Source organism: Psychrobacter sp. CX10, assembly GCF_057621575.2.
Genome location: NZ_CM177736.1, coordinates 1,672,475 through 1,730,145 on the forward strand (window position 1 = coordinate 1,672,475; position 57,671 = coordinate 1,730,145).

General features: G+C 39.0%; 47 protein-coding genes and 1 tRNA gene (1 of these 48 cut by a window edge). 13 read left to right on the forward strand and 35 right to left on the reverse strand.

Annotation, left to right across the window (positions count from 1 at the left end):
* Nucleotides 1–115: 115 nt before the first annotated feature.
* The 3 genes from rnt to AC21OH_RS06810 all read left to right on the forward strand — a co-directional run bounded on the left by rnt (nucleotide 116) and on the right by AC21OH_RS06810 (nucleotide 1,762).
* On the forward strand, nucleotides 116–931 hold the full coding sequence (gene rnt / locus AC21OH_RS06800; protein WP_487371345.1) for a ribonuclease T: 816 nt from the start codon (nucleotides 116–118) through the stop codon (nucleotides 929–931).
* Nucleotides 932–1,223: 292 nt separating this feature from the next.
* A complete protein-coding gene (locus tag AC21OH_RS06805) occupies nucleotides 1,224–1,358 on the forward strand; it encodes a hypothetical protein (RefSeq protein ID WP_486534899.1) in 135 nt (44 codons plus the stop codon).
* Nucleotides 1,359–1,686: 328 nt separating this feature from the next.
* Nucleotides 1,687–1,762, forward strand: a tRNA-Glu gene (locus AC21OH_RS06810).
* A 92-nt stretch (nucleotides 1,763–1,854) separates the two neighbouring features.
* Here AC21OH_RS06810 and ispD read toward each other — a convergent pair.
* The 10 genes from ispD to AC21OH_RS06860 all read right to left on the reverse strand — a co-directional run bounded on the left by ispD (nucleotide 1,855) and on the right by AC21OH_RS06860 (nucleotide 15,203).
* Nucleotides 1,855–2,574 (reverse strand): 2-C-methyl-D-erythritol 4-phosphate cytidylyltransferase, encoded by a 720-nt coding sequence (gene ispD, locus AC21OH_RS06815; RefSeq protein WP_487371346.1) that lies wholly within the window; start codon nucleotides 2,572–2,574, stop codon nucleotides 1,855–1,857.
* Nucleotides 2,575–2,847: 273 nt separating this feature from the next.
* Nucleotides 2,848–3,201 carry an FtsB family cell division protein gene (locus AC21OH_RS06820; RefSeq protein WP_487371347.1) on the reverse strand — a complete coding sequence of 118 codons (354 nt, stop codon included), beginning with the start codon at nucleotides 3,199–3,201 and terminating at the stop codon, nucleotides 2,848–2,850.
* A 246-nt stretch (nucleotides 3,202–3,447) separates the two neighbouring features.
* Entirely contained in the window at nucleotides 3,448–4,773 is a 1,326-nt protein-coding gene (eno, locus tag AC21OH_RS06825; protein WP_487371348.1) for a phosphopyruvate hydratase, read from the reverse strand.
* Nucleotides 4,774–5,076: 303 nt separating this feature from the next.
* Nucleotides 5,077–7,392: a heavy metal translocating P-type ATPase gene (locus tag AC21OH_RS06830; protein ID WP_487371349.1), complete on the reverse strand. Its 2,316-nt coding sequence runs from the start codon at nucleotides 7,390–7,392 to the stop codon at nucleotides 5,077–5,079.
* A 261-nt stretch (nucleotides 7,393–7,653) separates the two neighbouring features.
* Nucleotides 7,654–7,764 carry a hypothetical protein gene (locus AC21OH_RS06835; protein ID WP_491140415.1) on the reverse strand — a complete coding sequence of 37 codons (111 nt, stop codon included), beginning with the start codon at nucleotides 7,762–7,764 and terminating at the stop codon, nucleotides 7,654–7,656.
* Between the two features lie 217 nt (nucleotides 7,765–7,981).
* Nucleotides 7,982–8,230 carry a hypothetical protein gene (locus AC21OH_RS06840; RefSeq protein WP_487371350.1) on the reverse strand — a complete coding sequence of 83 codons (249 nt, stop codon included), beginning with the start codon at nucleotides 8,228–8,230 and terminating at the stop codon, nucleotides 7,982–7,984.
* Between the two features lie 66 nt (nucleotides 8,231–8,296).
* Entirely contained in the window at nucleotides 8,297–9,157 is an 861-nt protein-coding gene (kdsA, locus tag AC21OH_RS06845) for a 3-deoxy-8-phosphooctulonate synthase (RefSeq protein WP_487371351.1), read from the reverse strand.
* A gap of 255 nt (nucleotides 9,158–9,412) precedes the next feature.
* Complete coding sequence (pyrG, locus tag AC21OH_RS06850; RefSeq protein WP_487371352.1) at nucleotides 9,413–11,041, reverse strand: CTP synthase; 1,629 nt, start codon at nucleotides 11,039–11,041, stop codon at nucleotides 9,413–9,415.
* 245 nt (nucleotides 11,042–11,286) lie between these two features.
* The gene (locus AC21OH_RS06855; RefSeq protein ID WP_487371353.1) at nucleotides 11,287–12,357 is read right to left on the reverse strand and encodes a porin; all 1,071 of its coding nucleotides are present in this window, start codon (nucleotides 12,355–12,357) and stop codon (nucleotides 11,287–11,289) included.
* Between the two features lie 644 nt (nucleotides 12,358–13,001).
* Entirely contained in the window at nucleotides 13,002–15,203 is a 2,202-nt protein-coding gene (locus tag AC21OH_RS06860; protein ID WP_487371417.1) for a malate synthase G, read from the reverse strand.
* Nucleotides 15,204–15,964: 761 nt separating this feature from the next.
* Here AC21OH_RS06860 and AC21OH_RS06865 point away from each other — a divergent pair.
* The gene (locus AC21OH_RS06865) at nucleotides 15,965–16,711 is read left to right on the forward strand and encodes a MiaE family protein (RefSeq protein WP_487371418.1); all 747 of its coding nucleotides are present in this window, start codon (nucleotides 15,965–15,967) and stop codon (nucleotides 16,709–16,711) included.
* 117 nt (nucleotides 16,712–16,828) lie between these two features.
* Here AC21OH_RS06865 and AC21OH_RS06870 read toward each other — a convergent pair whose 3' ends face one another.
* The 5 genes from AC21OH_RS06870 to mtgA form a co-directional block, all read right to left on the reverse strand.
* A complete protein-coding gene (locus tag AC21OH_RS06870) occupies nucleotides 16,829–17,206 on the reverse strand; it encodes a hypothetical protein (protein WP_487371419.1) in 378 nt (125 codons plus the stop codon).
* A gap of 159 nt (nucleotides 17,207–17,365) precedes the next feature.
* Nucleotides 17,366–17,686 (reverse strand): hypothetical protein, encoded by a 321-nt coding sequence (locus tag AC21OH_RS06875; protein WP_487371420.1) that lies wholly within the window; start codon nucleotides 17,684–17,686, stop codon nucleotides 17,366–17,368.
* A 163-nt stretch (nucleotides 17,687–17,849) separates the two neighbouring features.
* Entirely contained in the window at nucleotides 17,850–18,026 is a 177-nt protein-coding gene (locus AC21OH_RS06880) for a hypothetical protein (protein WP_487371421.1), read from the reverse strand.
* Between the two features lie 253 nt (nucleotides 18,027–18,279).
* Nucleotides 18,280–20,400 (reverse strand): polyphosphate kinase 1, encoded by a 2,121-nt coding sequence (ppk1, locus tag AC21OH_RS06885; protein WP_487371428.1) that lies wholly within the window; start codon nucleotides 20,398–20,400, stop codon nucleotides 18,280–18,282.
* Nucleotides 20,401–20,874: 474 nt separating this feature from the next.
* Nucleotides 20,875–21,552, reverse strand: coding sequence for a monofunctional biosynthetic peptidoglycan transglycosylase (gene mtgA / locus AC21OH_RS06890; RefSeq protein WP_487371422.1), 678 nt, complete (start codon nucleotides 21,550–21,552; stop codon nucleotides 20,875–20,877).
* Between the two features lie 245 nt (nucleotides 21,553–21,797).
* Between mtgA and AC21OH_RS06895 the strand changes: the two genes are divergently transcribed.
* The 4 genes from AC21OH_RS06895 to AC21OH_RS06910 all read left to right on the forward strand — a co-directional run bounded on the left by AC21OH_RS06895 (nucleotide 21,798) and on the right by AC21OH_RS06910 (nucleotide 24,977).
* Nucleotides 21,798–22,136: a glutaredoxin family protein gene (locus AC21OH_RS06895; RefSeq protein ID WP_487371423.1), complete on the forward strand. Its 339-nt coding sequence runs from the start codon at nucleotides 21,798–21,800 to the stop codon at nucleotides 22,134–22,136.
* 132 nt (nucleotides 22,137–22,268) lie between these two features.
* Entirely contained in the window at nucleotides 22,269–23,015 is a 747-nt protein-coding gene (locus tag AC21OH_RS06900) for a rhomboid family intramembrane serine protease (protein WP_487371424.1), read from the forward strand.
* Between the two features lie 138 nt (nucleotides 23,016–23,153).
* The gene (locus AC21OH_RS06905; protein ID WP_487371425.1) at nucleotides 23,154–23,936 is read left to right on the forward strand and encodes a MipA/OmpV family protein; all 783 of its coding nucleotides are present in this window, start codon (nucleotides 23,154–23,156) and stop codon (nucleotides 23,934–23,936) included.
* 222 nt (nucleotides 23,937–24,158) lie between these two features.
* Nucleotides 24,159–24,977: a hypothetical protein gene (locus AC21OH_RS06910; RefSeq protein WP_487371426.1), complete on the forward strand. Its 819-nt coding sequence runs from the start codon at nucleotides 24,159–24,161 to the stop codon at nucleotides 24,975–24,977.
* A 180-nt stretch (nucleotides 24,978–25,157) separates the two neighbouring features.
* Here AC21OH_RS06910 and AC21OH_RS06915 read toward each other — a convergent pair whose 3' ends face one another.
* The 19 genes from AC21OH_RS06915 to AC21OH_RS07005 all read right to left on the reverse strand — a co-directional run bounded on the left by AC21OH_RS06915 (nucleotide 25,158) and on the right by AC21OH_RS07005 (nucleotide 49,672).
* On the reverse strand, nucleotides 25,158–25,982 hold the full coding sequence (locus AC21OH_RS06915) for a ferredoxin--NADP reductase (RefSeq protein ID WP_487371427.1): 825 nt from the start codon (nucleotides 25,980–25,982) through the stop codon (nucleotides 25,158–25,160).
* Nucleotides 25,983–26,270: 288 nt separating this feature from the next.
* Nucleotides 26,271–27,743 (reverse strand): NADH-quinone oxidoreductase subunit NuoN, encoded by a 1,473-nt coding sequence (gene nuoN / locus AC21OH_RS06920; RefSeq protein ID WP_486534878.1) that lies wholly within the window; start codon nucleotides 27,741–27,743, stop codon nucleotides 26,271–26,273.
* A complete protein-coding gene (nuoM, locus tag AC21OH_RS06925; protein ID WP_487370229.1) occupies nucleotides 27,743–29,416 on the reverse strand; it encodes an NADH-quinone oxidoreductase subunit M in 1,674 nt (557 codons plus the stop codon). The genes nuoN and nuoM overlap by 1 nt, the downstream gene beginning before the upstream one ends.
* Nucleotide 29,417: 1 nt before the next feature.
* A complete protein-coding gene (nuoL, locus tag AC21OH_RS06930; protein ID WP_487370228.1) occupies nucleotides 29,418–31,292 on the reverse strand; it encodes an NADH-quinone oxidoreductase subunit L in 1,875 nt (624 codons plus the stop codon).
* A 4-nt stretch (nucleotides 31,293–31,296) separates the two neighbouring features.
* Nucleotides 31,297–31,608, reverse strand: coding sequence for an NADH-quinone oxidoreductase subunit NuoK (nuoK, locus tag AC21OH_RS06935; protein ID WP_487370233.1), 312 nt, complete (start codon nucleotides 31,606–31,608; stop codon nucleotides 31,297–31,299).
* Nucleotides 31,609–31,817: 209 nt separating this feature from the next.
* Complete coding sequence (nuoJ, locus tag AC21OH_RS06940; RefSeq protein WP_486534875.1) at nucleotides 31,818–32,513, reverse strand: NADH-quinone oxidoreductase subunit J; 696 nt, start codon at nucleotides 32,511–32,513, stop codon at nucleotides 31,818–31,820.
* Nucleotides 32,510–33,058, reverse strand: coding sequence for an NADH-quinone oxidoreductase subunit NuoI (gene nuoI, locus AC21OH_RS06945; RefSeq protein WP_486534874.1), 549 nt, complete (start codon nucleotides 33,056–33,058; stop codon nucleotides 32,510–32,512). The genes nuoJ and nuoI overlap by 4 nt, the downstream gene beginning before the upstream one ends.
* Nucleotides 33,059–33,134: 76 nt before the next feature.
* Nucleotides 33,135–34,130: an NADH-quinone oxidoreductase subunit NuoH gene (gene nuoH, locus AC21OH_RS06950; RefSeq protein ID WP_487370232.1), complete on the reverse strand. Its 996-nt coding sequence runs from the start codon at nucleotides 34,128–34,130 to the stop codon at nucleotides 33,135–33,137.
* 46 nt (nucleotides 34,131–34,176) lie between these two features.
* On the reverse strand, nucleotides 34,177–37,254 hold the full coding sequence (nuoG, locus tag AC21OH_RS06955) for an NADH-quinone oxidoreductase subunit NuoG (protein WP_487370227.1): 3,078 nt from the start codon (nucleotides 37,252–37,254) through the stop codon (nucleotides 34,177–34,179).
* A gap of 16 nt (nucleotides 37,255–37,270) precedes the next feature.
* Nucleotides 37,271–38,878, reverse strand: a complete 1,608-nt coding sequence (nuoF, locus tag AC21OH_RS06960; protein ID WP_487370226.1) for an NADH-quinone oxidoreductase subunit NuoF — start codon at nucleotides 38,876–38,878, stop codon at nucleotides 37,271–37,273.
* The gene (gene nuoE, locus AC21OH_RS06965) at nucleotides 38,875–39,384 is read right to left on the reverse strand and encodes an NADH-quinone oxidoreductase subunit NuoE (RefSeq protein WP_486534871.1); all 510 of its coding nucleotides are present in this window, start codon (nucleotides 39,382–39,384) and stop codon (nucleotides 38,875–38,877) included. The genes nuoF and nuoE overlap by 4 nt, the downstream gene beginning before the upstream one ends.
* A 222-nt stretch (nucleotides 39,385–39,606) precedes the next feature.
* A complete protein-coding gene (nuoC, locus tag AC21OH_RS06970) occupies nucleotides 39,607–41,427 on the reverse strand; it encodes an NADH-quinone oxidoreductase subunit C/D (protein WP_487370225.1) in 1,821 nt (606 codons plus the stop codon).
* A 183-nt stretch (nucleotides 41,428–41,610) separates the two neighbouring features.
* Nucleotides 41,611–42,279 (reverse strand): NuoB/complex I 20 kDa subunit family protein, encoded by a 669-nt coding sequence (locus AC21OH_RS06975; protein WP_486534869.1) that lies wholly within the window; start codon nucleotides 42,277–42,279, stop codon nucleotides 41,611–41,613.
* 10 nt (nucleotides 42,280–42,289) lie between these two features.
* A complete protein-coding gene (locus AC21OH_RS06980; protein WP_487370224.1) occupies nucleotides 42,290–42,928 on the reverse strand; it encodes an NADH-quinone oxidoreductase subunit A in 639 nt (212 codons plus the stop codon).
* Nucleotides 42,929–43,531: 603 nt separating this feature from the next.
* Nucleotides 43,532–44,107: a dCTP deaminase gene (dcd, locus tag AC21OH_RS06985; protein WP_486534867.1), complete on the reverse strand. Its 576-nt coding sequence runs from the start codon at nucleotides 44,105–44,107 to the stop codon at nucleotides 43,532–43,534.
* A gap of 429 nt (nucleotides 44,108–44,536) precedes the next feature.
* Nucleotides 44,537–45,862 carry an Mrp/NBP35 family ATP-binding protein gene (locus tag AC21OH_RS06990; RefSeq protein ID WP_491139433.1) on the reverse strand — a complete coding sequence of 442 codons (1,326 nt, stop codon included), beginning with the start codon at nucleotides 45,860–45,862 and terminating at the stop codon, nucleotides 44,537–44,539.
* 586 nt (nucleotides 45,863–46,448) lie between these two features.
* On the reverse strand, nucleotides 46,449–47,786 hold the full coding sequence (gene mgtE, locus AC21OH_RS06995; protein ID WP_487370222.1) for a magnesium transporter: 1,338 nt from the start codon (nucleotides 47,784–47,786) through the stop codon (nucleotides 46,449–46,451).
* 409 nt (nucleotides 47,787–48,195) lie between these two features.
* The gene (locus tag AC21OH_RS07000) at nucleotides 48,196–48,831 is read right to left on the reverse strand and encodes a 3-oxoacid CoA-transferase subunit B (protein WP_486534864.1); all 636 of its coding nucleotides are present in this window, start codon (nucleotides 48,829–48,831) and stop codon (nucleotides 48,196–48,198) included.
* A 139-nt stretch (nucleotides 48,832–48,970) separates the two neighbouring features.
* Nucleotides 48,971–49,672 carry a CoA transferase subunit A gene (locus AC21OH_RS07005; RefSeq protein WP_486534863.1) on the reverse strand — a complete coding sequence of 234 codons (702 nt, stop codon included), beginning with the start codon at nucleotides 49,670–49,672 and terminating at the stop codon, nucleotides 48,971–48,973.
* 454 nt (nucleotides 49,673–50,126) lie between these two features.
* On the opposite strand from AC21OH_RS07005, the gene metG reads away from it, so the two are divergent.
* From metG to AC21OH_RS07030, 5 genes are all read left to right on the forward strand, one after another.
* Complete coding sequence (gene metG, locus AC21OH_RS07010; protein WP_487370221.1) at nucleotides 50,127–52,226, forward strand: methionine--tRNA ligase; 2,100 nt, start codon at nucleotides 50,127–50,129, stop codon at nucleotides 52,224–52,226.
* Nucleotides 52,227–52,638: 412 nt separating this feature from the next.
* The gene (locus AC21OH_RS07015) at nucleotides 52,639–53,628 is read left to right on the forward strand and encodes an ABC transporter substrate-binding protein (protein ID WP_487370220.1); all 990 of its coding nucleotides are present in this window, start codon (nucleotides 52,639–52,641) and stop codon (nucleotides 53,626–53,628) included.
* A gap of 160 nt (nucleotides 53,629–53,788) precedes the next feature.
* Entirely contained in the window at nucleotides 53,789–54,796 is a 1,008-nt protein-coding gene (locus AC21OH_RS07020; protein WP_487370219.1) for an ABC transporter substrate-binding protein, read from the forward strand.
* Nucleotides 54,797–55,367: 571 nt separating this feature from the next.
* Nucleotides 55,368–56,264, forward strand: a complete 897-nt coding sequence (locus tag AC21OH_RS07025; protein ID WP_486534859.1) for an ABC transporter permease — start codon at nucleotides 55,368–55,370, stop codon at nucleotides 56,262–56,264.
* Between the two features lie 80 nt (nucleotides 56,265–56,344).
* Nucleotides 56,345–57,139 (forward strand): ABC transporter ATP-binding protein, encoded by a 795-nt coding sequence (locus AC21OH_RS07030; RefSeq protein ID WP_487370217.1) that lies wholly within the window; start codon nucleotides 56,345–56,347, stop codon nucleotides 57,137–57,139.
* Nucleotides 57,140–57,247: 108 nt separating this feature from the next.
* On the opposite strand, the gene AC21OH_RS07035 is transcribed toward AC21OH_RS07030, so the two are convergent.
* On the reverse strand, nucleotides 57,248–57,671 hold the 3' portion of the coding sequence (locus AC21OH_RS07035) for a septum formation family protein (RefSeq protein WP_487370216.1). The gene runs 107 nt beyond the window's last position; 424 of the gene's 531 nt are visible here — the last part of the coding sequence; its start codon lies beyond the right edge, outside the window — the gene reads right to left on this strand; its stop codon occupies nucleotides 57,248–57,250.

Genomic DNA, 57,671 nt, shown 5'->3' on the forward strand with positions numbered 1-57,671 from the left:
AAATTAGACACAGTTTGGCTGAAATATAGTTATTTATAGTCCATTAATTAAAAAGTTAGGAATGAAAACTCGCTCTAATTAGCCTTAAACTTTTAATACTTGTGATTATACATTTATGACTCAATCTGCAAACTTTCAATGTTCAATATCTCATGACCATAAACGTCAAGATTCAAGCGACAATCAGCTGATGGAATCATCTGAGGGTCAACATCTGCCTCAATATAATCATATTGCAGATGAACCCACATTAGATAAAACAGCACCTCAGAAAACTAAACTCGCAGAAAGGTTTCGTAAGTTTTTGCCTGTTGTTGTTGATGTAGAAACCGCAGGCTTTAATTCAGCAACAGATGCCCTGTTAGAAATTGCATGCATTCCTATACTTATGAATGAATGCGGTAAATTTTACCCAGGCGAGCCGCTTAATGCTCATATTGAACCTTTTGAAGGCGCAAACCTTGAGCAGCGGGCTTTGGAATTTACGGGTATAGATCCAAATAATCCTTTACGCAAGGCTATTGCTGAAGAAGAGAAACCTGCACTACGCCGTATATTTAAAGAACTAAAAGAGTTACGAAAACAACATGAATGCCGCCAGTGTATTTTAGTTGGTCATAATGCGCATTTTGACTTAGCCTTTTTAAATGCAGCTATTGAGCGTACAAACAGCAAAAACCACAATCCTTTTCATAAGTTTTCGGTATTAGACACCGTAAGTTTTTCAGCGCTAGCTTTTGGTCAAACGGTTCTAGCAAGAGCTTGTAAAGCTGCGGGTATAGATTTTAGTGGCACAGAAGCACACTCTGCACTTTATGACACTCAAAAGACCGCAGAGTTACTTTGTCATATTTTAAATGAATACCCAATGCTTGCGACCTCGCTAAATTCTGAAGAGTCTAAATCAGAATCAAAGGATAATTATAGGTAAGGTCTATAAACCATTTTAGCTTTGAGCTATCAACTTAGAATCGTGAAACTTAGTTCTAAATTTTTATAGCTAGATAAATTGTTAGCTAGATAAATTGTTAGCTAGATAAATTGTTAGTTAAATAGATTGTCAGATACATATCTTGTTTTAAATCATTTTCACACTATGGTTTTCCTTTACATTTAACAGTTATCATTTGCGATAGTCAGTAGCATACGCTATGGTATTCCTAAGGGCTATTGAATAGTCTGTATACACAATGGTTAAATTGCTTGTAAAGGGAGGGATTACTATGCATACCATATGGGCCACAATAGGCGGTTATATTTTAGTGGTTATAGGGCTTAGTGCAATCACTCACCTTTGGATTCGCCATCATTTAAAAGCCAAAATCAAAAAGAAACGTCATAAAAATTCTAATGAATAGTTGGCTGATTTTTAATAAATAGCAAGGTAGGCGTAGCCTACTAATCCTGAATACCTATACTCAGTGAAATACAAAATAGTTACGGTGTTAATCTCGCTCGCCCTAATATAGTAGTACTTGTATTCGGTTGCCTTGTAACCATTTTAGATTTCTTTGACTATTAATAAGTCCCTATAGAAAATAGTTTCTAATATTGAATTTATAGCTATTTAAAAAGTAATTTATAAAATATCATATTTATTTTATAAAGCGCTTGACAACGAAAGTGCCCGCCATTAAAATACGCACCACTTCGACATTAACGGTGAAAGCGGTCGAAGTGGTCTGTGTCCCGTTCGTCTAGAGGCCTAGGACCCCGCCCTTTCACGGCGGTAACAGGGGTTCGAATCCCCTACGGGATACCACTATTCGTGTTATCTAAGTAAGCATTATCCGATTGATAATTAGTTAGAAATAACTGCTTAAAAAAAAGCCAAACTCCTTGAGTTTGGCTTTTTTATGTCTGATTTTTAAGAATGCGTTCTATCAAACTCAAGTCTTCGGCATAAGTCAGCTTCAGATTTTGATTATTCCCCGTTACTATTTTGATAGGATATCCCATAGCTTCAAAGGCGCTAGCCTCATCTGTGATCATTAAACCTTGCTTCTCTACGTGACTTAACACCTCTCGTAGCTTGCCTGCTCGAAATACTTGAGGCGTTTGAGCTTGCCATAAGCTACTTCGATCAATGGTACTGACAATCTCTGCTGATGTGTTTACTTTTTTTAAAGTATCTGCCACTGGTACACCCAATATAGCACCATATGAATTCTGCATTGCAGCTTCAATAACAGAATCAATATGACTGGCAGTTACACAAGGTCGAGCTGCATCATGAATTAATATCAAATCATCTTGCTTTGCCCCAGCATCGAACACCGCTTCTACCCCTGCTTGAACGGATTGCCAACGTTCAGCGCCGCCAACTGTAAAAGCTATAGGAATGGAGAACTCTAAAGTTTTAGCCACATTATCATCTCTCGCTATTACCAATACGAGGGTATTGATATAACCACTTGCAGCTAGCGCGGTCACACTTTGCTCTAATATAGTCTTTCCTAGGAGAGGGGTATATTGTTTAGGAATATCAGAACCAAAACGACTGCCTTTGCCAGCAGCTACTATTAAGCTAAACACTTTAGTTGAGTTTGATTGGTTGGATGTAGATGATGGCATAGTGAGCATAATTAGGATTTTAAACTCTTAGATATTGAGATAGCATTGGCTAAATACTATTTGCTCAATACTTTAAGTAATAAACTAGTATAAGTAATAAGTTATTATAATTGGGCTGAGTAACTCACATAAGGTTGGTATTGAACTGATACAAATAGTTAATGATTTTTTTAAACCAATCTATCTTTGTCAAACTCTCTGAACTTACTACTTGTAGCGTTTGCACTCGTTTTCCTTGATATGCTACTTTCCACTTTTGATATCATATTTTGCTTAGGGAATACTTTCAATAGCATCTTCAGAATTTAGAGGGTGTATAGGCTGGTTAGTATGAGTAACTGGGGCCGTCGACAATTGCACAAAGGTCTCGCCAGGTTTGATTAATCCTAAATCTAAGCGTGCGTGCTCTTCAACGGCTTCTAGACCATTTTTTAGGTCGTTAACATCGGCGCGCAGTATTCTGTTATTAGCTATCATTAAATCATTTTCAAATTGCTGTTTTTCGATTTCTATATTTAAGGCATCGAGACCTGCGCGTCCGTTATCCCCTCGCCAATATTGATACTGCAATCCTAATAGGATAGATAATGCGACTAAAAATAATATGAATTGGCTAAAGTATTTCATATGACAACTTATTTGGGATTCATGGGTATTACTAAAGTAGTGAAAGCTAATTAATATAAAGAATAAAATGAATAAATCATGAGGGCTTTAGGGTAATTTTAAATTTTGGCGGTATATGACTCCAACCGCCAAATTTAGTCAATTATCAAACCCGTCATATATGTTCATTCACAATACAATGGGTTTAAATTGCAAAGTTAAATAACGATTTATAACCCTAATATCTACTATTAAGTTCGCTACCCATTAAGCTATTGGATTACGTAATCCAATAAACTCATCGGCGCCGCGGTAGCTTGCATGTACTTGTTGTTCTATACGCAATAGCTGATTGTACTTAGCGACGCGATCTGAGCGGCATAGTGAACCTGTTTTGATCTGCCCTGCTGCGGTACCTACCGCTAAGTCAGCAATGGTACTGTCTTCGGTCTCACCTGAACGATGTGAAATAACGGTAGCATATCCATTATCTTTAGCTAAATAAATCGCATCTAAAGTCTCTGATAACGTACCAATCTGATTGAACTTAATCAAGATAGCATTAGCGATGTTCTTGTCGATACCTTCTTGTAATATCTTTGGATTGGTCACGAATAAATCGTCTCCTACTAGCTGTACTTTATTACCCAACTTACTAGTTAGATAAGCCCAGCCCTCCCAATCTGACTCATCTAAGCCATCTTCTATTGATATAATAGGATATTGTTCAGTTAATTTCACCAAATAGTCTGAAAAACCTTGGCTATCAAAGGATTTATTACCTTCACCAGCTAAGACATACTGACCATTTTTATAAAATTCTGTAGCCGCACAGTCTAAAGCTAAATGAATGTCTTTACCTGATTTATAGCCTGACTTTTCGATGGCTTCCATAATAACTGTAATGGCTTCTTCATTACTACGTAGATTAGGCGCAAACCCACCCTCATCGCCTACTGCTGTATTTAAACCTTGAGATTTGAGTACTGATTTTAAGCTGTGGAATATTTCTACGCCCGCGCGTAATGCTTCTGAGAAGCTATCAAAGCCAGTTGGCTCAATCATAAATTCTTGAATATCTACAGTATTGTCGGCATGCTCGCCACCATTGATGATATTCATCATCGGTACAGGCATCGTCAATGATGTTTGATTACGCAGTTTGGCGATATATTGATGCAATGCCATTCCGGTCGAATTAGCAGCAGCTTTAGCCGTTGCTAAAGACACTGCAAGCATAGCGTTGGCACCCAAACTATCTTTATTCTCAGTACCATCAAGCTCAATTAAAGTATCATCAATCGCTTGTTGATTGGTAGCATCTTTTTCAATCAAAGCCGATCTTATTTGACTGTTCACATTAGCGACGGCTTTTCTAACCCCTTTTCCAAGATAACGTGACTTATCTCCGTCACGTAATTCTAACGCTTCACGTGACCCAGTTGATGCACCGCTAGGAGCAGCTGCACGGCCCATTGAACCATCTGCTAGATAAACGTCTGCTTCAATAGTAGGGTTACCTCGTGAGTCTAAAATTTCACGAGCGCGAATGTCTTTAATCTCTGTCGAATTATTAGAATCTTCTGCGTACATAATGTCTACCAGCCTTTTAGTTTGGAATTTATAATAAAGTGAGACCATAGTTCGTCACAACCAATAATGTATAGAGCCAACTTAAGCCTTAGTACTCGCTACTCAAGGTTTGAGGAGTAAGACGGCCTATGATCGTCGCTTTAACTCTAATTTAGACTATGACTAATGTTGAATTAAATAAGATATGAAACTATGACAAATGTTTTTAAAACTATTTTTTTTATAATTCAATTAAGCTCTAATAATATCATATATATTATAAATCTTGGATGCGTATCAACAGTTTTACTTGAAATAGCTACGCTAAACTTTATAGCGTGTTAATCGTAATGCATTCATTAATACCGATATAGAACTTAAAGCCATAGCTGCGGCAGCAATCATGGGGTTTAATAAACCAAAAGCAGCCAGGGGAATACCTAAACAATTATAAATAAAGGCAAAAATTAGATTTTGTTTGATATTGCGTACAGTAGCTTTGGCGATATCTACGCCAGAATGAACTTGCATAATTGAATCACCCATTAGTCTTGCTGAAGCACTGTGTTTAGCAACCTCTGTACCTTCACGCATGGCAAAACTGGCATAGGCGGTTGCCATAGCAGGGGCATCATTCACACCATCTCCTACCATGGCTACTTTATGACCTACTGCTTGATGAGCTTCAATCCACTGTGCCTTATCACGCGGCTTAAGGTGACCATAAGCCTCATTTACTCCAAGATCACTGGCAACTTGCTCTACCACAGAAGGCTTATCACCGCTTAATAACACCAGATCTAAACCATCTTTTTTTAAAGCGTTTACTGCATCTTTACTTTCTTCTTTTAATTCATCTGCTAAAGCGAACATACCCAAAGGCGTGTCATCGACACTAACAGCGACACTACTTGCCACCTGCCAGACTTTTGGCAGATTTTTAGGCAGCTTTAATCCTACAAATTCTGCAGTACCGACTTTGACTTCCCCAAAGTCTTGTACATGCGCCTGTATTCCCATACCAGGCACAACGTCTATTTGACTGGCAGGAAGCAACCTCAATTGTCTTTCGTTGGCAGCGTTCACAACAGCAGTTGCTAAAGGGTGACTGGCATGTACTTCAACGCTTGCAGCTAATTGAAGAACCTCGTCACTATTTATACTTTTGTTCACCATCATGGCATCAACCAGATTCGGTTTACCTTTAGTCAATGTTCCTGTTTTATCAAAAACTACGGTATCAACCCCGCCTGCCATCTCCAAACTATGTGCATCTTTAAACCATACGCCATGCCTAGCAGCTACGCCCATACCCGCCATAATAGCAGCAGGTGTTGCCAAACCTAACGCACAAGGACAAGCTATTACCAATACTGATACGGCATGCAATATAGCTTTGTCAGTTGCCCCAGTTAGCCATAATGTGAGACCAAAGGTGACTAAGGCAATAAAGACAACCACGGGAACAAAGACTGCAGCAACTTTATCCGCCAAACGTGCCAAATCAGCTTTACTACCTTGAGCTTCACTTAAAGCTTTTACCATATCACTAAGCTGGGTCTCACTACCTGTGGCGGTAACTCTATAATTGATACTGCCATTATCAACCATAGCGCCTGCCAGCACTTTATCACCGACTTTCTTACTAACGGGTACGGATTCACCAGTAAGATGGCTTTCATCGCACCACCCTTCTCCTGAAATAACGATACCATCGGTAGCCACGCGAGAACCTTGCTTTGCTCTTAGCACATCATCGTGAGTAACTTCATTTAAATCTACCGTTTCAAAGTCTAACGCTTTATGATTATATTTAGAATCTAATTCTTGTTGATTAGTATTTACGAGCCTTTCAACTGTCGTTGGTGTTAACTCAAGCAGCATATTGATGCTATTAAGACTATGCTTTTTGGTACGTTGTTCTAAAAATTTACCCAGTTTAACAAACGCTATAATCATAACTCCCGCTTCAAAATAAACTGGAACATGCGCTGCGCTCTGACTGGTAATATCTGACCAAGATAAGGCAAAGCTGTTACTATCTACAAATCTCACCCCTAGACTTTGAAGCCAAATAAACGTTGAATAAGCCCAAATAGTAACCGTACCTATGACTACCAATACATCCATATTGGCGAGACCACCTTTAATAGATGCCCATGCGCTACGGTAAAATGGACCTGATAATCCTAATTGAACAAAGGTCGCTAATACAAACTGTATCCACAATGGCGGCATCCATTGCATGCCCTGCCCAACTAACATACCTGCCATACCGATCAAGAATGGAATCATACAGATCCAAATCAACAGCAAACGCCAATCTATGGAAGTATCTTGAGGACTAACAAATTGGTCATCTTCTAGGGCGGTAGCCGTGAATCCCGTCTTATTAACCCACTCGCTGATCTGATTGGCATCTGCTAATTGGGGATCATAGGTTACATTCAAGGTCTCGCCCGCATAGTTCACACTGGCAGATCTTACTTGAGGTTTTTTACTTAAAACTTTTTCGATCCGAGTAGCGCATGCTTGACACGACATGCCATCTACTTGAAATTGGGTAGTCGAATAGTTTACGGTAGGCTGGGTATTATCGAAAGTATTAATTGGATTATTATTGGAATTCTGTGCAGACATAAAAGCAACCGATTATGATAAATTTATAATTTAAGCTTTTATAAGCTATCTTAATAAAGTTTTTGAAACGTTGATAAGCGTTATTATTATTGTATATAAGGGTATTATAACTCTATTTCTAGTCTTACACCGCTCAATAATATAAAAGCCTAAACACATAAAAGCCAGCATTAAGCTGGCATTGTTAGCATCTAGTAATGTGATTAAGTAAATACTCTAAAAATTTTTTATACTGTACGATATTTACTTACTAATAAAAATCTAATTATTAGCTACTGTCGCATCAAATCCTGCTTCCTCAATTTCTTGAGCTATGGTATTTGCAGATACTTGTTCAGCATCAAAAGTAACTGTAGCTAAGTTATTCTCAATTTCAACACTGACCGTTTGTAAGCCGCTAAGGGATTCAACGGCGTTATGTACACTTTTTACTCAACCCTCACAAGTCATCCCATCAATGTTTAAGATTCGAGTTTCAGTAGTCATAATTTCCTCCTTTTAGGCTTGTCGTCTATTAAGCTTTTAGTTTAAAAGTAAAATTATTGGTTGTGGGCTGTTTTTCTAATGCTTTTAAAATTATTAATTTTTATTAATTATCCGGATTCTGGGGTGCGTCATAAGGATATGGCTGAGTAACATAGTCCACAGTGTTTAAAGCAGCCTTGATAGCGTGAATCGTCGTTTCAGTATCCTCATAGTTTACGATACCTATGCGATCATTCGGTTTTAATTGAATGTCGGTCACACCATCAATATTTTCTAAAGCAGTCATTAAAGTCTCAACGCCTCGTGCATCATCAATATTATCAAACTGGAATTGTGCTTGCTTAATAGCCATATTTCTTACCTTTAAATCTTAAGGTTGTATAAACTAATAGGTTCCAAAACTAATGGGCGCTAAAAACTAATGGGTATCTAAAACTTTAAAGCTTTTAACCAAATTATCGATTTGTTTTAATTGTGCTAAAAACGGTTCTAATTGACTCATTCTTAACGCACAAGGACCGTCACATTTTGCGACCTCAGGTTCTGGATGGGCTTCCAAAAACAAGCCTGCAAGCCCAGTTGCCATACCAGCACGAGCCAGCGTGGTAATTTGTTCACGTCGCCCCCCTGCACTGTCACTGCGAGCACCAGGCTGCTGTAGACTATGAGTCACATCAAAGAATACGGGAACCTCCATCTGCTTCATAGTATCAAAGCCAAGCATATCTACCACTAGGTTATTGTAACCAAACGAAGTGCCCCGCTCACAAAGGATAAGCTTATCATTTCCCGCTTCTAAACATTTATTGATGATGTGACGCATCTCATGAGGTGCTAAAAATTGGGCTTTTTTGATATTGATAATAGCGCCAGTCTTAGCCATAGCCTGAACCAAGTCAGTCTGACGACTCAAGAATGCAGGCAATTGAATAATATCTGCCACTTCGGCAACGGGTTGTGCTTGATTAGGCTCGTGCACATCAGTAATGATTGGAACATTATATTTTTCTTTAATTTGACCCAACCAATCTACACCTTGTTCTAAGCCAGGACCTCGATAAGAATTTAAACTTGATCGATTGGCTTTATCGAAGCTTGCCTTAAATACATAACCTATGCCAAGACGATTACAAATTTCAATATAGCCTTCAGCTATTTCAAAAGCGAGTTCTTTGGATTCTAGTACATTCATTCCGCCGAATAGTACAAAAGGTTTGTCATTGGCTATGCTTATATCACCTAACTGTATTTGAGATTGTGCTTGAGTTAATGCGGTCATAATTATGCTCTTTAAAAGATTATCTATAAATGGACTTATAGCAAAGGTGTTAAAAGGTGTTAAAAGTTATTTAAATAATTGTAGTACAAGCTGTGCTGAATACAAACCTAATATACAAAACACCACAACTGAGTTAAAAACAAAAAAGAGATTAGGATGCCCTAATCTCTTTTCGCTTTATCCTGACTGATTAAAGCAACTATTAAAAAACTGTATCAATTTTTTAAATAAATCAACTTAAGTCTTATTATTAACTTAAGTTTTATTAGAAATAGCCGCTTCTACAAAACTTGCAAATAAAGGGTGACCTTCGCGCGGAGAGCTGGTAAATTCAGGATGGAATTGAACCGCGATAAACCAAGGATGATCGTCTATTTCAACTGATTCTACCAAATGTTGTTTTGCAGAATAACCTGAAATAGTCATACCAGCTTCTTCAAGTGGTTTTACATATCGATTATTCATCTCATAACGGTGACGATGACGTTCATTAATAACTTTAGATCCATAGATTTGGTGCAATTTAGTACCTTCTACAAGCTCTGCTTCTTGACTACCTAAACGCATGGTGCCGCCTAAATTAGATTCATCATTTCGAATCTGTAATTCGCCGCGTTCATCAACCCATTCAGTGATTAAACCAATGATAGGCTCTGCTACTTTACGATTAAATTCAGTCGAATCTGCTTCTAATTGCAGAACATTAGTTGCATATTCTATGACCGCTAACTGCATTCCTAGACAAATACCTAAATAAGGTACTTTATTTTCACGGGCATAAGTAATAGCACGCATTTTACCTAGTTTACCGCGCTCTCCAAAGCCTCCTGGTACTAAAATACCATTTACCTGTTTTAGGGTATCAAATAAGCTATCATTTGTTTCAAACGCTTCGGCATCTACATATTCAATATTAACATGTGTTTTAAATGTAATGCCCGCGTGTAATAACGCTTCGTTTATAGATTTATACGCATCAGGGAGCTCGACGTATTTTCCGACAATCGCAATATTTACCTGACCTTCTGCATTCACTAATCTATCAACGACCTTATCCCAATCTGAAAGATCAGCTTCTGGCGCGTCTATACCAAAACGTTCGCAAATGATATCGTCTAAATCTTGTTCATGTAGCGTACGCGGTATTTGATATATTGTTTCAGCATCTTCGCACATAATAACCGCACGTTCTTCAACATTGGTAAAGAGAGCAATCTTACGACGGTTGTCTTCACTAATTTTATGATCAGAGCGGCAAATTAATATATCAGGTTGTAAACCAATTGAACGCAGCTCCTTAACCGAGTGCTGCGTAGGCTTAGTTTTAGTTTCCCCCGCACTTGAAATATAAGGCACTAGAGTAAGATGCATCAGCATGGCTCGATTACGCCCCAACTCTACTTGCATTTGACGCACCGCTTCCATAAATGGTAGAGATTCAATATCACCAACCGTACCACCGATTTCTATGATGGCAATGTCATAACCTTCACCGCTGGTATGTATGCGATGTTTAATTTCATCAGTAATATGCGGTATTACTTGAACCGTACCACCTAGGTAGTCACCACGGCGCTCTTTGTTTAGTACATTTTGATAAATACGACCACTGGTAAAGTTATTCGTTTTACTCATTTTAGAATGACGTAAAAAACGCTCGTAATAACCTAAATCTAGGTCAGTCTCGGCACCATCTTCGGTGACAAAAACCTCACCATGTTGAAAAGGACTCATTGTGCCTGGATCAACATTAATATAAGGATCCATTTTGGTCATGGTAACTTTGAGACCACGGGCTTCTAAAATAGCGGCTAAGGAGGCTGCAGTAATACCTTTACCCAGTGAGGAGACAACCCCACCGGTCACAAATATAAATTTCGTCATAATTTTATTCTTAATGCGAGAGCAATTAGTAAGATGGGATTTTACTAAATTTCGGTACAAAATTATAGGGTTGACTTAATATTAAATTGATACAACCATCGAATATTAGTATCTTAGGTTTTTATAACATTATTTAGTATTTCAATAGCCTTTAATATAATAGCTTTTTTATTATGTCTGGTTCAGAAACAAAAAAACTCACCCCCGAGAGGATGAGTTTTTATTTAAATAGATTCTAAAGATTATTAGAATACGTATTCAAGACCAACACCAATACCTAGACCGTCTTCTTCATTGGTGGTTTCAGTTACAACGGTATTATTACCATCAACTATAGTTTCAGTCTCAGTTTCTTCAGCATCTATGTAACCTGCATAAATGTGACCAATTGCAGCTTTAGTAAATGCATACTTACTACCAATACCAATACCCATAGATTCAGCGTCAGAGGCACCGCCAACATTGTCAACTAAGTTGATCTGTGCATATGGAGCCCATGGAGTACCAGTTTTCATCTTACCACTTACAACGAAAGCGTTTTCGTTGTCATCAGTGTCCCAGTCAGAGTTTTGATACATGGCACCTACTGTCAACATAGGTGATACTGCATAGTTACCTGAAATACGTGCATGACTAATCTCACCATATCCAATATAAGAGGCACCGACATTCATCATGTCATTTAATTCATAAGTTGCTGCAACGCCATATTGATCTGCGTTGTATTGATTGCCCGCATCTTGATCAGAATCAATACTATACATAGCATAAAATTTCATACCATCATAATTTGGTGAAATATATGCGAACGAATTATCTAAACGTGGTTCATCAAAAGAAGGGCCAGCATTCTTAGCTACGTTCTTACCTTGAAGTACATCTGCGAAGTCAACATTATCATCGATAGTAGTTAAACGACCTGCAACTAGTGTACCTAGTTCAGCATTAGCTAAACCAAGGTAGGTATCACGAGAATAGAATTGATCTTTACCATTATTTTCACTATCAATATCGATGCCAAATTCAAGCTTGTATACAACGTCTGTATCTGCAGTTAAAGCTTCAGAACCTTTCAAGCCTACACGTGAAGTATGTGAGTTAAGTTTAGTACTATCAGCATCGGTTCCAACATTTGCTGGGCGTTGGACTTCAGAAGCGCCACCAGCTGTAGGTGTCGTAGTGATTACTGTAGAGGTATCGTTGTCACCAGAAGCGTAATCAAGTATCAAAAATGCTTTACCGTAAACGGTAGGTGCAGCGTTAGCTGCGGATACAGATAGAGCAGCGACTGCTGTTGCTAAAAGTAATTTTTTCATGGGGGAGTCTCTCCACTTTACAATTTTAGTTATGGGCTGCTCTAATAAGCTAACGCCCAGTCTTCCTTAATTAATTCAAATCAATAAACTATTATAAAAATAGTCTGATAAGAACAGGATTAGGTGCAATTATGACAACTTGGTATGACATTATTGTTAAAACTTAGAATTATAATACTACTTAATTTACATAAGTATACACATTCGTGGGTTTAACTTAATACTAATGTTACTTTGTTGACTAAATTGATACTTCAAGAATTATAATATCAACTTTGAAATAATTTGCAACATTTATTTAACCCAATTAATGATAATTATTCTTAATAAATATTTGTAATATAGAGTTTAATTTATTTAAGCAAAATTTATAGTTTTTATAACCTGTCTAATATTAATTAATTCAAATCGAGTGTTGAAGTTCATTCTTAATTCCATTTAAAGTCTAAAGATTTATCAACCTTTAAACTTATTGAGTTCGTTTTTACTGTTATTTACTTTTTAATAATATATAGTTTGATGCCATAAAAAAAGCTTCTGCAAAATAATATTTAGCAGAAGCTTTAAAGTTTATAAACGCACACTTTACTACATTAACTTTAGTTAAATATATAGTTTAGTTAACAATAAGTGGATCACAAAAATTAGCACTGTTTAAGCTTTAAACGCGCTGCATGTAATAAGGGCTCAGTATACCCACTTGGCTGCTCACGGCCTTTAAATACTAAATCACAAGCGGCTTGAAATGCGATAGAGTTTTCATAATCATCGGACATAGGCATATAGTTTGGATCCCCTTGGTTTTGCTCATCTACAACCTTAGCCATGCGTTTCATTGATTCCATAACTTGCTCTTCGGTAACAATACCATGATGCAACCAGTTCGCAATATGTTGGCTTGAAATACGCAAGGTGGCACGGTCTTCCATTAGACCTACGTTATTAATATCTGGAACCTTGGAGCATCCGACACCGTGATCAACCCAGCGTACAACATATCCTAAGATACCCTGCGCATTATTATCAAGCTCTTGGCGTTTATCCTCATCGCTCCAATTGGTATCTTTAGCCAATGGTATCGTTAATATATCATCAAGACTTGCACGTTCACGCCCTTTGAAGCTTTCTTGAACGTCTTGGACGTTGGTTTCATGATAATGAATGCTATGCAGCGTTGCCCCTGTTGGAGAAGGTACCCATGCAGTTGTAGCACCAGATTTTGGATGATTGGATTTGGTTTCAACCATCTCTTTCATTTCATCAGGTTTTGCCCACATCCCCTTACCGATTTGAGCACGACCTATAAGGCCTGTTTCGATACCAATATCTACGTTCCACTGCTCATACGCAGGTTGCCATGCTTGTGACTTCATCTCACCCTTACGTACAAATGGACCAGCATTCATACTGGTATGCATCTCATCACCGGTACGGTCTAGGAACCCTGTATTGATGAAAATAACACGCTCCTTAGCTTGACGGATACTTTCTTTTAGATTAACGGTAGTACGACGTTCTTCATCCATCACGCCCATCTTAATGGTATTTCGCTCTAGACCCAAAGCATCTTCTACAGCGGCAAATAAATCGTTCGCAAACTTCACTTCATCTGGACCATGCATTTTTGGTTTTACAATATACATTGAGCCTTTACGTGAGTTTGAGCGCTTGTTATTATTTTTAATATCGTTGATAGTTAATAATGGTGTAATTAAAGCATCCATAATACCTTCAAAGATCTCTTCTTGAGCTTCACCCAAATTAACTAATATGGCAGGGTTCTGCATTAAGTGACCCACATTTCTAATGAGCAATACAGCACGTCCTGGTAAAACCAACTTGCCGCCATCCGGCGTGGTATATTCACGATCAGGATTTAATTGACGGGTCAGCTCTTTATCTCCTTTGTAAAAGGTTTCGGTAAGATCCCCATTCATAAGACCGAACCAGTTGCGGTACGCTTCTACTTTCTCTTCAGCATCCACAGCTGCTACTGAATCTTCACAGTCTTGAATGGCAGTAATTGCAGACTCTAATAAGACATCCTTGATATGAGCAGGATCGTCTTGACCAACGGGATGATTAGCTTCGATCTGAATCTCAACATGTAGATTATTATTTTTAAGTAAAATACCGGTAGGGCTATCCTCTTGACCTACATACCCAACAAACTGAGCTGAATCAGCTAAATGAGTTTTGCTATCACCTTGTGAAATCACAAGACTACCATTTTCAATACTAAATCCAGTGACATTCGTATAACTACCCTCAGCCAATGCAAAGTGTTCATCTAAAAACGCTTTTGCATAAGCAACGACTTCCGCTCCACGTTTTGGATTGTAGCTGCTGCCCTTATCTTTACCATCGGCAGTATCTATCATATCAGTACCATATAACGCATCATAGAAACTCCCCCAACGCGCATTTGCTGCATTAAGGGCATAACGAGCATTACGTACTGGCACTACTAACTGTGGTCCAGGAATACTAGCAATTTCGGGGTCTACGTTTTCGGTAGATACTTGAAAGTCATCACCTTCCGGCAATAAGTACCCAATGTCTTTTAAAAATTGCTTATATTTAGGATAATCAATCTCACCTTCTTTAGCTGGGTTATTGAGATGCCACTCATCAATTTTTGATTGAAGTTCATCTCGTTTAGCAAGCAGCTCTTTATTGCGAGGTGTAAATTTCTTTAAGATATCCGCGAAGTTTTCCCAATATGCTTCTGAATCTACACCAACTCTTGGTAACACATCTTTTTCGATAAAATTATATAGCTCGCTATCGATTGCTAATATGCCTTTTTGAACGCGATTTTCATTATTATTTGTACAGTTACTCATGCTATCTAATCCTATAACGGTGAATGTAATTGGCAGTATTTTAAAGTATTCAATATGATAATTTTATATAAAAATCTAAACGTACTAATAGATTACATGCGTTTATAGCAGTAATTAAATGTATCAATAAGTCTTCATTGTTCATACTACTATCAAAGAGATAAATTAACAAGAAAGCGCCATTTCAATAAAAAATGTTTGGTCTTTATTGCTATGATAGTAGTCTATGAGCCTAATATTATTGAGGTTTTACAAAATTGTACTGATGAGTTCTAAAAATTAAACATCTATATAAGCTCACCTTATTTGTAAGAATTTAAGCGGACCTATGAACGCATAAAATTTGATACTATAAACCTTTATAAATATAGGGCGTGTTGGAGTATTCAGATATTGGGATTGCTGATAACTACCAATTAATCCAAGCTGTGTTCTAAACTAGGCGTTAATCGACGATAAAGCCCGTAACTTATTGTACCTTAGTTAGATTAACAATAACGTTTAGGGCAATTTTAGCATCAGCCCTGAGAACGGTTCTCGAGCAAAGCACTGCTTTGTCCGTCCGCAATGCGAGAGCTGTGCTCGAGAGGGGGTCAGGTCTATTTTTTGCCAATATATTGCAAAATTTTATAACCTAGAATGCTAGGTGTCGAAAATATTACTTCATATTGACTAAAAATAGCACCTGATAGTTCCACATTTAAATGCTCCACACGCCCCAGTATATTTTTTGATAATCCGTCTAACAAACGAGCAATTTTATGAATGAAATTATAATAAATGATAGTTTGATAAATGATAAAAGCAATACTATTTCAGCCCCAGCGAATACTGATATCTCACATATCCATGACTTTTTAGGTGCCCGTACTTCAAAGCGGTGGCTGGACGCAGCAATTAATGATTTACCCACGATTATCCAAGATCATGCTAATTGTGAAAAGAAAGCTGCAGGCACAGCAATGAACCTTATGTTCCGATATGAATTTCATCAAAACTTACAGTTGAAACTAGCACAGCTTATAAGAGAAGAGATGCTGCATTATGAGCAAGTAGTTAATATCATGAAAGAACGCGGTCAAAAGTGGGCGCACTTACCTGCCAGCCGCTACGCCAAAGGCATGCTAAAGTATAAGCGCACTTATGAGCCTGCTGCTATGATAGATGTACTTATTATTGGTGCATTTATTGAAGCGCGTTCTTGCGAGCGGTTTGCAGCGCTAAGTGAGGTTATAGATGATACAAGATTGGCAAAATATTATCGTTATCTTTTAAAGTCTGAGAGTCGTCATTATGAAGATTACCTGACTTTAGCGCGCTCTTTAGCGCCTGATAGTGGTTATGATATTGACTATGACACTATGTCAAAAACAATAAATAGTAGTTTCAACAAAGATATTAATACCTTGAATGTGGACCAGCGTATTCTTTTTTTTAAACAAGTTGAAGCAGATCTAATTACAAGTAGAGATAATGAACTTCGCTTCCACAGTGGTGTTCCTTCATAACCTCTTTTAAGCAAAATAAACTGATAACATAACTTAAAAAACAAAAAGTCAGCTCAATTGAGCTGACTTTTTAGGGTTAAGCTAATCATGAACAATGTTAGTTATTGTGCATAAACATTAACGTTCATCTGTATTTAATACGCGAGTTTGAGCATTATCTACAGTCGCATATCTATTTTGTTCGGTAATTTCATCACTTTGCGGCTCTTCAGTGATGTCGTTATTCGGATCATTTTTACTGATCGTGTCTTGGTTAACATTATCATCAAAAGGCGTACTACCTTGCTGATCTCTTCTGTCAGGCTGACGCGCAGGGTTATCACCTTGTTTGACATGCTCGCTATCAACCACATCGTTTGTTAGCGTATCAGTACCTTTATTCACTGTAGCATCTATATTTGCGTTTGAATCTACATGAGCATCAGATTTAATAGCATTTGCGTCGGTGTCTAGTGATTTATCGATAGGCGTTTTAATTAAATTGGGATCCTTCATTTGTTATATTCTTCCTAAATAGTTAAAAAGTTTGGAATGTATGGTTCTATGTAATCAAAGTTGTTAGTATTAGTAGACCTTGCTAAGTATTTTAAAGAGTCTATTATCAGGGACTGTTAATATAGTCTATAAATAGAGCCTATTAATAAAGCAAGACAACTAATCCTTATCATGGCGTCCGAGGTCATTCACATTAAGATCGCCAACGTTTTTACCAGCAGGGGGTAAACCACCATCTTTAACACGGCCATCTTCATAAACATCATCAGTTTCTTGAGAGGCTTGCTGAGGTCCATCAATTTTTGATTGATACTTAGTGCCCTCATAAGAACCAGGTTCTAAATCATCTTTTTTATCGTCTTCAACTTTAGTTTGATGCTGATCGATAGAAGGTAATTCGTTCACATCATCAGGACCGTTGTACGGTTTTTTAGGTTCGTCAAGGCCTGTTTCTACTTTAATAGTTTTATTTATTGACATACTTATTCCTATATTAAGTTTAAATAATACGTTTTAAAATTATCTGCAGAAAGTTTACGATGAAAATTATTAAGTCACATACATGGTTTAATGCAATATTATTATTTGAGACTAATTAGTAAAAACTTCAAATTTCAAAACATAGTTATACTACATTTTCAAACTATTTGTCCGTACGCAGTTCATCTTCTATGAAAGGAGTTTGTTCTTTTTCAGAGAGGTTCTCAGGTTCTTTAGCATCTGCATCTTTTAGGTTGTCTTCAACGCTATTTGGATTGACATCTTCTACAGATTGTTGAATATCTGATTTGTTCGCTTCATCATTTGATTTATTTGTCATAAGACCTATCCTTATAGTAAAAAGTTTTGTTTATTTAAAATTTATCAACTACTTTAGGTTTTAGAATTAGTGATAGTATATAAATTATATTAAAACTAACTAAGGCTTTAAACTATTGGAAACACGTAGCATTGTGTTTAATTATGTTGATAAAAAAGCAACTTTGTGAAACAAAGTTGCCTGTAAGAAAAGTCGCCTGTATGAGATATAAATAATTATTGAACACTTTTATCGCTAATCTATATATTAAAAGTTATTCTTTAATATAAGAGACGCCATTGATTGTATGTAGTAAATACTCTTGAGCAATAAAAGGCGCTTCTCCATCTTTTGGTGATAATTGATGCCAAGAACCATCCCCATGTAAAGACCAAGCTTGTACATTATCTTTTAAATAGCTTATCAAACCATCTTCAAATACCCGTTTAAATATTTTAGGGTCTTCAACTGGAAAAGCCACCTCTACTCGATGAAACAGGTTTCGGCTCATCCAATCCGCACTACCGCAGTACAAACGCTCATCTCCGTTATTGTAGAAATAATAGACACGCGTATGTTCTAAAAACCGACCCACTACCGAACGAACGGTAATATTTTCAGACAGCCCTTTTATTTGAGGGCGGATACAGCTCATGGAGCGTAATATAAGTTCAATTTTAACACCAGCTTGCGACGCATCATAAAGCCGATCAATTAGGTGACGCTCTGTTAGCGCATTACATTTCACTATTATATGTGCTTTTTTGCCCGCTTTTGCATGTTCTATCTCATCATCAATATATGAAAGCAGCGTACTATGTAAAGTGAATGGTGCATGTAACAACTTACTTACATTAGCCGCTTTACCCATACCTGTAAGCTCTTGGAAAATCTTATGAACATCTTCTGACATTTCAGGGTCTGAGGTAAATAAACCATAATCGGTATAAGCTTTGGCGTTACCTTCATGATAGTTACCCGTACCTAAATGAACATATCGGCGTATTTTGTTGTTTTCACGGCGGACCACAAGCATAAGTTTTGCATGCGTTTTATAACCCACAATACCATATACGACCACCGCCCCTGCTTCTTGTAACTCATTGGCAACTTCAATATTTGATGCCTCATCAAAACGCGCACGCAGCTCAATAATCGCTGTCACTTCTTTACCATTTCGAGCTGCTGTTTTAAGGGCTTCCACCAGCTCTGAATTATTAGCCGAGCGGTACAACGTTTGCTTTATAGCCAATACTTTTGGATCATGCGCCGCTTGACGTACGAAGTTCACTACAGGATTAAACGAGTCAAAAGGATGGTGAAGCAGCACATCGCCTCGTCTAATAACGGTGAACATACTTTCACCATTCTCGAACGCCTCTCTTCTAAATGGCTTAGGAATTGCGTGAGTGAAGGGTTCATAACGCAATTTTGGCACATCAAAATCAAATAATAACCGTGTCAAATTAACCGGGCCATTAACACGATATAGTTGATTGTCATGCAAGCCAAATTCTTCTAATAAATAATTGCTAATTTCAGGGGGACAATTGGTCGTAACTTCCAAGCGAACTTTATCACCAAAGCGTCGATTATCAAGCTCCCCTTCTAAGGCTTTAGCAATGTCTTCTACATCATCATCTAGCTCAAGGTCTGCATTGCGGGTTAAGCGAAATTGATGACAGCCGGTTACTGTCATTCCTGGAAATAGCTTGCTGACATATTCATGAATCACTGCTGAAAGCATGATGTGATGTTCTTTACCACCGGTGAGCTCATCAGGTAAGCGTATGACTCGAGGTAAGCTACGCGGCGCAGGTACCACTGCCAGATTAATATCACGGCCAAATGCATCTTTACCTTCTAGGCTTACAATAAAGTTGAGACTTTTGTTCACTAGGCGCGGGAATGGATGTGCAGGATCAATACTGATTGGCGTTAGTACGGGCATCACCTGCTCGATAAAATACTCTTTCATCCATTTAGACTGTTTTGGATTTAACTCATTTCGTTTTAAATAGCGGATGTCTTCCTTTGCTAACGCTGGCAAAATATCTTCATTAAGAATGCGATACTGCTCATCAATCGCTTTGTGTGCTATTACAGATATTTGATTTAATACTTTACCAGGGCTCATTTTGTCAGGCTTGGTAGAGATGTAGCCGTGGTTTAACTTTTGCATTAAGCCTGCCACTCTTATTTCAAAAAACTCATCCATATTGGACGAAAAAATAATTAGAAAAAACAGACGTTCTAGAAGCGGATGAAGAGGATTCTTAGACTGAGCCAATACCCTTAAATGAAATTGAAGCCAAGACAGCTCTCTATTAATGTAACAATTGGGAGAGTACGTACCATCTGCGTATCTTTTCCAGTCAATGACTGCTAATTCCATGTCTACAGTACCGCTTTGATTTGTACTAGATACCTCTGAAGCACTTGAAGATAAAGAACTGGGCGTAGAATTAGTTATATTTGCGACCCTTTGATCCAAAATTGTGTTGTTTTTGTTATTAGTTTTGGTTTTATTTTCAGGTGTTGTAGTCATCGTCTATCTCATCCTTTACCTATATTTAAATCAAGTAGTTGTATGGCTATAAATGTTCTTTATCAATCTATAATTAAAACTATACAAGGTATGCCTTCTATTTATATCTTATTAGTCAAAACTACAAACTACTATATTAGCATGTGAATATGACGCTTTTATATTGAATCGACCTCTTATGATATTATTGAGTCAACAAACTTTGTGCACATAAATGCACCGAATTAACTCACACGGTAAAGTAAAAATAGACAGATATTCATTTGCTTACTTATATGGCATATAACGATAATGGCCTATAAGGCCTATATAGACAATTGATTAAGGTAAGCTTGCACTACTCATACGCTTCATAATAATACGCTGTTTATTACGCAGACGTTTGGCATTCATATTATCTTGATAATACTTTGGATTGGTTAACATACTAATCAATAAAGCAGACTCATCACGATTTAAATCTCCGGCTGATTTGTTAAAATATTGATGTGCAGCAGCCTCTATACCATATATCCCATCACCAAACTCTGCCACATTAAGGTAGGCAGTCAAAATACGTTTTTTATCCCACATACTTTCAATCAAAAGGGTAATACTAGCTTCTATTCCTTTTCGAATGTAAGAACGATGGGAGGTCAGAAATAAGTTCTTAACCAGCTGCTGAGTAATGGTCGATCCGCCCGCAGAGACAGCGCCACTATCTTCATTTTTTTTCATTGCAGCCTCAATGCTTTTGATATCGAATCCATTGTGAGTGACAAATGTAGCATCTTCACTGGCTATTGCTGCTTGTTTTACAGATTTAGATATATTGTCGTATTCAACCCATTGTTGTTGCACCTCTCCCCCACTCAGCCTATGCGCTATCATAAACATACTATTGTTTATGGGCTGAGTTTTCCAAACCAATAATGACCCTACTACCAATAGATAAAAGGTCGTAACCAATAAAAATAACGACCAAAATAAGCGCTTTAAAATTTTAGATATTGCCGACATAGTATTTGGCTCAATTCACGATTTAATTTTATGATGATAAACTACGCTCAATCAGACAACTAGCTATTTATTATAATACGCTGTTTGAATTAAGCATATTGAATCGATTCATATTCTTGTCATTTATATTATTTAAGTATTTATGCATTAATATTTTATGCTCTCATTCTTAAAAAAGCCTATCTATATAAGCTCAAACAGCTAGTTAAACTATATAGGTCCATTATGTTAACTAAGGTAAAGTCATGACAGAGATTAAATCTACACATAATAATGATATTGAGCAAATTCGTGACCATATTCAGTCCCAATTAATGCATCAATATGATTCATCAGCAACTGAGTGTTTGGATAGCGATGCTTGGTGGCTACTGGGGACTAAAGGATGCCATCTGTGTGACGAGGCCGAAAAAACGCTTAGGCTATTTACGAATGTTAATCCTATCCCTATCCAAAAGGTAGATATTGCGGACTTAGAGACTACTTTCATGAATAAGTTCGCCTCCCACATACCCGTTATATTAACACCAATCACTCAGTTAAATTACCCCTTCTCTCTTGTCGATCTTCAAGCACTCAGTTAATCGTCGTTACGCTTTATAAGTTTAGGATTTTTATTTAGACTTAACACCCTGCATTTATTTAACACCAACTTACCTTCTAGAACTGTCAGCTATGCTAGAATAAAATTATTTTATGACTTAAAAAATGTGTCTATGACTATTAAAAATCTATTTAGCCAAACGCCCGTTACCGCTATTTTATTAAGCAGCTTTATTGCTCTGTTTATCATGCAATTGGCAATGGGGGTTGATATCAATCAGCCTACTATCGAATCTTTAATAGCTTGGGGTGCTAACGCACTCCCATTTTCTATGGGATTTGAGCCTTGGCGATTGCTAACCAGTGGCTTTTTGCATATAGGGTTGATGCATTTATTATTTAATGGGTTTGCAATGTACTACTTTGGACAAGTTGCTGAGGTCACATTTGGGTCTGTTAAATTCTTACTACTTTTTTTATTATCTGTCATTGGTGGAAACCTATTAAACAGTTATGTCACATGGTGGCAAATCATTAATGAAAATGGAGCGCCGGGTATATCAGCGGGTGCTTCGGGCGGTATCATGGGAATCGGTATGGCCCTACTTATGGTGGAGCTTCTAAAACGCACTCTCCTAAATTTCCCAAGTAAAGGCGGCAGCCCCCAGCTAAAAAGCTTGGCTATTGTCATGGGTATAAACTTAATGTATGGCTTTGCCGTTCCCGGAATCGATAACGCAGGTCACATTGGCGGTGCCATTACTGGTGCTATTCTGGCAGTAGGTATTATGGTAGGTTATCGGTATTCAAAATCTAACAATAACGCTACTTCAAAATTTCTACCCTGGTTGATATATTGTATTGTCGCCATTGTTTTTTATATATTATGGCAAAGCCTTCATAATCAGCTTATTTATTGATTTTAGGAACATTATTTATCATAAGACGGTTCTAATCTTAATCTGAAGTGCCATAATTGATTTAACGATTATCAACTTTGAATAATTATTCATATTTTATCGATTTGCTAAACCTTATTACCTCATAAAGAGTTCAATATGAAATTAATAACTTGTAAGACTGCTCTCGTGTTAACACTACTGACTGGTTTAACTATTTCAGCGCATGCACAGTCTTCTCTTAAAGCAGTTCCTGTACAAAAAAATGAGAACGGTCTAACCGTCGGCATTAATGCACAATACATTAAGAATGCTTATGACAGCGACAATAATGTTGCTATTTTACCAAGTTTGTTTTATGACAACGATAAAGTATATGCCCGTGGTAGCCAATTCGGTGCTTATATAATAAATGATGGCGCTAATGAGTTTGCAGGATATTTACAATTGGCTGGAGACCAATTTGATTCAGGTGATGCTAATGGAGCTTTAAGGCAACTTGATGATCGAGATGTCTCAATTATGGCGGGACTTAGCTACATGCGAACCACGCCTATTGGCGGATTCCGAGGTCAATTAGCGACTGATATAACTGGTAATAGTGAGGGTAGTCTTGCTAAACTCTCCTACATTGCTAGAATTAGTCCTGGTAATTGGACCATATATCCCAGTGCAGGATTAGAGTGGGTAGACTCAGATTTTAATGAGTATTACTATGGCATATCAAACGACGAATCAATAGTCTCAGGTATTAAACCTTATAAACCTGACTCAAGTGTAAGTCCATATATTACCCTAAATGGTATGTATGCACTTAACCAAGACTGGGACATATTTGTCGGTCAGACTCTGCGATACTTATCAAATGAGCAATATGACAGTCCGATGGTAGATGATAGGGTCAGCTCGCGTACGACACTGGGATTATTATATAAATTTTGATCTATTATCACTTATAGCATAGGGCGTGTCCCTATTTGGAGTATGAGGATAAAAATAAGACATATTTTTCACAAGCTAGGGTGTTTTTGCCAATTATATTGAAATATCAACCAAAAGTTAGACACTGTTTAGCGTAAATATAGTCATTTTTATGCCATTAATTATAAAAGTTCCAATTAGGGGCATGCCCTATTAGAACATTAGTATATGAAAGGACACTACGTGCAGAATACTCAGCAATTTAGAAGTAATACAGTCAATGAGCATTTAGTAATTGAGAACAATGAGTTTACAAATTCTGATTCTGAATCTGCTTTTGACTCAGGGTCATCCATACAGAGTCTATCAGGCTTATGGTCTTCTATAACGCATAAATTTAAATCGATGTATGGCAAAGCTGCCGATTCCGTTGATGATGAATTTTCACTTCCCGTGAGTCAGGAACAGGTCAATGACGCACTTAAAAAGTTTGTTACCGACAATGTCAAAGCCATACTCGAGTTACGATTAGAAATGCACGAGGGGTGGTTTAGATTATTTTGTACAATTGATATTAAAGGTATTTATACAGAAGTTGCCAGTAATTTTGAACTGGTTCATGTTCAAATTGATCGTGATGTACAGCGCTTTGTATTTGGTCAACTGACTTATACCGATGTTCTAAAGTTACGCTGTGATTCAATTTTTAAGCGTTATGGTATAAAGCTGCTCATATGGTTTTATCATAGTGTACTAAAAAGAGACCCCCTTGGTGTTATTTTGCACAAAATAAATATTGTTAAGCCAAAGGATAATATTTTGTATTTAGATATCAATCGCTGGCTTAAGCGCAATAAGAAAATTATGAGTACGCTTCATAAGGTACAAGTAAACTATGGCCTTGTTGAAGAAGAACAGCTGGTGCTAAAAACCAAAGTAAACGTACGTGATCTTATTGCCAATTCTAATGACCAGAATATAATTACCCCTGATGATGATCCAGAGCTTATGAAAGGCCCACTAAAACCTATAAAGGACGCGGTCAAACCACCTAAAGAATAATTGAAATTTAAGGTATAATTGAATGACACTCGGGTTTAAGTTTTTAGCTCGAGTTACAGTTTAAAGATCGCGTTACAGCTTTGCGCTTAAGTTTGGGTTTAAAGCTCGAAATATTGCCACATCCTTTTTAAATTTAATAAAGCAACCTTATTCACTCCAAAACCACCTCATTCGATTACTTTACCAGTAGTTCTCAACTGCGATATTACCGACGCCTCTTCGGTTCATCACCAAACCCATCTCTTTGAGTGTTTCTTTAGTATCCTCAACCATATCAGGATTACCGCAAAGCATAATATGCGAACTATCTTGTGCTAAAGACTCACCTGCATAGGTTTCAAGCTTGCCGCTTGTCAATAGTTTTGGTAGTCGATCATTTAAAGCACCTTCAACAGTTTCGCGAGTGACAATCGGTATAAAGGTGAATTTAGCCGGTGAGCTGACAAGTTCCCCAAAGTCCTTTTCAAGCGTATTGATTAGATCAATATATGCCAGCTCATCATAACTTCGGGCACTGTACGCCAAAATGATATGTTTGTAGTCTTCCCACGTTTTTAGATCTTGTAACATAGACAAGAATGGCGCTAAGCCCGTACCCGTGGCCAGTAACCAAAGATCTTTAGGTAGTGGCTCTTGATATCGTGCTAAAGTCAAAAATCCAAAAGGATTGGTATTCAACATCAGCTCATCACCTACTTGAAGGTGCTGTAATTGAGAAGTAAATGCGCCATCAGGTATGACGATTGAAAAGAACTCTAAGGTCTCATCATACGGGGAGGATACGATTGAATACGCACGAAAAATATCCTCGTTAGGCACTTTGTCAGCATTTCCACTTTCAATGTGAAATTTCAGTTGACTCGGATTAACACCCAAGCGCACAAACTGCCCTGCAGTGAATTTAAAGCTATGAGGACGACTGACTTTAAAACTGAATAAATTTGGCGTCCAAGTTGTTTTGGACATTACTACAACGCTTTGAATATTTTGAGTATCCGTAGTCATATTCATTACCTATATATTCTTGTATTCTTGTATTCTTATATTCTTATATTATTGTATTTTTATTTATGTCTTATATTAGGGTCTGTTGAACATTAAAATAAAAAAGCTTGCCGAGCGATAACGCCCTACAAGCTTAACATATTGCACTTTAAATCTCACGAAGCTGTAATTATACCTATTGTAAGAAACAACCCATCTTTATCAAACTCACTAAAACTAATAATTTTTTAGGCTAAGCGAGGTAAATGCCTTAACCGTTTAGAAGTTCGCTGAACATAGCTGATCAAACTACCAAATAACGGCTTGTGTGGCCCAAATAATTAAGTTATTAGGTAGAACACCAAAGTAAATCACAGTCAAAGTGGCTAGTATCACCATAAGGCCACCAGCTTGAATACCCCAGTGCCAGCGCGCATCAAACTCTATATTATCTTTCGGACGCTTAAATAGAGTCAGCATCACACGCAGATAGTAGAATAACCCTATCGCACTACCTAAGATAATCATGCCCGTTAATAACCATTCTTGAACTTGAACTGCCGCTAAAATGGCGAAAAACTTGGTTATGAAACCTGCCGTAAGAGGTATGCCTGCCATAGAAAGCAGTAAGACTGTCATGACACCCGTTAAAACAGGACGTTGCCAGAATAGCCCGCGGTAATGTAATAATTCTGACGCTTCACCCTCATCTTTATAAGTACTAGACATTAAGGTAATAACGCCAAATAAACCAATAGATGTTAACGCATAAATTGCCATATACATATTGGTGGTTAGATAAGCTGAAGGACCTAAACTCACAACCACAACCAAAACATAACCCATATGCGAAATAGATGAATAGCCCAATAAACGTTTAATATTAGTTTGACGCAGTGCCAATAAGTTGCCAAATAATATAGATAGTGTGGCGATAATCATCACGAGCATCTGAATTGAAGGCAGAGCTAAAACGGCGCTGTCGATAAAAAAGCGCAGCGCAAGTCCCATCATAGCAACCTTACTTACAGAAGCTAAATATGTCGCTACTGGCGCAGGCGCACCTTGATACACATCGGGTGTCCAAAGATGGAAAGGGGCGGCGGATAACTTAAACGCGACTCCAAAGGTCATCATAGCTGCGCCCAGAATCAGTATGGGAGAGTCCATAACGCCGACCAAAGCGGCACCAATTTCTTTGAAATCAAGAGTACCGGTCATTGCATAAATAAACGCCATACCCATAAGCATAGTTGCAGAAGCAGTGGCAGATAAAACCAAATACTTTAAACCAGATTCAAGTGAGCGATGACGCATAAACGTATAGGCAAGCATTCCATAAAGAGGTACTGAGAGTAGCTCTAAGCTCATAAAGAAAGAAGCTAAATTGTCAGCACTTACCATCAGTAGCGCACCAACAGTTGACAACAAGATTAATAAGTATAACTCTTCTTTATGATCTCTAAAGGTTCTAAAATAAGGGTACGCCAAAGTACAGCATGCTAACGATGATAAAAAGATCACCACCATATTAAACTGAGCGAAAGGATCGACTGTGAACATGGGCGTTTGAACATCTACAGCGGGAAGAGATACCCATCCAAACATCTGACCTATTAAGGTAAACAACCCAATATTAAGACCGACAACCGATAATGTACCTGTCAGAAAATGTGAACGCTTGGTAGCAATAGTTAGCATCACTACCAAAATAGTTACCACCACAATCAGTATCGGTAAAAATGGTGTCAAAGCAGGCCAATTCATTGAAATATAATTCATTAGCGCACCTCCCCTGCATTCACAGCAGACTGCAATGATTCGATGGCGTCAAAACTTATGACTTCATTAAACAGGTAAGCGTTATTGATCCACTGCATAGCATGGCTTGAGGTATCTAAGAAAACCTGTGGAAATAGGCCTAACCATACCAATCCGACTGCTAAAGATACCAATAAAAAGAGCTCGCGTTTATTCAAATCATAAAGCTTAATAGGTTTTTTGAGATCGATTTCATCGTCCGTATGGCTTGCCATCGTACCGTGTCCACTAGCAATAGCGATATGTTCAGGCACGGTTTTGTCTCCAAATAACGCTCTATATATAATAATTAATGAATATAATCCTGCCCAAACCAGGCTAAAGGTTGCTAATATAACGATGACAGGATATTGTTCAAACGAACCAATAAGAATTAAAAACTCACCTATAAAGTTACCTGTGCCAGGAATACCTAACAATGCTGCACAGAAGAACATAAGTAGCGGCGCAAAATATCTAAATTGACCCCACATACCGCCCATCAATGGCAATTCACGCGTATGCAAGCGCTCATATAATTGACCTGCCATAATAAATAATGCCGCAGATGATAAACCGTGCGCAAGCATTTGGATCATCAAACCTTGTAAGCTTATCAACGTGCCGGCATATATTGCTAATACCACAAACCCCATATGTGAGATACTGGTATACGCTAATAGACGTTTTATATCGGTTTGCATAAACGCAAGCCAAGCACCGTAAAATATACCTATTGCACCAAGAGTCATCGCTATTGGAGCAAAGTCTTGCGAGGCTTCTGGAAAAAATGGAAGGACAAAGCGAATTAATCCGTAAGCGGCGGTCTTAATTAGAATACCTGCTAAATCCACTGAACCCGCTGTAGGCGCTTGAGCATGAGCATCTGGCAACCAACCATGAAAAGGCATGACGGGTAGCTTTACCGCAAAGCCTATAAAGAAGCATAACATGATAGGATATTCCCATCCGCCAAGCTGAGTACCTAATAAATCGTTATAATTAAAGCTAAGTATGCCAGTCGATGTAAAGTTTATAATCACCAACAGCAAAATACCGACGAGCATGATAAGACCAGAAGCCTGCGTATATATAAAGAACTTAGTAGCTGCGTATTCTTTGGTTTTACCATTGGTGGCGTTATGACCCCAAATGGCTATTAGGAAATAGATAGGTACAAGCATCATCTCCCAAAAAAAGAAGAATAGGAATAAATCTATGGCTAAAAATACGCCAATTACTCCGCCCAAACTCCATAGTAAGTTTAGATGAAAGAAGCCAACGCGTCTTTGAATTTCACCCCATGAGCAGCCAACGGCCATGATTCCTAAAAATGCCGTTAACGACACCATCAATAAAGAAAGACCATCGATAGCTAAATGAAAGCGAATACCAAACGCATCAATCCAAGGTACATTAAATTCTGCAAACCACGGTAATTGAGAGGTCGGCGCAAGTACTTGTTCACTCATACCCGCAAAACCACCTTCATGCCATAACATTATGGATAAAATAAAGGTAATAATCATCCCTATTAAGGCTATCCAACGTGGGAGGCGCTTACTTATTTTTTCAACAAGCCAGCACAAAGTACCTGCAATAAAAGGTGTCGCTATTAAAGCCGGTAACATCCATGCTAATTGAAGTTCTGTCATATTAAATCACCGTCTTCATGACAAGTATCAACAACACTGCCATCCCTAATCCGAAACTTGTGGCATACCACCTTAGCGATCCAGTTTGCGTAGATGATATGACTTTATTCCCCGCTGATGCAAGCGCAGGCAATAGGTTCCAAGTCTTGTCTACGGGATCTGCTTTTAATAATTTGCCAATAAACAAAAATGGTTTTACAAATATTAGGTCAAATAAGGCATCAAAACCTAAACCGTGGTAACACCAATAATATATCGCTCCGCCAAAACTCGAATTCTTAAAGCGTGCCAACCATTTGCCGTTATTGAACGCATATAATAAGTACGCTATTAATAAACCAGCAGCCATGGCACCCATTGCTATGAATTCAGCGGTATGTTTGGCATGGGCGTCACCGGACAGTTCAAGCATGTGCCCTATGCTATTAGGTAATACGTCGTTTAATGGCGGGGATATTAAAGCACCCACTGCGGTAGACAATACTAAAAGAATGATGAGAGGAAGCTGGTATGAAATACCTGTAAGTTTGTGAGCATGCGTTTTCTCTTCACCGAAGAAAGTAAACCATATCATTCTAAAGGTATATAAAGAGGTTAAGAATGCGCCAAATACACCCAGATAAAATAGTATATGGTGACCACTGGCATAACTTTCCCATAATATGGCTTCTTTAGAATAGAACCCAACGGTTACCCAAGGTATAGCAGCTAATGCGCCGCCGCCAATAATAAAACACCAGAACACAAGTGGTATCTTTTTACGTAGGCCACCCATCTTGAATATATTTTGTTCGTGATGAACGGCAGTTATAACCGCCCCTGCTGACAAGAATAATAGCGCTTTAAAAAATGCATGCGTCATTAGGTGAAAGATTGCCCCTTGCCACGCGCCAACACCCAATGCTAAAAACATATAGCCAATTTGACTCATGGTCGAATACGCTAATATGCGTTTAATATCGGTTTGAGCTAACGCACATAACCCCGCTACGATAAGGGTAATAGCGCCTACTGCCCCTACCCAATACAATAAGATATTAGGGGTTAATATAAATAAGGGATGTAAACGCGCAATCAGATAGACACCAGCTGTGACCATGGTAGCTGCGTGAATTAATGCAGAAACCGGGGTTGGGCCTGCCATGGCATCTGCAAGCCAAGTATGTAATGGAATTTGTGCAGACTTACCCATAGCGCCACCAACAAGCATCATGGTGGCTAATACCAAAGTTGGATCGTTAGTTGCAAATTTAAGCGGCGCTTGAGTGATTATTTCTTGGATATTGAGGGTAGCAAACTCTCTAAATAATAAAAACAAACCAAAGGCCAAAAACACATCACCAATACGAGTGACAGTAAAAGCTTTAATAGCAGCTCGTCCATTGGCTCTGTCGTGATAATAAAAACCAATGAGTAGGTATGAGCAAATGCCTACCCCTTCCCAGCCTAAGTATAACAATAGAAGATTGTCTGCTAAGACTAACAATATCATGCTAGCTACGAATAGATTCATATAACTAAAGAAGCGCACGTAGCCAGGATCACCCTGCATGTACCATGATGCGAACAAATGGATTAAAAAACCAACTCCAGTTATAACGCCCAACATAGTGAGAGCCAGTCCATCAAAATCAAGACCAAACCTAGGTGCAAAATCGCCAACTTGCAACCACGTCCATAGCGGAATATTGATGACCGTACTTGCATCATTCATAGATAAATAGCTCATTGATGCGACCAATGCACACAATGCGGACAGACCCATACTACCTACACCGAGCCATTTAGCTGCATCCTGCGATAATCTATCACGCATAACGGAGAGTATTAAAAAACTAAAGGCGGGAAATATAAAGGTTAACGCTAAGAAACTCATATCATTAACCCCTCATCTCATTAGCCGTGTCAATATCTAAATGACTTCGGCGATGATAAAACTGTAATAATATTGCAAGCCCAAGTGAGGCTTCAGCCGCAGCCAATGTCAAAATAAATATGAACATAACTTGACCATCTGCGCCTATCCATCGACTACCCGCAACAATAAAAGCCAAACCAGCAGCACTCATCATAATCTCTAAGCTCATTAGCATGAATAAAAAATTGCGGCGTACCATAACACCGCACAAGCCAATAGCGAATATGATTGCAGCCAATACCAGTCCATGCTCCATTGGAATAACACCAAGCATAGCGTTGTCTACCCCTACTACTTGTTGCTCGCCTTGTATGGCCTCGACCTGAACTGCGGCTTGATTTCCCGAACTTTCAGAAACCCCAGAAGTTTCATCTAAATGTGCGTCATGTGCAGATGAGGAATGAATAGCTGATTGGTTATCATTTTGATTAATAGCAGCCTGATTAGTAGTAGCTATTACCGTAGTAGAGGTTGCATTTGACATTAGCTATCCTCCTTTTTCTGCAACTTCATATTGGCTGATTGCTGTGATTGAGCCGTTTTAAATTGCTTTGCGTCGATAGGCTTATATTCGTAGTATTTATTTATATATTCTTTCTTATCAGCACCTTGAGGATCATTCTCATCGCTTAATGCTCGTTTACCCAAATGGTAAGCGGCAACCAAAGCGGCTAACAACAACAGCGCCGCTACTTCAACTAATAGTAAATATTCACTAAATAAACTGATACCTACTAGCTTTGCTGACACCGTACCATTGCCTATCATCGCACCTTGTATGGGTTGACTGCTGATTGTGCCATGTCCCTCAATGGTTAACATAGCAAATAAAACAATTGCAATAATTACGGTGAGACCAGTAGGCACAGCCCACACATCTGATGACAGCCATCTGGCTTCTCTAGCATCATTTTTGATACCTAAATTTAGCATCATAATGACAAATACAAATAGCACAAGAATTGCACCAGCATATACTATAACTTGTAAGGCGCCTGCGAACGGCGCACCAAGAATAAAGAATATACCCGCTAAGGATAGCAATGTCACAATCATCGATAGAATGGCGTGAACAGGACTTGCGAGCATAATGACACGTAAACTTGCTATTATTGCTACCAATCCTAACGCATAAAACCCTACCAATGCGGTATTATCGAACCAGTGAAGCCAACTCATGGCAATAGACTCCTTAGATCAATAGGCTCTGCTTCATTTTGTGCAGCACCTTTAGGCTTGTCTTTTATCGCCATACCACTTACACGATAATAGTTATAATCAGGATATTTGCCGGGTCCTGAAATCAAAAGATGTTCTTTTTCATAGACTAAATCTTGACGGACATACTCTCCCAGCTCAAAATCTGGTGTCAGCTGAATCGCTGTGGTGGGACAAGCTTCTTCACACATGCCGCAGAAGATACAACGTGAAAAGTTAATACGAAAAAACTCTGGATACCAGCGCCCATCTTCACGTTCCGCCTTTTGTAATGAAATACAAGCCACTGGACAGGCAACAGCACACAAGTTACATGCAACGCACCGCTCGTCACCATCAGGATCGCGTGTTAAAACAATGCGACCTCTAAAGCGTGGCGGTACAGGGACAGGCTCTTCAGGATATAAAATGGTGTCTCTGGGTCTAAAGGCATGACTATTTACCATCCACATTGATCGAATGATGGTAAACATACCCACAACTGTATTTTTTATCACTTTAAACATGTTAACTTCTCTTTGTTAACTTCTCTTAGTACGCTAAGAGTGAGTGCTATAGGGCTGCTAAAAATTTAAAACTCTATTAAGTGGCTGAAATTAGAATAAGTGCCGCAGTAATTAAGAGGTTTATTAAGGTGACAGGTAAACAAACCTTCCATCCAAAATTCATGACTTGATCATATCGTGGACGCATTAGCGAGCCACGTGCTAAGACAAACATCGTCATAAAGAATAAAGTTTTTATAATGAACCAAAAAGCAGGGGGTAAAATAGTAAATCCTAAACTTAATGGCGCATCCCAGCCCCCAAAAAATAGACACGTCATTAATGCTGATATGAGTACAACATTGACGTATTCACCAATGAAAAACATACCAAATTTCATACCTGAGTATTCAACATGATAGCCTTCAGCAAGTTCTTGTTCAGCTTCGGGTTGATCAAAAGGATGTCTGTGAGTGACAGCAACGCCTGCCACAACGAACGTAAGAAAGCCTAAAAACTGCGGGAAAATATTCCAATGCCAAAATCCGCCTGTCTGAGCCACAACAATTTCACGTAAATTAAATGATCCTGTAATGGCAACGACGCCCATCAATGATAGCCCTAAGAATACCTCATAACTGATGGTTTGTGCCGCAGATCGCAGTCCCCCTAGCAACGAGTATTTGTTTTCAGACGCCCATCCCCCGAACATCACGGCATAAACAGCCATACCCGCCATAGCAAAAAAGAACAATATACCAATGTTCCAATCTGCGGCGCCTAATGTTGGCGATACCGGGATAATTGCAAATGAGGCCAGAGCGGTGAACATCGCAATAGCTGGCGCTAGAACAAACATAAATTTGTCAGCAAATTTTGGCGTCCAATCTTCTTTAAAGAAGATTTTTAGCATATCTGCTACCAATTGCAAAGAGCCCCAAGGCCCTACACGGTTTGGGCCATAACGATCTTGCCAAAGTGCCAGCATACGGCGCTCATAGATAATCATAAGCGCGGCGACGATAACGACTGATAAAAATATCACTAAAGACTGTGCGACCATAAATACCGTCGTCCATGCCTCAATTGACATATTTAAAAAACTAGGCACATCAGGGATTATACGAGTAACTTGCATATTAGACTCCCTGTCCATCAAGTTCGGATGGGTTAGCAGGCTTAACAATGCTATCTACTTGGGGTGGATCAATTTTTACGACAGATGCAGGTAAATGTCCATGTAATATAGGAACTTGACCTACCGGATACCCGATACAGCCTTCAGCGACATATGGAATAACTTTGACTGGAAGCTCTATGCGCTGAGAATCTATGGTCACGGCAAGCCAATCATCTGTTTGTACCTGCCAATGCTCGGCATCATCTGAATTAATATAAAAGGCTGGATTGTCTATTTGTGCAGCTACTACTGGACTACGCTGCGCCATAATAGAACTACCATACAAATTATAAATAGGAACAAGCTTGGCTTGGCCGTGGAAAATACTGGTTTTGATTGGCTGTGTTGATTGAGGACGTATATATTCACGCATTGAAAGCTTTTCACTGTCATCTATCAAATCGAATAAGCGTATACCTGGATCCCCTTGCTTGAGGCTACCACCCACTTCTTTTTGATATTTATTCCAAGCTTGAGGAGAGTTCCATCCCGGAGCTTGCGCAAATGGAATTAATGGACTTGGCGTCAACTCACCACTATATCCTTCCATAGAGTAAGTCAAAGGCGTATCGGGATCTTTAGGCTGCATCGGTTCATGCACTGAGATATGCGCACGCATCGCGGTTCGTCCTGAATAACGTCTCGGCTCTCGAGCAATTTTAAGCCCTGAGATGCGGTGATCAGCACTTGGTGCAGCGGCTCTGATGGCTTGAAGATTTGGATGTGTGTTGATAAGTTCATTGATGACGTCATCAAGCTGAGTCCAATCTAAAGGTAATTCATTCAAAGTTGTCTCTACAGCATGCAGCCATCGCCATCCTTCTTTAATACTGCATTTTGCATCGTAATAGCTTGGCTCATACACTTGGAAGAACCGCTGAGCACGGCCCTCTGATGACACCATGGTTCCATCTGCTTCGGCAAAGCTTGCTGCAGGTAAAGCAATATCAACAAATTTATGCCAATACAAACTTTGATGATCTAAAGCAATAACGGTTTTATCATGTAAAAGTTTGGCTAACCTATCAATATTGATAGCATCTGTGAGCTGATTCTCAGCCACCACGAGTGCATCAAAGTCTTCGGCCAATAGCTCTTCTACAGGCTTACCGCCCAGCATACAAACGCCCATACTATTGACATCGCTAACGCACAGATATAGTCCTGCTTGTTTATAATAATAGTGATTTGGCTCTTTAAGATCTAAATCATGTTTGTCTTCTGCGCTACGCTCTGTATTATCTTTACGAGTCTCTTTCGCGGTTTGAGCATCCAACTCTTTATCTTCTTCCGGCTGCTGTGATACCGCTTGAGCTCGAACTTTGGCATTATGCACTTCAATTTGCTCTAGCTCATAAGTTTTAATAGCTTCACGCTTTTTAGTTAAGCTTTGAGCGATTTGAGCCGATGCTTCTAGAATTGAAATTTTGTATTGACCCGTACCCGAAATAACCAAAGGTTTATTCGCGGTCACTAAATCAAGTGCTATTTGATTGGCCAACTCAATCATTGGGTTGTCGGTATCTGATTGTATGTCTTGAGGTTCTATTTCTTGTGACTTTATATCTTTAGACTCTACATCTTGAGACTCTATATCTTCTGATTTGATGGCATTAATATCGTTCGATAGTGAATTTATCGCATCTGCTACAGCAAATCCAAGATCTGCGATATCTTCAGGTGTCGCCACACAACTTATTTTGCTTATATCATCAAGTTTGGTCTGTACAGTATCAGCGATATAGACGGGGCTTAACTGTTTTTGGCCAATCCGCTGGACTGGTTCAGCTAGCCATTCTTGAGTTTTAAGCGCTTCTGCCATTTTAACTTTTTTGTTTTTTGCAGCTTGTCGTACTGCTAGTGCAACACGGGCGCTTGTTTGGGTAATATCTTCACCTAGGATGAAAACTGCATCATGAGATTCTATCTCAGTAATACTTGGATTATGTATACCTTGGGTGGATAAAATTTCGATAGATTTTTCGACAAGTGCTTGCTGATGGCTATTAAAGCCCGTAGAGAAATTATTAAATCCTACCAGTTTTTTCAATGCAAAATTAGTTTCAAGACTTGCACGTGGCGAACCAATTCCGATAATTTTCTTATCTTTTAATCGTTTGACGGTTTCATCAAGCGCATAATTAACATTAATTTTAACATGCTTATCATTGATACGCTCTATGGCCTGAATAGGACGGTCTTCACGATTAACATAACCGTAACTAAATCGGCCAAGATCACATAAAAAATATCGATTCACTTCACCATTGTATCTATTTTCGATACGGCGCAGCTCACCATAGCGTTCACCGGCTGAAATATTACACCCTGCAGAACACCCTTGACAGATACTGGGGCCGTACTGCATGTCCCATTTTCTATTATAACGATCTGAATGAGTTTGATCCGTGAATACACCTGTAGGACATACTTCGGTTAGGTTGCCAGAAAACTCGCTTTCAAACTGACCATTTTGATCTCGACCAAAATAGACTCGATTGCTTGAAGCATATACGCCCAAGTCAGTACCACCTGCATAATCTTTATAAAATCGCACACAGCGATAACAGGCGATACAGCGGTTCATCTCATGCGCTATGAATGGGCCCAAATATTGATTGTGATGCGTACGTTTGGTAAATCGATACCGGCGTTTATTATGACCCGACATATACGTCATGTCTTGTAGATGACAATGTCCGCCTTCTTCGCAAGTTGGGCAATCGTGGGGATGATTAGTCATCAAAAACTCAACGATAGACTTACGAAACTCAACCGCTTCCTTATCATCTACTGAGATATACATGTTATCAGTAGGCGCGACCATACACGACATGACCAATCGGCCTTTGCCAGCTGCCGCATCTTCTTTATTATTAAATTGTTTGACTGCACACTGTCGACATGACCCAACTGAGCCAAGCGCGGGGTGATAGCAGAAATAAGGCACATCGATACCCAGCGACAGACACGCTTCTAATAAGTTGTCTGCACCGTTTACCTCGACCTGCTTACCGTCAATATGTATGACCGCCATGCCTGTTTCTACTCCTCTACTTCACGATATTCGAGTTGGAAGACACTGATTTGTCTTCTAAACTTGATTTTGAACCGACTTCGCTATCATCGTTATCAGCGCCGCTACTGGTAGTTACAGCAGCAGGTTGAGTTTTAATCATAGACGACATCACTTTTTTAATCTCAGATTCTGCCCATTGTGAGGTTTCATCATCGACTTCTGGCGGAGGTTCTACCACTATTTTACTATCAAATTCATCTCTAAAATATTTAATCGCACTCATGAGTGGTTCCATCGCACCTGGTGCATGCGCGCAAAAGGTTTTACCTATCCACAAATCACGCGTTAATCCTTCAAGTTTTTCGACATCACCGATTTGACCGTCACCATCATCTATTGCGGTTAGCAATTTAACGCCCCACGGCAGGCCATCTCGACATGGTGTACAAAATCCGCATGACTCACGCTGGAAGAATATTTCAAGATTCTTAAGTAATGGCACCATGTCTTGTGATTCATCAACCACCATGATGAGCCCCGTACCCATACGGCTACCCGCTTTTTGAATACTATCGAAATCCATAACCACATCAAGATGATCGGTCGTTAAAAAGTCAGTAGATGCGCCGCCTGGTAACCACGCTTTAAGAACTTTACCTTGCTGCATTCCCCCTGCGAAATCTTCTATGATCTCACGCGCGGTATAGCCAAACGGTAATTCCCATAGACCAGGACTATTAACCAGACCTGAACAACCGAAAATTTTGGTACCGGGCGTCGTACTATTGCCTTTGTCATTCGGTAAATTTTTATACCACTCTATCCCATTGACCATTATGGCCGGCATATTACTTAATGTTTCAACATTATTGACGACGGTAGGTCTACCCCATGCACCAGATATTTGCGGAAATGGTGGCTTGGTACGTGGATTGGCTCGTCGACCTTCCAGAGAATTAATAAGGGCAGTTTCTTCACCGCAAATATAACGGCCAGCCCCAGTATGAACATGTAAGTTAAAACTAAAGTCTGAGCCTAATATGTTCTCGCCTAATAGATTGTTGGCGATACATTCATTGATGGCATTTTTTAAGCGCTGCGCGGCCATTATATATTCGCCGCGTATAAAGATATAACCATCACTGGCACCAATTGCGTGTGCTGTGATAAGCATGCCTTCAATGAGCTGGAAGGGTAAACGCTCCATTAACAGTCGATCTTTAAATGTACCTGGCTCCATCTCATCTGCATTACAGATTAGGTAGCGAGGGCCTCCATCCGGTGGCGTCATAAAGGACCATTTGAGTCCAGCATTAAAGCCAGCACCACCGCGACCCCGAACATTGGCTTCTTTAATCATATTGCCAACATCTTTTGGGTTCTTATTTAAAGCATTTTTAAGCCCTGTGAATCCCTGAAGAGACTCATAGGTTTGTAAATCTAATACGGCATCGTGATGTGCCAAACGCCACGTTAAAGGTTTGGTTTTAATAGTTGCAGTTTGTTTATCACCATAAATAGGAATAGTTTGTTCATTAAGCTGACTTGGGGCAACACCTTGTTTTCGGCGGCTGAACTGTTCAGCTATCGTCAAATGATTGGGCAAACTATTTGTAGGTGAAGTTACGGTATTAGTACTCATGGATAATACTCCAACAGCTCAGCAACTTGATCTGGCGTGACTGGACCATAAGTATCTTCATCAATCAATACCGCGGGGCTTTTGTCACAGTTACCCAAACAGCAAATCGGTAGAAGTGTAAATCGGCCATCTGATGTGGTTTGACCAAACTCAATATCCAGCTGTCTTTTAAGCTCTGTAGCGAGTGCCTCATAGCCTGTCAAGTAACAGGCTACAGAATCACAAATCAAAATCACATGACGCCCAACAGGTGAACGATAAATACGATTGTAAAACGTTGCAACCCCTTCAATATCAGTCACAGGAACGTCTAGCATATTGGCGATTGCATTAACTTGTGCATCATCTACCCAACCATTACGTTTTTGAACCAGTTTAAGCGCATCTAGTGAGGCGGCTCTTGATTGAGGGTAATGGTGCATAAAATCAGTGATACTACTGATTTCTTGAGTAGTTAAGATGCGTTCAACATCAACGCTAGGGGCTTTATCGGTCACAATTCTCACAGTGCCAATCCTTAACTTAATTAATTTAGCGAGCAAATTTGTGCTGGCTATCATGTTAAATTACAAGTAAACGGTAAATATATCTTAGGACACTGCCTAGTTAACATTGACTAGTTATCATTGACTAGTCATCACCGCTTAAATATTCATATTTTTATTAACTACGATGTGAACAAAAATAATCCAATCACATCTTTATATGTCAACTACTCTATATGTCGACTACCTATCCGTATCTGCCATAACAATATCAATCGATGCAAGATAAATAATCATGTCTGAAACTAAGCTGCCATTAATGACAGAAGGCATTTGTTGTAAGTGCGCAAAAGTGGGTGTACGAATACGCGTTCGATAACTCATGGTCGATTTGTCAGAGGTTATGTAATAGCTGTTAATACCTTTGGTAGCTTCAACCATCATAGAAGCTTCACCAGCGGGCATGACAGGACCCCATGAAACTGATATAAAATGATTAATTAAAGTTTCAATATCATTTAACGTACGATCTTTTGGCGGGGGTACAGACAGTGGATGGTCAGATTTGTAAGGACCTGATGGCATATTCTCCATACATTGGCGGATAATACGCATCGATTGACGAATCTCTTCAATTTTAACCATACAGCGATCATAAGCATCACCGTTATACCCTACTGGTATTTCAAAATCGTAGTTTTCGTAACCCATATAAGGACGTGCTTTACGTAAATCAAATTCAACACCCGTTGCACGTAAACCTGCACCTGTTACACCCCAAGCTAGTGCATGTTTGGCATCATATTGCGCAACATTTTGTGTACGTGCTTTTAATACCGAGTTTTGCATAGCCGCTTTGACATATTCGTCTAGTCGTTTAGGCATCCAATCTAAAAATTCTCGTACCAAACGTTGCCAACCTCGTGGTAAATCAGCTGCTGTACCTCCGATACGGAACCAAGCAGGGTGCATTCGATAGCCTGTTACCGCTTCGATAACATCATAAGCCTTCTGGCGATCGGTAAACATATAGAAAACAGGCGTCATACCCCCTGCATCTTGAATAAAAGTACCAAAGAACAATAAGTTATTGGTGATTCTAAAAAACTCGCTCATCATCACACGAATGGTTTGAGCTCGATCAGGAACCGTTATACCCGCTAGTTGCTCTACAGCCATAACGTATGGCAGCTCATTCATGACACCGCCCAAATAATCGATACGGTCGGTATAAGGTATATAAGAATGCCAAGTTTGGCGTTCAGCCATTTTTTCAGCACCGCGGTGGTGATAACCAATATCAGGTATGCAGTCTATAACCTCTTCGCCATCCAGTTGCAATACGACTCTAAACGCTCCATGCGCAGAAGGATGGTTAGGACCAAGATTCAAAAACATAAAGTCTTCATCGCGGCCACTGCGTTTCATACCCCACTCTTCAGGTACGAACCTTAAATTTTCTTGCTCAAATTGTTGTTTGGCTGCATTTAGAAAATAAGGTGTAAATTCAGTAGCACGAGCATGATATTCTTTTCGAAGGGGATGACCTTCCCAATACTTAGGTAGCAAAATACGTGTTAGGTGCGGATGTCCCTCAAAGACAATACCGAACATATCCCAGACTTCACGTTCATACCAGTTAGCATTTGGCCAAATTTTTGTTGCTGTCGGTATATTTAGATCATCTTCAAACAAGGCAACTTTGATACGAATATCGCTATTACGCTCTAGGGACATTAAATGGTAAAAAACAGTAAAATCACTATCAGGTAACCCATCACGATGCTTGCGCAAACGCTCATCCATTGCAGATAAATCTAACAGCATGACATAGGGCTTTGGTAACGTACGCAGGAACATTAAAATTTCAGTCAGATCAATACGTGACACCCATATGGTTGGTATACCATCGAAAGTAGTTTGTTCGGTAAATTTGTTTGCAAACTTGTGACTAAGTTCACGAAGTACGGGATGCTGAGAAGACAAGCCGTGAGTTGACTTATGTCCCGCCCTATTACTTCCCGTACTATTCATATCAGTAGCTTTACTATTATCGGTTACCATGATTACCGCTTACCTTAGTCATTACTTTAGTCGTTACTTTAATTATAAATAAATAGTTGATAATTTTTATGTGTAGATAGTCTTTATGTATGATCTATTTATTCATAGTATCGCTGTACTATTATACCTAGCTAGCTATGAAAATTGTTGATATATAAGCCAATTTTAATTTATTAACCGGTTTTAAATACTGTCAGGGCTACGCAAATTCTTGACCGCAATACGATCTGCCTGTTTACGATCACGTTCAGGTAACATCTGCGGTTTGTAAACTCCCTGATCATTCACATAAGCGCCAAGCGGTCTGCGCTCTTTAGTGATAGAGTCTTGAAGTAACATCAATCCTTGAATCAATGCTTCTGGTCTTGGGGGGCAGCCTGGTACATACACGTCTACAGGTATAATCTTATCCACACCTTGAACCACAGAATAGATGTCATACATGCCGCCTGAGTTAGCGCAGGATCCCATTGATATCACCCATTTAGGTTCAAGCATCTGCTCATACAATCGCTGTATAACGGGCGCCATCTTAATAAAGCAAGTACCAGCAACAATCATCACATCTGCCTGACGCGGTGAAGCTCGAATAACTTCGGCACCAAACCGTGATAAGTCATGTACTGCTGTTAGGGTGGTAGCGTATTCAACATAGCAGCAAGACGTACCAAAGTTAAAAGGCCATAGAGAATGTTTACGTCCCCAGTTGGCTGAGGCATGAACCATATCCTCAAGCTTGCCCATAAATACATTACGATTTACCTCATCTTCAATAGGATCATTGACAGTTTGACGAGTTTGAGCAGGAAATTTATCCGCATCAGGATTGGCTCGGGTTAGCGTATATTTCATGTTATAACCCTTAAGATGAAGTTTTTGAAGAAGGTGAGTTATCGCTAGACTCTGCGCTAAAGTCTACAGAGGTAATATTACCTGTCACATTGATTCGATCGATGTTATCTAAATGGCGCTTGTTTTCTAAAATGTCATTCGATACATTTACGCGGCCAGATGATTGGGCGGGTACTTTGCCTGTAGGATCAGTATGCAGCTCCTCAATACCATTAAATTTGGTAATACTCGCCAGATTAAACCCTTGCGGTGCAGCGCTAAAGCGCTCTTTTTTGCCATGCTTATCCGCTGGTGACCAATTCATGGCCCCCACGCTTAATTCATAAATTAAACCGACAAATAAAATCGCAATAAAAACAGCAGCTGTCGTAAAGCCTATCCATCCCACTTCTCGAACAGATACGGCATACGCGTAGAGGTATAAGGCTTCTAAATCGAAGATAACAAAGAATATGGCGACCAAATAGAATTTTGCAGAAAAACGAATTCGGGCGTTGCCTGCGCCGACAACACCCGATTCAAATACTTCTTCTTTTTCTGTACCTTGTGAGCGACCACCAAGTAAACGTGGTACGACTAACATGAATATAACCAAGCCAATGGCGGCTAGAATAAAAGCTAGCGCTGACCAATTAAAGGCGGAAGTCATCTGTAAATCTCCTCACTGGCAAGTATCCACTGATCTGTATATTCGATAACGAACTAAATTTGAGCAGTAAAATTATCAAGATACTTAAGCTGGCAAAATTTGAGGTGGTACTATACTTATTTTAGACACTAAAAGCTACCTTAATAACAATAACTTATCGATAAATATTAAGCTATAAATGCGTATTTAATAATTGACGAGAGTCGTGCACTGTTATATATCACTAGCAGCTAACCCAAACGTGCGTTCGAGCTTATTAACTAATAATAAGGCTTATAGACACAATTTGTAAGTTTAAATACGATCATAAAACCTAAGAACTACTATAGCACAATTCTATAAGGGATTTTATAAACAGACCCGTGCAATCTATGGACTTATGTAGCATAAATAAACCCAACTGGCTAAGACTTGATGCCCTATAGCTATCATCATATAGTTTAGACATCGCCATGCAATTTAAATTAATAATACGACATAATTATATCAGTTAGGTATATGGCCTAGGTACGTGGTTTAAATACGAAGTTTGAGTACGTGGTTTAAGTACGTGGTTTAAGTACGTAGCTTAGGTACGTAACGTACTTAACTTAGCTACGTAGCTTAGGTACGTGGTAAGGTCACGCCTTGTTGGCCTTGATATTTACCACCGCGGTCTTTATAACTGGTTTCGCAAACATCATCCGCATCACTTTGGAAAAATAGCATTTGAGCAACGCCTTCTCCAGCATAGATACGAGCAGGTAACGTCGTGGTATTACTAAATTCTAGCGTGACATGACCTTCCCACTCTGGTTCTAAAGGCGTCACATTTACAATGATGCCGCATCGTGCATAAGTAGACTTTCCTAAACATATGGTTAATACATCACGAGGAATTCTAAAATACTCAACAGTTCTGGCAAGCGCGAACGAATTTGGCGGAATGATACATTCATCGCCTACGATATCGATAAAGCTATTTTGATCGAAATTTTTGGGATCAACAATTGCAGAATGCACATTGGTAAAAACCTTAAATTCTGGCGCACAGCGTACATCATATCCATAGCTTGACGTACCATAACTAATCAGTTTCTGACCTGCGTCATTAAAACGGACTTGTCCCGCTTCAAATGGCTCAATCATGCCATGCTCTTCTGCCATTTTACGTATCCAGCGGTCAGATTTAATCGACATTTTTTACCCTCTTTTTAACACTTGTGTTTTTAAATTTAAGAATATTAGCATACGTACTATTTTAATGACTAAATCAAATAATAAACCTAGAAGCATCGAGCTTAATATAAATACAAATTAAAATATTATCTTGTGACCAACTACTAATGGATTTAATTTGTGGATTTAATGTTATTTAGATCAAAATAATGCTGTGATTATAAGTAATTACGGATTCAATTTATAGATGTTTTTCATCTTATTAATTTAAGATCCGCATAACTTCTGAACTTACCATTCTATAGTCAGCGAACTACTAAACGGTTACGGCGTCAGCTTCGCTAAGCCTACATGAGTAGTACTTGCACTCGGTTGCTTTGTAACCATTTTAGACTTCTTTGACTATAAGCTCTATCACACTAAGCTAGATTAAAATAAGCACAATCAACCCTAGAAAATTCGACCGTCATCGCGCTCTTTGACAAACTTAGCGATGTTTGATTCAATATTTTCACCAATACTGATATAAAACTTAGCATAATCATCTCCCTTGCCATTATTTGCGATGACACTTGGGACTCCTTGATCCACCTGCTGTCTAATACTACTTGCAATGGGCAATTGACCCAATAAGGGTACGTGATAGCTCTCAGCCATAGCGACTCCACCTCCCTCGCCGAATATGGCTTCTGTTGTCCCACAATTAGAACAAGTATGCAAAGCCATATTTTCAACCACGCCGATTACTGGTATGTTGGTCTTATTAAACATCTCAATACCTTTTTGGGCGTCCATAAGTGCTATATGTTGAGGCGTGGTCACGATGATAGCACCAGTAACTGGAATCCGCTGAGCAAGCGTTAATTGAATATCTCCCGTGCCGGGTGGCATGTCTATAACTAAATAATCAAGCATTGGCCAGTTTGTTTGATTAAAAAGCTGCATCAAAGCGCCTGTTGCCTTTGGGCCACGCCAAGCGACAGGCATCGTATCGTTGTCTAAAAGGCTACCAATAGACAACATAGCTAGCCCGTGTGCTTCAACAGGCACAAATTGTTCGTTCTCTAACAGTGGCTTGACCCCTTCTACCCCTAGCATACTTGGCATTGAAGGACCGTATATATCGGCGTCCAAAACGCCAACCGTGTTACCCAGCTTTTGAAGAGCAAGGGCTATATTTGCGGTGGTGGTTGATTTGCCCACGCCCCCTTTCCCTGAGGCGACCACAATAATATGTTTGATACGCGGATGCGGTTGCAGGCTAGATTGTGTTGGAGCACGCTTACTGATTACAGTTTCATCGGCAGGTGCAGAGTTAGCGCTTGAGGCAGAAGTAGGAGACGCTACATTCGTAGTTTTAGGTAGCTTGTTGCTAGCCCCTTTATAACCGTTATTATTATAGTTATTGTTATTGTTATTGTTATTGTTATTGTTATTTTTAATTTTATGGTTATCGTCATTTGCGCTTTTACTGGTATTGCTCTTAGAACTCTGGTTATGCGCTTTTGCAGGCATCGCAGATGATTTAGGTGGCAAGCTTACGTTCAGATTAATTTCTTTAATGCCATGCGGCTGCAATGCTAATCCAAGCTGCCTGTGAAAGGCTTCAGGGTCAACATCACCACTTAAACGCACATCAATAGTTACAGAATCATCATGAACTTGCATAGAGGACATTGTATTTTGTTGATTGGCATCACTATTACGTGCCAGCACACTATTTACAACCTGTTCTAATTCTGATTGCGATTCATTATTGGTTGTTGCTTTTTTCATAAAATTAAACATTTTAACTCACACCTTTTAGCCTTCTTGCTCTATCTAAACATTACAATTTTGAGTTTATAAGAGGTCGTATAGAATTCATTCATGGAACTGGCGGAAACTATTTTTTAGTCAATATGCAGTAAAATTTTTGACGCTTAGTCATTCTAAGTTAGACTATTTTACAATATATTGGCAAAAAATAGTTCCGCCCTGTAAGGCTGATGCTAAAATCGTTCTAGACGTTGTTTTAAACCTAGCCAAGGTTCAATACGCTTCGGGCATTAGCGTCGGAGTGTGCCTAGTCTAGAACGATTTTAGCTATCAGCAGTCCTAACTAATCAATTCTATACAGCCCCTAGTATTACGAGTACAATAAAGTATTATACGCGTTTACGCTGATATGGTTTTAATTATAAGTAGCTACCTTTTTACTATTCACTTAAGTTGCACTAAAAATAAACTTGTTATTTCCTCGCTATTATTCTGGTTATTCTATTTTTAATTATTTAAAGAATCATCTATAGATATGCTGCTTGATGATTTGTAGAATCTCAATTGCTCGTAAAGATCATTTATATAGATAAAAAATTAAAACCTATAAAGGTAAAAATTGGGCCGCAATAAATAAATAAATTATGACGCCAGAAGCATCACAGACAGATGTGATTAAAGGTGCGCTGGCACTAGCAGGGTCAAATCCCAATTTATTCAATATAAATGGCAAACTCATGCCAATCACACACCCAATCATGACCACAGACATCATACTTAATGCCAATACTACTGACACCACTGCATCACCGCGTATATAACCAATGATTGAGACAGCAACTGCCATGGTTACACCAAGCATTAGTGCCACCAAGGCTTCTCGTCCGAGTAAAGAAAACCAGTCTCGCATCACAACCTCTCCTGTGGCTAAGGCTCTCACCATAAGTGTTGCAGATTGCGACCCTGCGTTGCCGCCACTATCCACCAAAAGAGGCAGAAAGAACACCAAAACCAAATTCGATGCGATGACGTCTTCGTAATGGGAGATACCCATGCCAGATATCAAATTACCAAAAACCAGTAATACCAACCAAAAAACCCGTTTGCGGTATAAGAGGCGGATACTGGTCTCTTTGAAACTGCCGACTAAGCTTGAAACTCCACCTGACTTATGAAAGTCATCAGTGGCTTCATCTCTTACCACATCCATCGCATCATCGTGTGTCACTATACCGACTAATGCACCCTGCTCATCAACAATAGGTAAAGCAATGAGATCGTAGCGTGCAATGACTTTAGACACCGCTTCTTGATCTTCATTAACGTCACAAGATATTACTGACTCTGACATAATATTTGCTATTACTTCATTTGGCGTGGCCAAAATTAGAGTCCGTAGCGATACCACACCTTTTAGCTTGCGCGCATCATCGACGACGTAAGCTTGATAGATGGTTTCTGCATCAGGGGCTTCAAGTCTTAATGTCTCCAAAGCCTCATCTACGGTTAGATCTCTCCTAAGCACCGCGTAATCCGAGGTCATTATTGCCCCCGCTGTACGCTCCTCATAAACAGACAACCTACGGATGTCTTCTCGTTTTGCCTGCGCTAAGGCTGGCAACAAGGCTTCTTGTTGTTCTTTATCGAGCTGTTTGTATAAATCTGTACGTCGATCTGAGGGCATCTCACCCATTAGCTCAGCCAGTTCAGCACGTGGAAACTCATAAGATATTTGAACTTGATTGTGCGCTTTTAAAAACGAAAATACAGCAGCTCGACTCGGTAACTTCTCAAGTAATTGCCACGCGTGTTTAGGCTTCATAAGCGCTAACGTATCTGCGATGTCGATTGGACGCATATGACTAACTAATTCAGTCGCTTTATCAAAATTCTGCTCAGCGATGGACTGACTTAAAGAGTTTGCCAAAGCACTATAATTCATGATTTATTACTCCATACAACCCAGCGCTAAGCTATCATATACTAATAATAAGTTAGCGAAATAGATGGCATTATTTAAAGTAAAAACTAATAAGTAGACAACAAATAAGTGAAAAGCTTAGCTGAGTTTAGAATAAATCTATACACAGCATTTGATATGGCATGATGCTATGCCATTGACCATTTAATAACAAGTGAGGCTCTGTTAAAAGCACGACTTATATTAAATTCTGTCATTACTGTTGCAACTAACAAAGGCTTAAAGTGGTAACTTTAAGCCTTTGTATTAGAAGCGCTCATGTACTTAAAACCTGCTATTCAAACTAATAGCTGTTTATTATTTATGTTCGTAAAGGCTAGCTATTTAAACATTTTTACTTTAGCTTGGTTGTTAATCACAATCCCAATACCTAGTGACGACGATGTACTTTAACAGGGGTATTCGCTTGCAACTCATCAAAGCTGACACCTTCTGCTAATTCTACTAAAGTAAGACCCTCATCAGTAACATCTAATACGGCAAGTTCGGTAATAATACGATCTACTACTTTTTCACCAGTTAACGGCAGCTGACACTCAGATAGGATTTTTGGGTCTCCATGTTTATTGGTTTGTTCCATCAACACTATTACCTTCTGAACGCCTGCGACTAAATCCATAGCGCCGCCCATACCTTTCACCATTTTTCCAGGAATCATCCAATTGGCCAAATCTCCTTTTTCAGAGACTTCCATCGCCCCAAGGATTGCCAAATTAACATGCCCACCTCGAATCATAGCAAATGAGTCCGAGCTACCAAAAAAGCTTGACCCAAGCTTTGCAGTTACTGTTTGCTTACCTGCGTTAATTAAATCTGGATCAACGTTATCCTCAGTGGGAAACTCACCAATACCCAATAAACCATTTTCTGACTGCAACCAAACATCCATTCCTTCTGGAATATAATTGGCTACCATGGTAGGTAAGCCTATTCCTAAGTTAACATAAAAACCATCTTCTAATTCTTTGGCAGCACGCTGTGCCATTTGCTCTCTGTTCCATACCATGTTCAAACTCCCTTCAAATTTATAAAAGCTACTAATTTATAAAAAGCTACTTTGATATCTACGCGATTCATATACTAATGATTCAGTGCTGTTTTTTATCCAATGCTACTGTATATTTAGCACTACTGTTTATTCAGTACTACGCTTTAACAGTCACTTTCTCAATACGCTTCTCAGGATGAGCATTAAGTACTAATCTTTGCACAAAAATTCCTGGTAGATGAATCTCATCTGGATCAAGCTCACCAATATCGACGATTTCCTCAACCTCAGCAATAGTATACTTGCCAGCCATTGCACAATCTGGATTGAAATTACGGGCTGTTTTATTAAAAATCAAATTACCTGATTTATCTGCCTTTTGTGCTTTAACTAATGCCACATCAGCAGTCAGTGAATGTTCAAGGACATAAGTCCGCCCATCAAATTCTCTAACTTCTTTACCTTCAGCAATTTGTGTACCCACTCCAGTAGCGGTATAAAAAGCTGGGATGCCTGCACCTCCTGAACGCAGCTTCTCAGCCAACGTCCCTTGAGGTGTCAGCTCCACCTCAAGCTCTCCACCAAGATACTGACGTTCAAACTCTTTGTTCTCTCCCACATAAGATGAGATCATTTTTTTGATTTGACGAGTTTGTAGCAGTAGCCCTAAACCAAAATCATCTACACCTGCGTTATTACTAATGCAAGTTAGTTCTTTTACACCACTGTCTCGTAATGCCAAAATCAAAGCTTCTGGAATACCACATAATCCAAACCCTCCAATGGCTAAAGTCTGATGGTCTTTAATAACATCTTTTAGCGCTGATTCTGCAGTATCATACACTTTTGATTGACCCATTATTCTCTCCTTGTTTGAATCAATATTTAATTAATAGGAATAAGTTAACTTTATAGCCGATGACTACATAAAAGTTTAATCCTATGGGATACCAACTATAGTACGACTCATCATAAAAGTACATCTGTAAACTGCATCAATATATGGTTAAAATCTGCTTGACCCTTAAGTTTTATTTGCTTGATCCTTAAGTTTTAATAGTATTTGAAATAACCATCATCAACAGTTCAAAGAGCGCTTTAAACGGTACGCATGCTCGTCCCCTTTACTCTATCACTTTATTCAAAACCTAAAATCTTTAAAAACCCAATTCAAACACTCTATCCTGCTCAATAAGCATTAAGCCCTTTTTACACAGGGTTAATTCACATTTTTATGCCATTTGAGTTATCATAGGCGCACATAGAATATTTTTAATTACTTTTAAAAACTAATAAATTAAATAGGTGATTTTGTGCGTCAAATTTTAGTTACCAGTGCCTTACCTTATGCAAATGGACCTATTCATTTAGGTCATTTAGTTGAATATATTCAAACGGATGTCTGGGTACGCGCGATGAAGGCGCAGGGTCACCAAGTTACGTATGTTTGTGCCGACGATGCGCATGGCACTGCCATTATGTTAAAAGCAGAATCCAATGACATCACACCAGAAGAGCTCATTGCGGATGTCAAAGCTTCGCATGAAGCTGATTTTAGTAAATTTCTGATTAATTTTGATAATTATCACACCACGCATTCAGAAGAAAACCGTGAGTTTTCTGAGCTCATTTATCGTCGTTTAAATGCAGAAGGTCATATATCGACTCAAGATGTTGAACAGCTTTTTGATCCCGAAAGAAAGATATTTTTAGCCGATCGGTTTGTAAAAGGCGAATGCCCTGAATGCGCCGCTCAGGATCAATACGGCGATAATTGTGAAGTTTGCGGTACAACCTATAACGCTACTGAACTAAAAAACCCATACTCAACGCTGTCAGGCTCAGCGCCTATTTTAAAAACTTCAAAACACTATTTCTTCAACTTACCAGAATTTGAAAGTTTCTTACGCCAGTGGACTAAAGATGATGAACGTTTACAACCTTCGGTGTCTAACAAGCTTCAAGAATGGTTCGAAGCGGGTCTAGCCAACTGGGATATTTCTCGAGATGCGCCATATTTTGGTTTTAAAATACCTGATACGCCTGCTGATGAGCCTGATAAGTATTTTTACGTCTGGCTTGACGCACCCGTAGGTTACATGGCCAGTTTTAAAAACCTATGTGACAAACGAAACGATGCTAATGACCCGCAGCTACCTAAACTTAACTTTGATGATTATTGGTTAGAAGAAAATCAGCATAAAACAGAGCTTTATCACTTTATTGGTAAAGATATTGTATATTTCCATGCCTTATTCTGGCCGGCGATGCTTTCAGGTGCTCAGTTCCGTACGCCCACTGGCGTTTTTGCGCACGGGTTTTTGATGGTTAATGGCGACAAAATGAGCAAATCACGCGGGACATTTATTCAAGCAGAAACGTTTACAAAACACCTTCATCCTGAATATTTAAGATATTATTTTGCAAGCAAACTTAGCGACAAAGTAGAAGACATTAACCTTGATTTTACAGACTTTATGCAAAAGGTAAATTCAGATATGGTCGGTAAAGTCGTTAACATTGCCAGTCGTAGTGCCGGTTTTATTGTTAAAAAATACGATGGTATGTTATCAGAAAGCTGCGCTGAGCCTGAGTTAGTTAACGGTATTGTCCGAACAGGTGAAGACATTGCAGCAGCCTATGAAAACCGTGAGTTTAGTCGTGCGATGCGCCTTATTATGCAGTGCGCTGACAAAGCCAATGAATATATAGATAGTAAAAAACCTTGGGCAATGGCTAAAGAAGACGGCAAGGAGCAAGAAGTACAAGAGGTTTGTTCGGTTGCTATTAATATCTTCCGCCAATTAATGGTGTATTTAGCCCCTGTACTGCCTGAGCTAACACAAAACGCCAAAACATTTTTGAACATCGATGATTTAAGCTTTGCAAGTCGTCATGAGCTGCTTTTAACTCATAAGATCAATAAATTCAAACCCTTGATGCAGCGTATTGAGCAATCCCAAATTGATGCTATGGTGGAAGAATCCAAACAGGACTTAGCGGCGATAGCGCCAGTTGTTAAGTCAGGTGCTAACCAAACTGATTCTGCTAAATCTGATTCTGCTAAATCAATGGATGGGACAAATCAAATTGAATTCGATGATTTTACTAAAGTTGAAATGACGGTTGCTAAAGTGCTTGAATGCAATTATGTTGAGGGCGCTGATAAACTGCTTCAGTTTACTTTAGATATTGGTAAAGGTGCGCCTATCAATGTATTTAGTGGTATTCGTAAATTCTATGAGCCTGATCAGCTTAGAGATAAAAAAGTCATCTGCGTTACTAATCTAGCACCGCGGAAAATGAAATTTGGGGTTTCTGAGGGTATGATTTTATCTTCTGGAGATCCTAAAACTGGGTTGGTCGTTATAACGCTACCTGACGCGTGCCAAGTGGGTGATAAATTGGCTTAAATTTTGTGAATCTCTAAGTTTATAATTTAAACTTAGTTAATAGTAGGTTTTCATCCCAAGTACGTCTTAATTTAAATTCATCTTAAATGTATGGTTTTTTTAATCTGATATTAGAGCTACTGTATATACAGTAGCTTTATTTAGTTATGGCGTTTATTCAATGGGTTTTATTATCAAAACTTCAATTTAAATCTCAATTGTATAAAAAGTTATGTTACATTATCGTAATATAAGCTTACATATTCTATTTATGACTTGAGTGATAAGAACTATGTTAATGATTACTTTCTTACCATCTATCTTTCAATCGAAACCTATTCTTTCATCAATACATTGTAATAAACCTAATATTCATAAACTTAGTTGCAATAAACCTAAATCTATTAAATCTAGCTATTTAGCCGCTGGATTAATGGCATTTGGATTAGGGATAACCGGTTGTGACAATACTATCCAAGTAGATGACACCACAGAAGATACGAAGCTCGAAACCAAAACAGTCGCTATCACCCAAATTGTTGAGCACCCCTCATTAGATGAAATACGCCGGGGTATTATTGAAGAGCTTGCTGCAAATAATTATGTTGAAAATGATAACTTAAACATTAACTTTCAAACCGCTCAAGGTAACACAGCAACAGCAGGACAAATTGCTAAACAATTCGTAGGCGATAGACCTGACGTTATTGTAGCAATATCAACTCCTTCTGCTCAAAGCATTGTGGCTTCAACCTCTGATATACCCGTCATCTACACCGCCATATCAGACCCCCTTGCTGCAAAATTAATAGATGAGAATAATGACCCCATTCAGTCCAATGTTACAGGGCTATCAAGCCAGTTACCTATTGAACCACCACTAGATTTAATCCAAAAAATCGTACCAGATGCTAAGACTATAGGTTACGTATATAGCCCGGGAGAAGCCAATTCGGTTGCTGTATTAAAACAGCTACAAGAAGCTGCTCCTGCACGGGGTTTAGAAATCTTGGATGTGACGGCTAACCGCCCGACTGACGTAGCTATGGCAGCTCGTAGCTTACAGGGTCGAGCTGATGTGATCTATACCTCACTTGATAACAACGTGATATCCGCCTTTGAAAGCCTGGCGGGCGCCGCAAATGAAATGAAAATCCCAGTCATCACTTCGGATGAATTTAGTGTTCGACGTGGTGCTACAGCGGCTCTAGGTGTTAATGACTATGACTTTGGACGTGTGACTGGCAAAATGGTCTACCGCGTACTAAATGGTGAGGCCATCACAGATATTGAGCCTTCAATAATGAATACATTAACTTTATATGCCAGTCCAAAACATGCAAAACAGCAGGGTGTTACTTTAGACGAGTCTGTTATGAAAGATGCCAACAATGTTGATGAAACAAAATCTACCATTCCATAGCATTCTATAATAAGTCCAGTATAAACAATCCAGTTAAAAAACTTTAGGGAATGACGCGCATACTACAGCTTTGACTACAGCGTTTATTACATAAGCAAAACTTTTATTAATAGTTAATTTAAAATTATTATTGAGTATTTTTATTTAGGAGAGAAAATCGATGTATAACCCAAACCGTTTTATAAAATCATTCATGTGGGCAGGTTTTGCAGCCGCAATATTAACAGGTTGTAATGAACAGGCTACCGATACGGGTACTGATGAAGACGCCGTAGATGTTAAAGAAGTAGCGATTACTGCCATCGTTGAACATCCTGCATTAGACGATGTTCGTAAAGGGGTTATTGAAGAGCTTGCAGAACAAGGCTTTAAAGAAGGTGAGAATTTAAATATTAATTTTCAAAGCGCTCAAGGTAATACCGCAACAGCTGGACAGATAGCCAAACAGTTTGTTGGAGACAACCCAGACGTTATCGTCGCAATTGCAACCCCCTCTGCACAATCAGTTGCTGCTGCAACGACGTCTATCCCATTAGTATTCTCTGCCGTCACCGATCCGGTTGAAGCTAAGCTATTGGATAGCACAGAAGGTTCTGGTACAAATGTGACTGGCTCATCAGATGCCCTGCCTTATGCTCCACAGATTGAGCTTATGAATCAATTGATACCTGATCTTAAAAATGTTGGATATGTTTACAGCCCAGGTGAAGTTAATTCAACGATTGTACTAAAAAATCTTGAATCTCAACTTGAGCCTATGGGCATCACTGTTCATTCTGCACCTGCGCAAAAAAGCAATGACATTGCCATGGCTGCTCGTAGTATTGCAGATAAAGTCGATGTGATTTATACCTCTACCGATAATAACGTTGTTTCTGCTTATGAGTCATTATATCAAGTGGCGAATGAAAGTAAGGTGCCATTAGTTGCATCTGATACGAGTTCAGTAGAGCGTGGTGCAGTTGCCGCCCTTGGGGTGAACTACCACGATTTAGGACGTGAAACGGGTAAATTGGTCGCTCGTATATTAAATGGTGAAGAAGCAGGTAGCATTCCTGTATACACAGCTAGCTCGCTTGACCTGTATGTTAGTCCTAAGCATGCTGAAGAACAAGGGATTACCATACCTCAAGAAGTTCTAGACAATGCCAAAGAAATAATCGAATAAAGAATTCACAATATTATTCGATAGCAACCCTCTATGTGCTATTGAAAGCGTTATAGATAACGTTATAAATAGATACTAATTATTTAATACATAAGTTTTAATTTCTTTAAAAGAGCACATGACGACTATCGTGTGCTCTTTTTATATTGTTTAATTTTAAAATAGTTTGCTAAAATACCCCCTATTTTAAATAGGCTTTAACTTGTTTTTTTGGGTACTATGATGACAACATTTATATTGCATATATAGTCAGCGAAATACTAAACGGTTACGGAGTTAACCTCGCTCGCCCTACTATAGTAGTCCTTGCATTAGGTTGTCTTGTAACTATTTTGGATTTCTTTAACTATACATAATGCTCACAGGTTTACTATAAGTGCAGATTGTTTAATCTGTTAAATCCACCTTGGCTTACTGTCTGACATCGTACTATCGAAGTAGCTATTAATTAGAACTGTTTATAAAATAGAACTGTTTATAAATTAGATATAATTAGCAATATGAAGTATCTACTACTCATAGTATTTTATTCAGTCAGCTTGCTAAACACTAAGCGGTCTTTACCTCTCTTATGTCTCTCATTGCTTTTTTTGGTGCTCTTGAAAGTGGTCTAATATACGCGCTAGTAGCCTTAGGCGTTCTTCTCTCATTTCGTATTCTTGATTTTCCTGACTTAACCGCTGATGGTAGCTTTCCATTAGGTGGCGCTGTGGCTGGTATCTCTATTGTGTCGGGTATAGACCCATGGGTTGCCTGTGGACTAGGAATGCTAGCGGGTGCGGCTGCAGGTGTGGTCACGGCATGGCTTCATGTCAAACTTGGTATCTTACAATTATTAGCCAGTATTCTGGTAATGGTGGCTTTATATTCCGTAAATCTACGCATTATGGGCGCACCAAACTTACCGCTGCTTGGTGAAGAAACGGTATTTAGTACCTTAGTTACTAATGAAAATGGCTACTGGATGCGCTGCGTTATCGTTGGTGTTGTGGTTGTTATTGCAAAGCTAGTGCTTGATTGGTTTTTCAATACCGAGTCGGGTCTATCAATGCGCGCTACAGGTTCTAATTTAAAAATGGCTCAAGCGCAAGGAATTAATACCTCCGTCATGACTGTTGTAGGTATGGCTATTTCTAATGCGCTCATCGCGCTGGGCGGTGCTTTATTTGTACAAACTCAGGGCGGTGCTGATATCTCAATTGGTATTGGTACAATCGTCATAGGTTTGGCGGCTGTTATTATTGGCGAAACCATTATCCCTGCCAAACGTATATGGCTGATAACATTTGCCGTTATATTAGGCGCGGTTATTTACAAGCTGTTTATTCAAGTTGCGTTATCTAGTGACACACTACGCAGTATAGGGTTTGGCTCGCAAGATTTGAACTTGATTACCGCACTATTAGTCGTTATAGCACTACAACTGCCCTCTATTAAGTCAAAAATTATGTCTTCACGCCGTACTTAGTCCATATTTGGTATTTGTGCCATAAGATTTGTTGAAAGAATGATTTATTGAATTGGGCTGAGATAATAAGGATAACATTTATGATGCAAGCTAATGACCTACGATTAACATTCAATCGAGGTACGCCTATTGAAAACCCAGCCTTACGTTGTATAAGTTTGAATATCTCTGAAGGAGAGTTTGTTACCGTTATTGGTACGAATGGTGCAGGTAAATCAACGTTTTTAAATGCAGTCAGTGGTACTACCCGCGTTGATAGCGGCTCTGTTCTATTAAATGGGATTGATGTGACAAAGAAATCTGCGCATCAGCGTGCGCACTGGGTAGCCCGTGTGTTTCAGGACCCTATGGCTGGCACGTGTGAAGCATTAACCATTGAAGAAAATCTAGCACTGGCTTATAAACGCGGTAGCAAACGTGGACTTAAATTTGCATTAAATAGTCAAAACCGCGATTTGTTTAAAGAGAAGTTATCAATACTAAAGCTTGGTTTAGAAAACCGCCTTAGTGATAGAATGGGATTGTTATCAGGCGGACAACGCCAAGCAGTAAGTCTACTGATGGCATCTTTACAACCATCAAAGATCTTACTGTTGGACGAGCATACCGCAGCGTTAGACCCTAAAACAGCCGCCTTCGTATTAGAGCTTACAGACAAAATTGTGACAGATAATAATCTAACTACTATGATGGTGACGCACTCTATGCAACAAGCACTTGCTCATGGTGACCGTACGATTATGTTGCATCAAGGCCAAGTCGTTTTGGATGTTGAAGGCGACAAACGCAAAGGCATGACGGTACATGATTTGTTAGATATGTTCGAGAAAACCCGTGGTGAAAAGGTAGAAGATGACAGCTTGATTTTAAGTTAAACTTGAGCGATTCGTGTTATGGTATAAATTATATAACTTATAAGTAAAAAAGCATAAAGCCCATTTAATAAAATGGGCTTTATTTTTGGTTGTTATTATCAATAAAGATTATTTCTTGATATGTCTTAGCGGCTGGGTAAGTTTTTTATCATATGGATCGTAGACATAGCATACCACCTCTCTATCACCCTCTTTCCAGCTTTCAGTGGTCGGTTTCAAATACGATAGCTCATAATATGATTTGTAATATGGAATACCAATATAGGGCTCATAATGTTCTATACACTTTTCAGCCATACTTTTAAGCAGCGCTTGTGTCTCAGTATAGTCTTTAGTATCTGCTAAGTTGAAAGTATAAAATATCTCATTATCATGTGGTTTTAAACAAGATAAAATTGGAATACTGGTTACTGATATATTTTGGTTGCTTTCAACAATTACATTATTTTTGCTTGCGTCATCAAAGCACATGCCTGGCAGTAATTGATATATCTCTTCTTCTATAAATGCTGAGTTTGACGCGCTGTTGTTA

Excerpts from the sequence above, each read along its gene's own strand:
- rnt (WP_487371345.1), top strand. The coding sequence starts at position 116 with ATGACTCAATCTGCAAACTTTCAATGTTCAATATCTCATGACCATAAA.
- AC21OH_RS06805 (WP_486534899.1), top strand. The coding sequence starts at position 1,224 with ATGCATACCATATGGGCCACAATAGGCGGTTATATTTTAGTGGTTATA.
- ispD (WP_487371346.1), bottom strand. The coding sequence starts at position 2,574 with ATGCCATCATCTACATCCAACCAATCAAACTCAACTAAAGTGTTTAGC.
- AC21OH_RS06820 (WP_487371347.1), bottom strand. The coding sequence starts at position 3,201 with ATGAAATACTTTAGCCAATTCATATTATTTTTAGTCGCATTATCTATC.
- eno (WP_487371348.1), bottom strand. The coding sequence starts at position 4,773 with ATGTACGCAGAAGATTCTAATAATTCGACAGAGATTAAAGACATTCGC.
- AC21OH_RS06830 (WP_487371349.1), bottom strand. The coding sequence starts at position 7,392 with ATGTCTGCACAGAATTCCAATAATAATCCAATTAATACTTTCGATAAT.
- AC21OH_RS06840 (WP_487371350.1), bottom strand. The coding sequence starts at position 8,230 with ATGGCTATTAAGCAAGCACAATTCCAGTTTGATAATATTGATGATGCA.
- kdsA (WP_487371351.1), bottom strand. The coding sequence starts at position 9,157 with ATGACCGCATTAACTCAAGCACAATCTCAAATACAGTTAGGTGATATA.
- pyrG (WP_487371352.1), bottom strand. The coding sequence starts at position 11,041 with ATGACGAAATTTATATTTGTGACCGGTGGGGTTGTCTCCTCACTGGGT.
- AC21OH_RS06855 (WP_487371353.1), bottom strand. The coding sequence starts at position 12,357 with ATGAAAAAATTACTTTTAGCAACAGCAGTCGCTGCTCTATCTGTATCC.
- AC21OH_RS06860 (WP_487371417.1), bottom strand. The coding sequence starts at position 15,203 with ATGAGTAACTGTACAAATAATAATGAAAATCGCGTTCAAAAAGGCATA.
- AC21OH_RS06865 (WP_487371418.1), top strand. The coding sequence starts at position 15,965 with ATGAATGAAATTATAATAAATGATAGTTTGATAAATGATAAAAGCAAT.
- AC21OH_RS06870 (WP_487371419.1), bottom strand. The coding sequence starts at position 17,206 with ATGAAGGATCCCAATTTAATTAAAACGCCTATCGATAAATCACTAGAC.
- AC21OH_RS06875 (WP_487371420.1), bottom strand. The coding sequence starts at position 17,686 with ATGTCAATAAATAAAACTATTAAAGTAGAAACAGGCCTTGACGAACCT.
- AC21OH_RS06880 (WP_487371421.1), bottom strand. The coding sequence starts at position 18,026 with ATGACAAATAAATCAAATGATGAAGCGAACAAATCAGATATTCAACAA.
- ppk1 (WP_487371428.1), bottom strand. The coding sequence starts at position 20,400 with ATGGAATTAGCAGTCATTGACTGGAAAAGATACGCAGATGGTACGTAC.
- mtgA (WP_487371422.1), bottom strand. The coding sequence starts at position 21,552 with ATGTCGGCAATATCTAAAATTTTAAAGCGCTTATTTTGGTCGTTATTT.
- AC21OH_RS06895 (WP_487371423.1), top strand. The coding sequence starts at position 21,798 with ATGACAGAGATTAAATCTACACATAATAATGATATTGAGCAAATTCGT.
- AC21OH_RS06900 (WP_487371424.1), top strand. The coding sequence starts at position 22,269 with ATGACTATTAAAAATCTATTTAGCCAAACGCCCGTTACCGCTATTTTA.
- AC21OH_RS06905 (WP_487371425.1), top strand. The coding sequence starts at position 23,154 with ATGAAATTAATAACTTGTAAGACTGCTCTCGTGTTAACACTACTGACT.
- AC21OH_RS06915 (WP_487371427.1), bottom strand. The coding sequence starts at position 25,982 with ATGACTACGGATACTCAAAATATTCAAAGCGTTGTAGTAATGTCCAAA.
- nuoN (WP_486534878.1), bottom strand. The coding sequence starts at position 27,743 with ATGAATTATATTTCAATGAATTGGCCTGCTTTGACACCATTTTTACCG.
- nuoM (WP_487370229.1), bottom strand. The coding sequence starts at position 29,416 with ATGACAGAACTTCAATTAGCATGGATGTTACCGGCTTTAATAGCGACA.
- nuoL (WP_487370228.1), bottom strand. The coding sequence starts at position 31,292 with ATGAGTTTCTTAGCGTTAACCTTTATATTTCCCGCCTTTAGTTTTTTA.
- nuoK (WP_487370233.1), bottom strand. The coding sequence starts at position 31,608 with ATGCTTGGTGTTATTCCAATGGAGCATGGACTGGTATTGGCTGCAATC.
- nuoJ (WP_486534875.1), bottom strand. The coding sequence starts at position 32,513 with ATGAGTTGGCTTCACTGGTTCGATAATACCGCATTGGTAGGGTTTTAT.
- nuoI (WP_486534874.1), bottom strand. The coding sequence starts at position 33,058 with ATGTTTAAAGTGATAAAAAATACAGTTGTGGGTATGTTTACCATCATT.
- nuoH (WP_487370232.1), bottom strand. The coding sequence starts at position 34,130 with ATGTCAATTGAGGCATGGACGACGGTATTTATGGTCGCACAGTCTTTA.
- nuoG (WP_487370227.1), bottom strand. The coding sequence starts at position 37,254 with ATGGCGGTCATACATATTGACGGTAAGCAGGTCGAGGTAAACGGTGCA.
- nuoF (WP_487370226.1), bottom strand. The coding sequence starts at position 38,878 with ATGAGTACTAATACCGTAACTTCACCTACAAATAGTTTGCCCAATCAT.
- nuoC (WP_487370225.1), bottom strand. The coding sequence starts at position 41,427 with ATGGTAACCGATAATAGTAAAGCTACTGATATGAATAGTACGGGAAGT.
- AC21OH_RS06975 (WP_486534869.1), bottom strand. The coding sequence starts at position 42,279 with ATGAAATATACGCTAACCCGAGCCAATCCTGATGCGGATAAATTTCCT.
- AC21OH_RS06980 (WP_487370224.1), bottom strand. The coding sequence starts at position 42,928 with ATGACTTCCGCCTTTAATTGGTCAGCGCTAGCTTTTATTCTAGCCGCC.
- dcd (WP_486534867.1), bottom strand. The coding sequence starts at position 44,107 with ATGTCGATTAAATCTGACCGCTGGATACGTAAAATGGCAGAAGAGCAT.
- AC21OH_RS06990 (WP_491139433.1), bottom strand. The coding sequence starts at position 45,862 with ATGAAAAAAGCAACAACCAATAATGAATCGCAATCAGAATTAGAACAG.
- mgtE (WP_487370222.1), bottom strand. The coding sequence starts at position 47,786 with ATGAATTATAGTGCTTTGGCAAACTCTTTAAGTCAGTCCATCGCTGAG.
- AC21OH_RS07000 (WP_486534864.1), bottom strand. The coding sequence starts at position 48,831 with ATGGTATGGAACAGAGAGCAAATGGCACAGCGTGCTGCCAAAGAATTA.
- AC21OH_RS07005 (WP_486534863.1), bottom strand. The coding sequence starts at position 49,672 with ATGGGTCAATCAAAAGTGTATGATACTGCAGAATCAGCGCTAAAAGAT.
- AC21OH_RS07015 (WP_487370220.1), top strand. The coding sequence starts at position 52,639 with ATGGCATTTGGATTAGGGATAACCGGTTGTGACAATACTATCCAAGTA.
- AC21OH_RS07020 (WP_487370219.1), top strand. The coding sequence starts at position 53,789 with ATGTATAACCCAAACCGTTTTATAAAATCATTCATGTGGGCAGGTTTT.
- AC21OH_RS07025 (WP_486534859.1), top strand. The coding sequence starts at position 55,368 with ATGTCTCTCATTGCTTTTTTTGGTGCTCTTGAAAGTGGTCTAATATAC.
- AC21OH_RS07030 (WP_487370217.1), top strand. The coding sequence starts at position 56,345 with ATGATGCAAGCTAATGACCTACGATTAACATTCAATCGAGGTACGCCT.